At 58.6% G+C, this 57,671-nt stretch carries 50 protein-coding genes and 1 pseudogene (1 of these 51 running past the window's edge); 32 read left to right on the top strand and 19 right to left on the bottom strand.

The features are described from left to right. The coding region (locus tag ACVW0C_RS01035) for an RNA-guided endonuclease TnpB family protein (RefSeq protein WP_457384051.1) at positions 1-603 on the top strand (603 nt) is incomplete at its 5' end. Here ACVW0C_RS01035 and ACVW0C_RS01040 read toward each other — a convergent pair. Continuing rightward, entirely contained in the window at positions 583-759 is a 177-nt protein-coding gene (locus ACVW0C_RS01040) for a hypothetical protein (RefSeq protein WP_457384052.1), read from the bottom strand. The genes ACVW0C_RS01035 and ACVW0C_RS01040 overlap by 21 nt on opposite strands. 294 nt (positions 760-1,053) lie before the next feature. Between ACVW0C_RS01040 and ACVW0C_RS01045 the strand changes: the two genes are divergently transcribed. Beyond that, entirely contained in the window at positions 1,054-2,913 is a 1,860-nt protein-coding gene (locus tag ACVW0C_RS01045) for an ABC1 kinase family protein (protein ID WP_457384053.1), read from the top strand. Here ACVW0C_RS01045 and ACVW0C_RS01050 read toward each other — a convergent pair. Further along, the gene (locus tag ACVW0C_RS01050; RefSeq protein WP_414330450.1) at positions 2,910-3,308 is read right to left on the bottom strand and encodes a hypothetical protein; all 399 of its coding nucleotides are present in this window, start codon (positions 3,306-3,308) and stop codon (positions 2,910-2,912) included. The two genes, ACVW0C_RS01045 and ACVW0C_RS01050, sit on opposite strands and share 4 nt — an antisense overlap. 509 nt (positions 3,309-3,817) lie before the next feature. On the opposite strand from ACVW0C_RS01050, the gene ACVW0C_RS01055 reads away from it, so the two are divergent. The 4 genes from ACVW0C_RS01055 to ACVW0C_RS01070 all read left to right on the top strand — a co-directional run bounded on the left by ACVW0C_RS01055 (position 3,818) and on the right by ACVW0C_RS01070 (position 7,670). Further along, positions 3,818-4,711 carry a prephenate/arogenate dehydrogenase gene (locus ACVW0C_RS01055; protein ID WP_457384054.1) on the top strand — a complete coding sequence of 298 codons (894 nt, stop codon included), beginning with the start codon at positions 3,818-3,820 and terminating at the stop codon, positions 4,709-4,711. Between the two features lie 80 nt (positions 4,712-4,791). Continuing rightward, positions 4,792-5,541: a cytochrome c biogenesis protein CcdA gene (locus ACVW0C_RS01060; RefSeq protein WP_457384055.1), complete on the top strand. Its 750-nt coding sequence runs from the start codon at positions 4,792-4,794 to the stop codon at positions 5,539-5,541. A gap of 111 nt (positions 5,542-5,652) precedes the next feature. Continuing rightward, a complete protein-coding gene (locus ACVW0C_RS01065) occupies positions 5,653-7,062 on the top strand; it encodes a cytochrome c biogenesis protein (RefSeq protein WP_457384056.1) in 1,410 nt (469 codons plus the stop codon). A 347-nt stretch (positions 7,063-7,409) separates the two neighbouring features. Next, positions 7,410-7,670, top strand: a complete 261-nt coding sequence (locus tag ACVW0C_RS01070; RefSeq protein ID WP_414416427.1) for a ferredoxin-thioredoxin reductase variable chain — start codon at positions 7,410-7,412, stop codon at positions 7,668-7,670. Here the strand turns inward: ACVW0C_RS01070 and ACVW0C_RS01075 are convergent. Further along, a complete protein-coding gene (locus ACVW0C_RS01075) occupies positions 7,667-8,140 on the bottom strand; it encodes a globin family protein (protein ID WP_011432275.1) in 474 nt (157 codons plus the stop codon). The two genes, ACVW0C_RS01070 and ACVW0C_RS01075, sit on opposite strands and share 4 nt — an antisense overlap. Positions 8,141-8,400: 260 nt before the next feature. Between ACVW0C_RS01075 and ftsH the strand changes: the two genes are divergently transcribed. Beyond that, positions 8,401-10,317, top strand: coding sequence for an ATP-dependent zinc metalloprotease FtsH (gene ftsH / locus ACVW0C_RS01080; protein ID WP_457384057.1), 1,917 nt, complete (start codon positions 8,401-8,403; stop codon positions 10,315-10,317). A gap of 103 nt (positions 10,318-10,420) precedes the next feature. Here the strand turns inward: ftsH and glgP are convergent, their stop codons facing one another. The 3 genes from glgP to ACVW0C_RS01095 form a co-directional block, all read right to left on the bottom strand. Then, positions 10,421-12,622 carry an alpha-glucan family phosphorylase gene (gene glgP / locus ACVW0C_RS01085; protein ID WP_457384058.1) on the bottom strand — a complete coding sequence of 734 codons (2,202 nt, stop codon included), beginning with the start codon at positions 12,620-12,622 and terminating at the stop codon, positions 10,421-10,423. Positions 12,623-13,068: 446 nt separating this feature from the next. Further along, positions 13,069-14,253: a SpoIID/LytB domain-containing protein gene (locus tag ACVW0C_RS01090; RefSeq protein WP_457384059.1), complete on the bottom strand. Its 1,185-nt coding sequence runs from the start codon at positions 14,251-14,253 to the stop codon at positions 13,069-13,071. Between the two features lie 262 nt (positions 14,254-14,515). Beyond that, the gene (locus ACVW0C_RS01095) at positions 14,516-15,049 is read right to left on the bottom strand and encodes a nucleoside deaminase (protein WP_457384157.1); all 534 of its coding nucleotides are present in this window, start codon (positions 15,047-15,049) and stop codon (positions 14,516-14,518) included. Positions 15,050-15,241: 192 nt separating this feature from the next. On the opposite strand from ACVW0C_RS01095, the gene ACVW0C_RS01100 reads away from it, so the two are divergent. Then, positions 15,242-16,483 (top strand): HhoA/HhoB/HtrA family serine endopeptidase, encoded by a 1,242-nt coding sequence (locus tag ACVW0C_RS01100; protein WP_457384060.1) that lies wholly within the window; start codon positions 15,242-15,244, stop codon positions 16,481-16,483. Positions 16,484-16,549: 66 nt separating this feature from the next. Continuing rightward, positions 16,550-18,154: a serine/threonine-protein kinase gene (locus ACVW0C_RS01105; protein WP_457384061.1), complete on the top strand. Its 1,605-nt coding sequence runs from the start codon at positions 16,550-16,552 to the stop codon at positions 18,152-18,154. A gap of 54 nt (positions 18,155-18,208) precedes the next feature. On the opposite strand, the pseudogene ACVW0C_RS01110 reads toward ACVW0C_RS01105, so the two are convergent. After that, positions 18,209-19,540, bottom strand: a pseudogene (locus tag ACVW0C_RS01110) (NAD(P)/FAD-dependent oxidoreductase). A gap of 394 nt (positions 19,541-19,934) precedes the next feature. Here ACVW0C_RS01110 and ACVW0C_RS01115 point away from each other — a divergent pair. The 7 genes from ACVW0C_RS01115 (at position 19,935) to ACVW0C_RS01145 (ending at position 28,780) form a co-directional block, all read left to right on the top strand. Next, positions 19,935-22,700 (top strand): cation-transporting P-type ATPase, encoded by a 2,766-nt coding sequence (locus tag ACVW0C_RS01115; RefSeq protein WP_457384062.1) that lies wholly within the window; start codon positions 19,935-19,937, stop codon positions 22,698-22,700. A 565-nt stretch (positions 22,701-23,265) separates the two neighbouring features. Next, entirely contained in the window at positions 23,266-23,718 is a 453-nt protein-coding gene (locus tag ACVW0C_RS01120) for an AbrB family transcriptional regulator (protein WP_011432404.1), read from the top strand. A gap of 134 nt (positions 23,719-23,852) precedes the next feature. After that, positions 23,853-25,256 carry a 1-acyl-sn-glycerol-3-phosphate acyltransferase gene (locus ACVW0C_RS01125; RefSeq protein WP_414416420.1) on the top strand — a complete coding sequence of 468 codons (1,404 nt, stop codon included), beginning with the start codon at positions 23,853-23,855 and terminating at the stop codon, positions 25,254-25,256. Between the two features lie 178 nt (positions 25,257-25,434). Next, on the top strand, positions 25,435-25,638 hold the full coding sequence (locus ACVW0C_RS01130; protein WP_041436260.1) for a hypothetical protein: 204 nt from the start codon (positions 25,435-25,437) through the stop codon (positions 25,636-25,638). A gap of 122 nt (positions 25,639-25,760) precedes the next feature. After that, positions 25,761-26,150 (top strand): OmpA family protein, encoded by a 390-nt coding sequence (locus tag ACVW0C_RS01135; RefSeq protein ID WP_457384063.1) that lies wholly within the window; start codon positions 25,761-25,763, stop codon positions 26,148-26,150. Positions 26,151-26,473: 323 nt separating this feature from the next. Continuing rightward, on the top strand, positions 26,474-27,382 hold the full coding sequence (locus ACVW0C_RS01140) for a hypothetical protein (protein WP_457384064.1): 909 nt from the start codon (positions 26,474-26,476) through the stop codon (positions 27,380-27,382). Between the two features lie 168 nt (positions 27,383-27,550). Further along, the gene (locus ACVW0C_RS01145) at positions 27,551-28,780 is read left to right on the top strand and encodes an AI-2E family transporter (RefSeq protein ID WP_457384158.1); all 1,230 of its coding nucleotides are present in this window, start codon (positions 27,551-27,553) and stop codon (positions 28,778-28,780) included. Here ACVW0C_RS01145 and ACVW0C_RS01150 read toward each other — a convergent pair. From ACVW0C_RS01150 to rnc, 4 genes are all read right to left on the bottom strand, one after another. Then, on the bottom strand, positions 28,772-29,971 hold the full coding sequence (locus ACVW0C_RS01150; RefSeq protein WP_457384065.1) for an RNA-guided endonuclease InsQ/TnpB family protein: 1,200 nt from the start codon (positions 29,969-29,971) through the stop codon (positions 28,772-28,774). The two genes, ACVW0C_RS01145 and ACVW0C_RS01150, sit on opposite strands and share 9 nt — an antisense overlap. Beyond that, complete coding sequence (locus ACVW0C_RS01155) at positions 29,859-30,452, bottom strand: IS607 family transposase (RefSeq protein ID WP_457384066.1); 594 nt, start codon at positions 30,450-30,452, stop codon at positions 29,859-29,861. Before ACVW0C_RS01155 ends, ACVW0C_RS01150 begins: the two co-directional genes overlap by 113 nt. Positions 30,453-30,639: 187 nt before the next feature. Continuing rightward, the gene (locus ACVW0C_RS01160; RefSeq protein WP_099816162.1) at positions 30,640-30,867 is read right to left on the bottom strand and encodes a hypothetical protein; all 228 of its coding nucleotides are present in this window, start codon (positions 30,865-30,867) and stop codon (positions 30,640-30,642) included. Next, positions 30,864-31,586 carry a ribonuclease III gene (gene rnc / locus ACVW0C_RS01165; protein ID WP_099813433.1) on the bottom strand — a complete coding sequence of 241 codons (723 nt, stop codon included), beginning with the start codon at positions 31,584-31,586 and terminating at the stop codon, positions 30,864-30,866. The genes ACVW0C_RS01160 and rnc overlap by 4 nt, the downstream gene beginning before the upstream one ends. Before the next feature lie 154 nt (positions 31,587-31,740). On the opposite strand from rnc, the gene ACVW0C_RS01170 reads away from it, so the two are divergent. Continuing rightward, positions 31,741-31,902, top strand: coding sequence for a hypothetical protein (locus ACVW0C_RS01170; RefSeq protein ID WP_457384166.1), 162 nt, complete (start codon positions 31,741-31,743; stop codon positions 31,900-31,902). Positions 31,903-32,399: 497 nt separating this feature from the next. Here the strand turns inward: ACVW0C_RS01170 and ACVW0C_RS01175 are convergent, their stop codons facing one another. The 5 genes from ACVW0C_RS01175 to lpdA form a co-directional block, all read right to left on the bottom strand. Then, a complete protein-coding gene (locus tag ACVW0C_RS01175; protein WP_011432394.1) occupies positions 32,400-32,675 on the bottom strand; it encodes a hypothetical protein in 276 nt (91 codons plus the stop codon). Between the two features lie 100 nt (positions 32,676-32,775). Then, positions 32,776-33,849 (bottom strand): A/G-specific adenine glycosylase, encoded by a 1,074-nt coding sequence (gene mutY / locus ACVW0C_RS01180; protein ID WP_457384067.1) that lies wholly within the window; start codon positions 33,847-33,849, stop codon positions 32,776-32,778. 85 nt (positions 33,850-33,934) lie between these two features. Then, positions 33,935-34,072, bottom strand: coding sequence for a hypothetical protein (locus ACVW0C_RS01185; RefSeq protein WP_011432392.1), 138 nt, complete (start codon positions 34,070-34,072; stop codon positions 33,935-33,937). A 233-nt stretch (positions 34,073-34,305) separates the two neighbouring features. Continuing rightward, positions 34,306-35,601, bottom strand: a complete 1,296-nt coding sequence (locus ACVW0C_RS01190) for a class I SAM-dependent methyltransferase (protein ID WP_457384068.1) — start codon at positions 35,599-35,601, stop codon at positions 34,306-34,308. 196 nt (positions 35,602-35,797) lie between these two features. Beyond that, complete coding sequence (gene lpdA, locus ACVW0C_RS01195) at positions 35,798-37,180, bottom strand: dihydrolipoyl dehydrogenase (protein WP_457384159.1); 1,383 nt, start codon at positions 37,178-37,180, stop codon at positions 35,798-35,800. Between the two features lie 125 nt (positions 37,181-37,305). Here lpdA and ACVW0C_RS01200 point away from each other — a divergent pair, with 125 nt between their 5' ends. The 13 genes from ACVW0C_RS01200 (at position 37,306) to ACVW0C_RS01260 (ending at position 49,259) form a co-directional block, all read left to right on the top strand. Beyond that, a complete protein-coding gene (locus ACVW0C_RS01200; protein WP_457384069.1) occupies positions 37,306-38,085 on the top strand; it encodes an HAD family hydrolase in 780 nt (259 codons plus the stop codon). Beyond that, a complete protein-coding gene (locus ACVW0C_RS01205; protein ID WP_457384070.1) occupies positions 38,085-38,939 on the top strand; it encodes a M28 family peptidase in 855 nt (284 codons plus the stop codon). The genes ACVW0C_RS01200 and ACVW0C_RS01205 overlap by 1 nt, the downstream gene beginning before the upstream one ends. 258 nt (positions 38,940-39,197) lie before the next feature. Further along, positions 39,198-39,959, top strand: coding sequence for a ChaB family protein (locus ACVW0C_RS01210; RefSeq protein WP_457384071.1), 762 nt, complete (start codon positions 39,198-39,200; stop codon positions 39,957-39,959). Between the two features lie 153 nt (positions 39,960-40,112). Beyond that, positions 40,113-41,048 (top strand): DnaJ C-terminal domain-containing protein, encoded by a 936-nt coding sequence (locus ACVW0C_RS01215; protein ID WP_011432386.1) that lies wholly within the window; start codon positions 40,113-40,115, stop codon positions 41,046-41,048. Beyond that, positions 41,045-41,326 carry a chaperone modulator CbpM gene (locus tag ACVW0C_RS01220; RefSeq protein WP_011432385.1) on the top strand — a complete coding sequence of 94 codons (282 nt, stop codon included), beginning with the start codon at positions 41,045-41,047 and terminating at the stop codon, positions 41,324-41,326. Before ACVW0C_RS01215 ends, ACVW0C_RS01220 begins: the two co-directional genes overlap by 4 nt. Before the next feature lie 45 nt (positions 41,327-41,371). Next, complete coding sequence (locus tag ACVW0C_RS01225) at positions 41,372-42,121, top strand: PRC-barrel domain-containing protein (protein WP_457384160.1); 750 nt, start codon at positions 41,372-41,374, stop codon at positions 42,119-42,121. A 271-nt stretch (positions 42,122-42,392) separates the two neighbouring features. Beyond that, positions 42,393-42,818: a 50S ribosomal protein L21 gene (gene rplU, locus ACVW0C_RS01230; RefSeq protein ID WP_011432383.1), complete on the top strand. Its 426-nt coding sequence runs from the start codon at positions 42,393-42,395 to the stop codon at positions 42,816-42,818. A 73-nt stretch (positions 42,819-42,891) separates the two neighbouring features. Continuing rightward, the gene (rpmA, locus tag ACVW0C_RS01235; protein ID WP_011432382.1) at positions 42,892-43,161 is read left to right on the top strand and encodes a 50S ribosomal protein L27; all 270 of its coding nucleotides are present in this window, start codon (positions 42,892-42,894) and stop codon (positions 43,159-43,161) included. 523 nt (positions 43,162-43,684) lie between these two features. After that, on the top strand, positions 43,685-45,157 hold the full coding sequence (locus ACVW0C_RS01240; protein WP_457384072.1) for a cellulose synthase: 1,473 nt from the start codon (positions 43,685-43,687) through the stop codon (positions 45,155-45,157). A gap of 256 nt (positions 45,158-45,413) precedes the next feature. Next, complete coding sequence (locus ACVW0C_RS01245; protein WP_414387851.1) at positions 45,414-47,189, top strand: MBL fold metallo-hydrolase; 1,776 nt, start codon at positions 45,414-45,416, stop codon at positions 47,187-47,189. A 54-nt stretch (positions 47,190-47,243) separates the two neighbouring features. Continuing rightward, positions 47,244-47,999, top strand: a complete 756-nt coding sequence (locus tag ACVW0C_RS01250; RefSeq protein ID WP_011432379.1) for an ABC transporter ATP-binding protein — start codon at positions 47,244-47,246, stop codon at positions 47,997-47,999. A gap of 196 nt (positions 48,000-48,195) precedes the next feature. Beyond that, positions 48,196-48,771: a TIGR04376 family protein gene (locus tag ACVW0C_RS01255; protein ID WP_457384073.1), complete on the top strand. Its 576-nt coding sequence runs from the start codon at positions 48,196-48,198 to the stop codon at positions 48,769-48,771. A 191-nt stretch (positions 48,772-48,962) separates the two neighbouring features. Continuing rightward, on the top strand, positions 48,963-49,259 hold the full coding sequence (locus ACVW0C_RS01260; RefSeq protein ID WP_011432377.1) for a PipX family protein: 297 nt from the start codon (positions 48,963-48,965) through the stop codon (positions 49,257-49,259). 1 nt (position 49,260) lies between these two features. On the opposite strand, the gene ACVW0C_RS01265 is transcribed toward ACVW0C_RS01260, so the two are convergent. From ACVW0C_RS01265 to nrdJ, 3 genes are all read right to left on the bottom strand, one after another. Next, positions 49,261-50,454: an RNA-guided endonuclease InsQ/TnpB family protein gene (locus ACVW0C_RS01265; protein WP_457384074.1), complete on the bottom strand. Its 1,194-nt coding sequence runs from the start codon at positions 50,452-50,454 to the stop codon at positions 49,261-49,263. Between the two features lie 130 nt (positions 50,455-50,584). Continuing rightward, positions 50,585-51,586, bottom strand: a complete 1,002-nt coding sequence (pheS, locus tag ACVW0C_RS01270) for a phenylalanine--tRNA ligase subunit alpha (protein WP_011432376.1) — start codon at positions 51,584-51,586, stop codon at positions 50,585-50,587. Between the two features lie 133 nt (positions 51,587-51,719). Next, entirely contained in the window at positions 51,720-55,106 is a 3,387-nt protein-coding gene (gene nrdJ, locus ACVW0C_RS01275; protein ID WP_457384161.1) for a ribonucleoside-triphosphate reductase, adenosylcobalamin-dependent, read from the bottom strand. A 406-nt stretch (positions 55,107-55,512) separates the two neighbouring features. On the opposite strand from nrdJ, the gene ACVW0C_RS01280 reads away from it, so the two are divergent. Together ACVW0C_RS01280 and ACVW0C_RS01285 are read left to right on the top strand one after the other, a co-directional pair. After that, positions 55,513-56,727 (top strand): site-2 protease family protein, encoded by a 1,215-nt coding sequence (locus ACVW0C_RS01280; protein WP_457384075.1) that lies wholly within the window; start codon positions 55,513-55,515, stop codon positions 56,725-56,727. A 171-nt stretch (positions 56,728-56,898) separates the two neighbouring features. Beyond that, positions 56,899-57,671: the 5' portion of a M16 family metallopeptidase gene (locus tag ACVW0C_RS01285; protein WP_457384076.1), read on the top strand. Its footprint extends 532 nt past the window's final position; 773 of the gene's 1,305 nt are visible here — the first part of the coding sequence; it begins with the start codon at positions 56,899-56,901; its stop codon lies beyond the right edge, outside the window.

The raw sequence follows: 57,671 nt of genomic DNA on the forward strand, positions 1-57,671 counted from the left end.
TACTGTCGGTTAAGAGCGTCTCTTCAGCGCAAGGCCAGTAAGGGCACCCGCAGTTGCAGGCGGCGATGCCGTCAACTGCTGCAACGGCTGTCTGGCAAAGAGAGACGCTTTCAAGCTTGGGTGAACCACAGTATCGCTAAGCGCATCGTTAAAGCAGCTCAATCTCTTTCTGCCTGCATTGCCATTGAGGACTTAAGCGGCATTCGAGAACGCACCAATCAACACCCCCGCAGTCGTGAGGAGCGGCGGCGTAGCAATAGCTGGGCGTTCTACCAGCTGCGGCGGTTTATCGAATACAAGGCTGTGAGGGCGGGTGTCAAAGTGGTAGCTGTCCCTGCGGCCTATACCTCGCAGATCTGCCACAAGTGCCTGCGTATTCATCCCGACTCCGCTCAATCCTATCGCAAGGGTAAGCAGTTCAAATGCGGGCACTGCGGTTGGGAAGGGGATGCGGATTTTAACGGTGCGAAGGTGATTGCGCTTTTGGGGGCTGCTGTAAACCAGCCTAGAGGTTCGGGCCTGTTTTGTTCTCTGGTGGAGCAGAGCAGGCTCAGGGCTACTGAAAGCCCGCTCCGTACCGCTTTAGCGGTCGGAGTCGGGTAGTTTACATGGGAGATGAAACAGCTGGGCCAAGGCGATGGCTCCCAAGCCTACCCCCAGGTTGATCACCAAGAAGGCCAACAGCACGTGGCGCGCCTTAAGGGCTGCAAATCCGGTCACACTCGGCTCGGCAGGCCGTAGAGGGGGAGATCCAGACACAGAGGCAGAGATCGCGGTTTTCCCATTTTAGGTTTGGCGGGGATCCCCGTAGGTGGGCTGCTGTCACCTTCTCCGGGAGAGGATGAAGATCCTTTTCTGAAGGTTTGGCCGGCCTTTTCAAGCCCAATCGAGCAGGCCGGTGGCCGCCTCCAAGAGTCGCCAGGCTGAGCCAGCAAGTTAAGATGTGTTACGGAATCCGTTGGGGCATCTATGGGCGCAACACCGTCAACACCGGTAGTGACAACAGCAGCGAGGCAGCATAACTTGGGTTCCGCAGCGGCGGACTCTCCGGTTATGACCATCCCGCCAGCAAATCTGGGAGTGGCACCGGAGTTGAGCCTGCGTTATGACCCAGAACAGTTGGCCAAGCAATATCGAGGGCGCTGGGATCTGGTGGTGCGGCGCCTGTTTCAGTTGATCACCCCCTTTTTGGGCTTGTTGGCCTGGGTGTTTTGGGATCGCTGGCGGGGAGTAGAACTGAAGAATCGCCCGAAACATGCGGCCCGGCTACGGGAGATCCTCACGGAATTGGGGCCGACAGCCATCAAAATCGGCCAAGCCCTCTCCACCCGTCCCGATCTGGTTTCGCCCCTATTTCTGGAGGAACTGGCCAAACTGCAGGATGAGCTGCCCCCCTTTGACAATGCCATCGCTTTTGCCCTCATCGAGTCGGAAATCGGCAAACCCGTAGACAAAATCTTTCGAGAAATCAGCCCCGAGCCGATTGCCGCCGCCAGCTTGGGGCAAGTGTACCAGGCCTACTTGCACAGCGGGGAGAAAGTCGCCGTCAAGGTGCAGCGGCCCGACTTGATTGGGCGCATCTCTCTCGACATGTATATTGTCCGCAGCCTGGCCGCCTGGGCCAAACGCACTTTCCGCCGCATCCGCAGCGACCTGGTGGGCATCGTCGATGAGTTTGCCGGGCGCCTCTACGAAGAAATGGACTACACGCAGGAGGGCCGCAATGCCGAGCGGTTCCTGGCGCTGTACCGTCACCCCTCCATCTACGCTCCCAAAATTTACTGGGAGTACACCCGCACCAAGGTGCTGACGATGGAGTGGATTGATGGCATCAAGCTGACTCAGGTTGACAAAATCGCTGCTGCGGGGCTGGATGGACGGCACTTGATCGAGATCGGTGTCAATTGCTCCCTCAAGCAGCTTTTGGAAAATGGCTTTTTCCACGCCGATCCCCACCCGGGCAACCTCTTGGCCATGTACGACGGGCGGCTGGCCTATATCGATTTCGGCATGATGAGCACCATCGCGCCCCATCAGCGCTACGGCCTGATCAAGGCGATTGTGCATTTGGTAAACCGAGACTTTGCCGGGCTGGCCCAAGACTACGTGGACTTGGAGTTCCTGGATCCAGATACCGACCTGACTCCCATCATCCCTGCTCTGGAAGCTGTCTTCGCCGAAGCGATGGGCAAATCGGTCTCCGAACTGAATTTCAAGAGCATCACCGATCGGCTCTCGGGGGTGATGTACGATTTTCCGTTTCGAGTCCCTGCCTACTACGCTCTGATCATCCGCTCTTTGCTCACCCTGGAAGGGATCGCCATCGGCCTGGATCCCAACTTTAAGGTGTTGAGCGTGGCCTATCCCTACGTGGCTCAGCGGCTGCTCACCGACCCGGCCCCGGAGCTGCGCGTATCTCTGCGGGAGCTGCTGTTTAACCAGGGGCAATTTCGCTGGAACCGCCTGGAGAACCTGCTGCGCAACGCCGTCAACAGCGAGGATTTTGACCTGCAGGGATCCCTGGAAAAGGCCGTTGATTTTATCTTTTCTGAGCGGGGCGCTTTCCTGCGGGAGCGCCTAGTGGATGTGCTCTTTTCCAGCTCGGGATCCCAGGGCGGCTCAGATGGCTTGGCTCATTTGCAGCGTCTGTGGGAACTCCTCAGCAGCAACCCGAGCTTTCAGCCGCTGCAGCTTCTGCCGATTGTTGCCAAGGTGGCTGCCAAACCGGAAGCTCAACAACTGGGCCGTCAATTGGCCTCCCGCTGGTTGCAACGCTCGGCAGCTCGCCTCATCCGCGACCTGCTATTGCCGGATACAGAAAAGCCCAGTTCACCCTCTTCCCTCAACGGGCGTGGCGGGATCCCTGGGCCAGCAACCTCTGCTTCTACCGCTCAACTTCCCCTTCCGGCCTAGCTCAGGTGCTCTTGGGGGGCAGTATCGCTGTTGGGGTTAACAGAGGCCAGAGCCAGCGTAATCCACTCGGAAAATTCATCGCGGCGGAAAACCTGGGGGCGGGAGCGGGGGCCAAAACGCAGCAGGCTGGGCATGCCGTGCTCCTTGAGTCGAGACTGTAGCCAGGTGCCCACACCGGTTTTGCCATCGTTGGGCATTTCGGTTTGGAAGTCACTGTACATCAACAACAACTGGCTGCGAGATTGGAGCACCGCATTCTCTTGAATTAACTTCGGCAAGGAGAGATGAGTGGCTGAGACTGCCCCTTTGCTCCCTTTGGCCGATTCACGACGACGGTCGCGCGGGCGCGGGTTAGTGCTTTCACGGCTCTTGCGGGTTTTGGGTTCACTAGGCATAGAATCTCCTAAACGACAGAGTGCTCCCCAACGGGGGTTAAAGCGGGAACTCGCAGGCCAAAAGCCGAGCCCGCTGTGAAAGTGGCTCGATGGGTACAGTTCTGGAGAATCGCTGAGAAGAGGGACACCTGCTCTTGAGTAAGCGAAGAAGAACTGCGCTGAGCCGGCACGAAAGGCTGGGATCCCTTCGGCGCAACAGCAGTCCACAGCGGGCCGAGCTCCTGCCAATACATCCAAGGCCTGCCCTTGTTTTTCCTGTCGGAGGCCAGTTTGGCTACCACGAATCCGCAGGGCAAGCAAGCCCGGATGTTACCCCTATATTGACTTAAAAATGGACAAGTGGACAGTCCCTGGCCGAGAATTTAGCTGCTGCGGCGGGAGCTTCGGAAGGAACTAGGCTTGCCCGCCGGTGGCGAGTATCGCTGAGCTACGGGAGTAGCCTCCTACTACACCTGGAAGCGGTTGTTGGTGGTGTCCAAAAAGGGGTTTCACTGGCTTACTGAGATACTATGCGCATTGCCATTGTCGGGTTGGGGTTGATTGGCGGATCCCTGGCCCTCAAACTGACCGAAAAGGGATATCCCGTCTGGGGGATAAGCCGCAACCCGGCCACCTGCAAACAGGCTCTGGAAAGGGGCGCTGTTCAAGGCTGTGGAACAGAGTTGGCCCAGTTGGCTCGCTTTGATCCGCAAATGGTGCTGATCTGTACCCCTCTGGAGCAGGTGTTGGCCACGCTAGCCGCCCTGTTGCCTTATTTGTCGGCAGAAACCGTGGTGAGCGATGTCGGCTCGGTTAAGCAGCCCATCGTTGCTCCGGCAACCGAATTGTGGCCCTGGTTTGTGGGGGGGCACCCCATGGCCGGCAAAAGCCTGCAAGGGATCCAAGCGGCAGAAGCTGACTTGTTTCGGGGGCGGCCCTACGTGCTCACTCCCATCGCCGAGACCCAACCTCAGGCTCTCGATGCGGTGAAAGAACTGATTGCTGCTGTTGGCGCAGAAGCTGTCCTCACGGATCCCGCACGCCATGACCGAGCGGTGGCCTGGATCAGCCATTTGCCAGTTATGGTCAGCGCCAGTTTGATCGCAGCGGTTAGCCAAGAAGGGGATCCCGCGATTCTGGAATTGGCCCGCACTTTGGCCAGCAGCGGATTCCGCGATACCAGCCGTGTTGGCGGAGGGATCCCGCAATTGGGTTTGGAGATGGCCCGCCACAACCGACAGGCGCTGCTGACTGCCCTGAGCAGCTACCAAGCTCAGCTGCGACAGATAGAGCAGTTGATCGATGGCGAAAAGTGGGACGAATTGCTCCGGGTGCTGCAACGAGCTCAACAGGAATGGCAGCAGTTCCCCGTCAACCATCCTCGCGGAATTCTCCACAACCTGGGCGGTGGGAATGGACAGTAGACGTACTCCCCCAAGACTGGGGATCCCAGGGGGGCGGGGGAGTTCATGCTACCTTGAGCTTATGTGGACAGATCGAGCTTATGTTGAGCACGGCTCAGCTTTGGCTTTACCAACTGGAACAATGGGCAACTGAGCTGGTGCAGTTTCAACTGCAGCACCTTTCTCCCGTTAGTCTGTTGGTGGTGGGTCTGGCGGGCTTGCTCACCAGTCTTTCCCCCTGCACGTTGTCTATGCTGCCGGTGACCATCGCCTACATCGGCGGCTACACCCCCGCTTCTGAGGAAACGGCTGCAGAAGGGCGGCTGCAGGTCTGGGCTCAATCCCTGGGTTTTGCGGCTGGCGTGGCTTTTACCCTGACCCTGCTGGGTTTGTCGGCAGCTTTGCTGGGTCGCGTTTACGGACAAACGGGATCCTTTGGGCCCACTGTGGCGGGGGGAATTGCCATCTTGATGGGGCTGAACTTGTTGGAGGTGCTCCCCCTGCGTTTTCCCGATGGGTTTAACCGCCTCGAGATTCCCGGAGAATGGCCCAGGTTAGGCCGGGCAGTGTTGCTGGGGTTAACCTTTGGCCTGGTGGCCTCTCCCTGCAGTACGCCGGTTTTGGTGGCTTTGCTGGCCTGGGTTTCCACCACAGGGCAGCCATGGGTAGGAGGCGGGCTGCTGCTGGCTTACGGGCTGGGATTGGCCTTTCCCCTGCTCCTGGCGGGGGTGTTTACCGGAGCGGTGAAGCAACTGTTGGCCCTGCGGCGCTGGTCGGGCTGGCTCACTTATGCCAGTGGGGTGGTGTTGGTGGGGTTCGGCAGCGTAACAATCTTGTCGGCTTGGGCCTAAGGGATCCCTGCTGCTGCAGGCTAAGATGGGGCTACACCTACAGCACCCTGTTGGGGACTGCACCTTGCCTGGCAAAAACGGCGATCTGAATCTTGAGCCGACAAACTTCTCATGGTCATATACTCTCTCCCGCTTGCCCGCTGGGTTTCCTCGCTGCGGCGGTACTTTCGTCATGAGCTGCTGCCGCTGCTGGCGGATCTGCGCCTGGCCATTGGCCTTTTGTTGGCAATTGCGGTCTTGAGCGCCACCGGCACGGTAATTGAGCAAGAGGAAACAGCGGCTTTTTATCAAGCCCACTATCCGGAGCATCCGGCCCTGTTTGGCTTTCTCACGTGGCGGGTGATCCTGAACTTGGGATTGGATCACGTCTACCGCACCCCTTGGTTTCTGGCCATTTTGATCCTGTTCGGCAGCAGCCTTGCCGCCTGTTCCCTGACGCGCCAATGGCCGATGTTGAAGGGGGCCCGCCGTTGGAGCTATCTCACCCGCCCGCAGTCTTTTCAGCGCCTGCCGTTTCGGACGTATCTGCCTCAGCAATCTTTACAAGGTCTGCCGGAGCGGTTGCGCCGACAGGGCTATCTGGTGTTTCAGGAGGGCCATTACCTCTACGCCCGCAAAGGGTTAATCGGCAGGATCGGCCCCATCTTGGTGCATGTCAGCATGCTGCTGATCTTGCTGGGGGCGATTTGGGGCAGCATTAGCGGCTTCAAGGCCCAAGAACTCATTCCCAGCGGCAGCGTGGCTTCCATTCAACACTTGACCGGAGCGGGAGATCTGGCTCGTGCTCACTTGCCTACCTGGCAAATTCGGGCCAATCGCTTCTGGATTGACTACGCTCCCGATGGCCGTGTCAAGCAGTTTTATTCCGACCTCTCGATCTTGGATCAGGGTCAGGAGGTCAAACGTCAGACCATTTCCGTCAACCATCCTCTCTCCTACCGGGGTGTGACCCTTTACCAAGCCGATTGGAGCATCGACAGCATCCGCATCCGCATCAACAACAGCCCCACTTTTCAAATCCCGGTGGTGCCGGTGCGTACCGAGGCAGGCAACAAACTCTGGGGCGCTTTTGTGCCCACCCAGCCGGACATGAGCCAGGGACTCACGCTGCTGCTGCCGGATTTGCAGGGGACAGCCCTGCTCTACGACACTGAAGGGCAATGGATGGGATCCCTGCGCCAAGGCATGAGCTTGGCCCTCGACGAAATCGCTCCCCAACGCTTCCCCAACCCGCTCACTCTGCATCTGGATGAGGTGATCGGCGCTACCGGACTGCAAATTAAATCCGATCCGGGGATCCCTGCGGTGTATCTCGGATTTGGGCTGTTGATGGTGGGGGTGGTGATGAGCTACTTCAGCTACAGCCAAATCTGGGCTTTGCAAACGGAGACGGGGCTCTACTTGGGGGGCAAAACCAACCGGGCCTTGGTTACTTTCGAGCGAGAATTCGACCGCTTGGTGGAGCAACAAAAGGTCGCCTTCTCTCTTTCCCAGATCCTGGCGGAAGCTGAGATTGGATAGGTGCTGCCTTTTCCTCCGAAACTGAGCTCTATCTCCTGCCCAATAGGGATCCCATGAGGTTGAAAGCCCTCATTTGATTTTCCTTGCCACACCCTAAAGTTCTCTGGAAGGATGTATACGATGCAGGGATCCAGTGGCCGGTCAGGGGGATCCCTTGGGTCGGGCTCATGGCTTGAGTTTGAGGGGATGTTCTCGGGTCATCCAAAGTGAGAGGGAACTTGAGAAAAATGCAAACTACTGTTTCAGTTTCCACACACTTCTCCACATCCGGAAAGCTTGCTTAGAGATTGAGTTAGAGTGTTTCCAGTCGGTTCCTGCAGTATGCTGCCTTTTCAGGAGGGCAAGACATGAAAGTTGGAGATCGGGTGCGGGTGCGTACCAGCGTGATTGTCTATCACCACCCGGAACATCGCAATCAACCTTTTGACCTCAAAGGTATGGAAGGGGAACTGAAGGCCGTGCTTCGAGATTGGAATGGCCGCCCGATCAGCGCCAATTTTCCCTTTCAGGTGCAGTTTGGCAACAAGTTCCGTGCCCATCTCCAGGCTGATGAGCTGGAGGTGGTGGAGTCGGCTGGTTCTGGAGAGTCTGCTGAGACGGCTGCCTAGTTGAGGCCCAACAGCGTGCGGTTGGTTTCCAGAATCGGCCTGATCAACTTGGTTTCTTCGGGGGTGAGGTAATTGGCTATCACCTCTTGCAGAAAGCGATAGGTGGCCTCGCAACTGCGTTGGGTGCGGAAGGCCCGCATCAGCGTTTGGAACCAGTAGAGAAATCGATCTTTGTAGCGTTGCTCATCGTCCAGGAGCATGGCCAAAGCCGAGAGGCGCAAAACCCGCACGGTGTCAGCCTTCCACTTGTTGCTGAAGTCTTCCACCCCTCGCATGAGCAAGTAGGGATCCAGCGCGCGCATTTTCATCTCCACATCCCGGATGATCTGGGCTTCCGCCGCCTGAATCTTGCGATAGGCGCTCAGGCGAAGGTCAAAGGAGGCTAGATAGGTCTCCATGAACTGCAGCTCTTCATCCCTGAGATAGCGCCCGTCGGCAGCGATGCTCAGTTCGCGCAGTTGAGTCAGCATAGGGATCCCTGGGCAAGCTGGAATGAGAATGGAAAAAACACCACCTGTTCTGACTGACGGTCCAGCCTTGGTCCCTCAATCCTATCCCCAAACTCCCGGCCAGAAGAGCGGGATTGCAGGGATCCCCGGCAACCCTCTCAGTCAGGTTAATATTAATTAACAGTCTGTTGCTGCAAGAACCCACCCGACCCCAGATTGTTACCCATAGGTCACCATCTGCGAGTTCGATTCAAAAACACCCTTTGGGAGGAAACACTTCCGTGAGTCAGAAAGGTAAAAACAAGAAATGGAGAAGCGCGGGGTTATATGCGCTACTGGCCATCGTCTTGATCTCTTTAGCCACCACCTTCTTGGGTACCCGCCCGCCTGAGCGTTTGGAGATCAGCTACTCCGACCTGATCAGCCGTGTTGAACGGGGCGAGGTCAGCAAAGTTTTGGTGGAGACGGCCCCGGATGGTCGCCAGGTTGCCATCGCCGAGGCAGAAATCAACAACCGCGCCACCCCAGTGCAGGTGAATCTGCCCCCCCTTACTCCTGAGTTTGAGAACACCCTGGTTGCCAACGGGGTGGAGCTGGCCGTGCGTCCTGTCCAAGAGGAGGGGCTACTTGGGCGCATTCTCAGCACCTTCTTCCTGCCGGTTTTGCTCTTGCTGGGGCTCTTTTTCCTGCTGCGGCGGGCTCAAAATGGCCCAGGCAGCCAAGCTCTCAACTTCGGCAAATCCAGGGCACGGGTGCAGATGGAGCCGAAAACCCAAATTACCTTCAACGATGTGGCCGGCATCGATCAGGCCAAGCTGGAGCTGGCAGAAGTGGTGGATTTCCTGAAAAATTCAGAGCGCTTCACAGCTTTGGGAGCCAAGATTCCCCGCGGGGTGCTGCTGGTGGGCCCGCCCGGCACCGGTAAGACCCTGTTGGCCCGCGCCGTAGCCGGAGAGGCGGGTGTGCCCTTTTTCTCCATTTCCGGCTCCGAGTTTGTGGAGATGTTTGTCGGGGTCGGCGCTTCTCGCGTGCGGGATCTGTTCGAGCAGGCCAAGCAAAATGCTCCCTGCATCGTCTTCATCGATGAAATTGATGCAGTCGGTCGCCAGCGGGGAGCTGGCTTGGGAGGTGGCAACGACGAACGGGAGCAGACCCTGAACCAGTTGCTCACCGAGATGGACGGTTTTGAGGGCAACTCCGGCATCATCGTCATTGCGGCCACCAACCGCCCGGATGTGCTGGATGCAGCGCTGCTACGGCCTGGCCGGTTCGACCGCCAAGTTACGGTGGATCGCCCCGACTTTCAGGGCCGGCTAGAAATCCTCAAGGTGCATGCCCGCGGCAAAACCCTGTCTGCCGATGTGGATCTGGAGAAATTGGCCCGCCGTACTCCTGGGTTTACCGGTGCCGATTTGGCCAACCTCCTGAACGAAGCGGCTATTCTGGCTGCCCGCCGCAACCTCACCGAGATCTCCATGGACGAGATCAACGACGCGGTGGATCGGGTGTTGGCCGGTCCGGAGAAGAAGGATCGGCTGATGAGCGAACGGCGCAAGGAGTTGGTGGCCTACCACGAGGCGGGCCATGCCCTGGTGGGATCCCTCTTGCCCAACTACGATCCCATCCAAAAAGTGACGATCATCCCCCGGGGACAAGCAGGTGGCCTCACCTGGTTCATGCCCAGCGATGACGACATGGGACTCACCACCCGTGCCCATCTGAAGAACATGATGACCGTTGCCTTGGGTGGGCGCGTGGCCGAAGAAGTGGTCTACGGAGAGTCGGAGATCACCACGGGGGCAGCCAGTGACCTGCAGCAGGTGGCCCGCATCGCCCGCAACATGGTGACCCGCTTCGGTATGAGCGATCGCCTGGGAAATGTAGCCCTAGGTCGCCAGTACACCAACATTTTCCTGGGCCGGGAGATCGCCGCAGAACGGGATTTCTCGGAGGAAACAGCAGCCCTCATCGACGAAGAGGTGCGGCGGCTGGTGAACGAGGCCTACCAACGGGCTACCTACTTGATTCGAGAAAACCGCGCCCTCTTGGATCGGATTGCCCGCCGCCTGGTAGAGGCCGAAACCATCGATGGGGAAGAGCTGCAGGCCATCATCGACAACTCTGAGGTGGTGATGCTGCCCCCCGAAGAGGAGCCAGAGCCGCTGACGCTTCCTATGGCCGTCAACGCCAGCGCCTAGTCTCTTGTCCCCAAGCGCAAACCCGGGATCCCTGCTTTTCCTCTTGAGGAGAGAGGGATCCCAATGTTTTGTATGATTTGCGCTGGGAGAGGGGGAGTCCACCCTAGCCGGCAACAGCCGAACCCAACAAAGTCCGGCTCGCCTCTGCTTCCAGGGGCTGAGGCTCGTAGATTTTCAGCACGTACTCGGCTACCATGCGGTCGGTGTTGAAAACGGGGTTGAGCGTGCGGATCGCCTCCTTCATGCGGGCAATCCAGCGGCGCGGGATCCCTTTCTCATCCCGGTCGTAGAACATGGGGATCACCTCATACTCCAACAAGTCGTAGAGGGAGTTGGCGTCCAAGTCGTCTTGGGCAGCGGGATCCAGACCTTCGATTTCTTGGCCAATAGCCCAGCCATTGCGACCGTTGTAACCCTCCGGCCACCAGCCATCCAGCACCGACAAGTTCAATCCCCCGCTGAAGCCCACCTTTTGTCCTGAGGTGCCAGAGGCCTCCAGAGGGCGTCGCGGGTTGTTCAGCCACACATCGACCCCCTGCACCAAATTGCGAGCGACATAGGCATCGTAGTTTTCGATGAAGGCGACTCGGTTGGCCACCTCAGGCCGGTTGGACCATTCCACCACCCGCTGGATCAGGCGCTTGCCCCCTTCGTCCCGGGGATGGGCCTTGCCGGCGAAGATAATTTGCACAGGGTACTCTTTGTTGGTGAAGATGCGGGTAATTCGCTCCAGATTTCGCAGGATCAAATCTCCTCGCTTGTAGGTGCTGAAGCGACGGGCAAACCCAATCGTCAAGACCTTGGGATCCAACAACTGGTTGACCGCTTGGATGCGCTCATTGCTTTCGCCGCGATTGCGCCGGGCCCGCAACACTCGGTGACGGGTGAAAGACACCAGCCGCTCCCGCAGAGCCTCTTTGCGCCGCCACAGTTCTTCATCTGGGATCTCTTCCACCTTGGCCCACAGTTCCGGGTCTGACACCCGCTCCGGCCAATCGGGGCCCAAGTACTGGTCGTAGAGGTTCCAAAAAAGAGGGGAAACCCAGGTACGGGCGTGAACCCCATTGGTAATGGAGCTGATGGGCACCTCATCCACCGATCGCTCGGGGTAGAGCACACGCCACATTTCGCGAGAAACCCGTCCGTGGAGCTTGCTTACGCCATTGGCCGCCCGCGCGTACCGCAAAGCCAGCACCGTCATGTTAAAGCGCTCCCAGGGATCCCCGGTGCGCCGAGCTCCCAAGGCCAAAAATTGTTCCCGCGTCAGGCCCAGTTGAGGCCAGAAGGAGGCAAAAAAGGCATCCATTTCATTGGGGCTAAAGGCATCGTGGCCAGCCGGCACCGGTGTATGGGTGGTAAACACGCATTTTTCCCGCACCTTGGCCTCCGCCGTCTCGAAGGGGGTGCCCCGCGCCACCTCCTCCCGCAGCAACTCCAGCGTTAGGAAAGCAGCGTGCCCTTCATTCATGTGATAGACCATGGGATCCAAACCCAACTGGCGCAGCAGGCGCACCCCACCGATACCCAGGATGCACTCTTGGGCAATGCGAGTATCGGTGCTGCCCCCGTAGAGGTGGGCGGTAATCCAGCGGTCGATGGGGTCGTTCTCCGGCAGGTCGGTGTCCAGCAGAAAAAGAGGTACCCGGCCCACGTCCGCCCGCCAGGCCCGCGCCTTCACCAACCGCTGCCGCATCGCCACTTCCACCAACAGAGGGCTGCCATCCGGCTGGCGCACCAGAGTCAACGGCAGAGACTCAAACTCAGAGTCTTCGTAAAGCTCCCCCTGCCAGCCATTGTTGTCCAGGCGCTGTTGGAAGTAGCCCTGACGGTAGAGCAACCCGATGGCCACCAGGGGCACTCCCAAATCTGAAGCCGACTTGAGGTGATCGGCAGCCAACATACCCAGCCCGCCAGAGTAGGTGGGCAAAGACTCGTGCAAGCCGTATTCGGCACAGAAATAGGCGATGGGACGCTGCCAGTCGTAGGTTTTCATGGTGCGCTTGGCCCAGGTATCCTCAGCCGCCATGTACTGCCGATAGGACTGCACCATCCGGTTCAACGTGTTGAGGTAGTTCACATCGGTGGCCAAGGCTGCCAACCGCAAGTAGGAAACCTCCTCCAGCATGCGCACCGGGTTGTGGGAGGTTTTTTCCCACAGGGCGGGATCCATTTCCCGGAAAATGGTGAGGTGATCGGGGTTCCAGGTCCACCAATAGTTGCGGGCGATCTCGCACAGGGGCGTGAGCGCTTCCGGCAGCACCGGACAACGTTCGGGAAAAGCAGGAGCTAAGGTGGCAATGGACATAGGACAGATACCTGGGGTTAAAGTTATGGGCTCGAAAAAGAAGAGGTAGAGGTCGATCTTGGTAAACGTATCTCAATTATTATTGAGCCGATCCTGAGGATTCTGAGGGGGGAATTCAAGATCTCTACAAAATCTTCAGGGGACGTAACCCAAATTTTCCAGGGCTTCTCCCGATCTTGCCACAGCAGCGCGGAGCCTTCAAAAACAGGGGTCGCAGGCAGGCCAGCTTTCGATTCCGGCAGAAGCTGCCCGTCTATCTTCAGAGATGGTGCAACGTTAGAGTTAACTCAAAGTTAACAAAATCTACAGAACCCCAACGAACCCTTGGGGAACCCCTCCAGATCTGTATAGAATGCTCAGAATGCTGCTTTCCATAAGCTCTTAAAAACTGCAGCTACTTTTGCTACCAATCGATGATTTTGTTGGCTTCTCCTTGAAGTTGAGCCTTAACGTCCTTCCACCACTGCCAGACTGGTGTTGCGGTAGTAGTGGCTGAGGATCTGTTGGTAAGAGTAGTTTTGGCTGGCCAGGGCGGCAGCTCCCCACTGGCTCATGCCCACCCCGTGCCCGTAGCCCCGCCCCTGAATCTCAAAGAAAGCCGGGAATGTCCCTGCCACAGGAGCCAGGCTGGCCGTAGTGGTGGCCTCCCCGCGCGGGCTAATGGCAATCTTTGTGCTGCGCAACCCAAGAGCCCGACGAAAATCGCCGGCATTGAGATCTTTGATCCCTTGGGATCCCGTCAAGCGCACCGTGATTGCCCGTCCCCACGGGGAGCTGCGCAGTACCTCCACAGAACGAATGGCACCGATCCCGGCAGCCAACTGCTGAATCTGCTGGGCAGGAACGGTGGCCGTCCAGCTAAACACCGGTGAGTGCTGATCGAAATCCGGCACCCCCTGTAAGTAGGGCCGCGACTCTAACCAGACATTGCCTGCATCATCCGTATGTCCCCCCGCAGAGGAGTGGAAAACCGCATTGATCAACTGCCCCTGGTGGATGAGAACCTGCCCGGCGGTCTCACGGGCAGCCGCTTGGGTACGGCTGGATTCGGCAGCCACTCCCTTGTAAACCTGCCAATCAATCCCGTTTCCTAAGTCAAAAGGCTGCTGGGAACGGCGACTGCGGTGGTAGAGGGCATAGGTGCGGGAGGCCACGGCTTGGGCTTTGAGAGCCTCCATGGGAAAACGGTGTCCCATCTCGCTGCCCACTACGCTGGAAACGTAGTCTTCCAAGCCAACTTGGTTGATGGCAATCACCCCACGCTCGCCAGGGATCAGCTCCACCCAGCCGCGGTACCAATTCTGGTCAATAAACACCAACCCATCGGAGGTGGTGGGCTGTAGGTAAAGACGTTCTCCCTGTTGGCCGGCCAAACTGACTGCTGAACCCGAACGGCTGGCCTGCAGCGGTTGCATGGCCTGCACCTCTGCCAGCGGCTGTCCCTGGGCATTCAATATGCGGGCTCCGGTAGAGCTGCCGACGGTGACCTGGGGCTTGTTGACGGCAATACCTACCCGCAGCAGCACCCGTGCCTGCACCGGAAAAGTTAAGCACAGCCAAGCCCAAACCAGAAGGGCAATACTCCTAAGCCAAGCTGATGGGAGAGGAGAAAAGGAGAGAGCAATAGTCACACACCAATCCTCTGGGAAAGAGTATCACAGCCGGCGAGGGATCCCGGACAAGTCGGGTTTTGAGAATCCAGGCATAGGGCCGACGCACCCTCAACAACCCAAGCGGCCACCGTTGGGCTCAAGAGATCCCGCACTCGGAAAGCCTTTTTTGAGGCTGGTGCGGGATCCCGGGCAAGGGCCAGCCGAACCCGCTATGACAGTATCAAAAACATCCTGCAGATGCACGACTTCAACCCAGAATTTTCCGCCCCCAGTCCCTCGGTCAGGATTCAGCCGGCTCAGAGGGGATCCCGCGGCGGCGGCAAAACCACTGCTGCAATAGGCGGCGACACTCGACCTCGCAAACTCCGCCGATGACCTCCGGGCAATGGAAGCTGGCGGCAGAAGCTGGCAAATTGAGCACGCTGCGCAGTGCTCCGGCCTTGGGATCATCGGCGCCGTAGATTACCTGGGCCAGCCGCGATTGGCTGATTGCCCCGGCACACATGGGGCAAGGCTCAAGCGTGACGTACAGCCGACAGCCCCGCAGTTGCCAATCTCCCAGCCGTTGCCCTGCCTGCCGTAGGGCTAGGATCTCCGCATGGGCCGTGGGATCCCGATCCCGTTCCCGCCGGTTACTGCTCAGGGCCAACAGCTCTTCCCCTGGCCCGACCACCAGAGCTGCCACCGGAACCTCTCCGGCTTCTCCCGCTTGCTCAGCTTCTCGCAAGGCCAACTGCATCCAGGCGCGGTGGCGCTGCCACAGATCCCACCCTTGCGGCTCGGAGGAATGGAGCTCGCTCGGATCCCCGATCATTTTGGGCGTTTCGAGCACTGCCTTTGTCCGCAAGATTTGCTAGGGTAAGCACACATACCCCGAACATCCAAAAGTAAAGAGTAGGAATAGATAGAATAGACCAGGAGTGAACTGGGTCTTGATGGCGTAAGTCGGGGGAGCGGGTTCACGCCTTTTGAGTCTTGGCGATACGGCTTAGCTTTGGGAGGGAGCATGGCGCGGATTCTACGGCATACACTTTTGGCGATGGCTCTGTTTGGTGGAGGCGTCGCGGGTGGGGTCTGGCTATCGTCTCGATCGGGGCAGGAGTGGTTACAGCAAACTCCTCTGGTCACTTGGACGCAACGGGCCGGTGAGGGAGTGGGATCCCTTTTGCCCTGGTCTGAGTCCCGCCCTGAGGCTGCGAATTCTGCTCCTCCCGCCGATGCTGTCCGGCCTTCTAATTTTATTGCCGCCGTTGCCCAAAAGGTCGGCCCAGCGGTGGTGCGCATCGATGCCACCCGCACTGTGTCGAGGGGGATCAACCCAGAACTGTTCAACCAGCCCCTGTTTCGCCGCTTCTTTGGGGATCAACTACCGCAGTTGCCGCAGGAGTTTCGGCAAGAAGGCACCGGATCGGGGTTTATCATCGACGCCAGTGGCCTGATCCTCACCAACGCCCATGTGGTGGAAGGCAGCGAGCGAGTCAGGGTTCATCTGCTGGATGGGCGCACCTTTGAAGGAGAGGTGAAGGGCTCAGATCCGGTTACCGATATCGCAGTGATCAAAATTGAGGGGGAGAATCTGCCCACGGTTACTTTGGGCAACTCTGACTTGGTGCGACCGGGGGATTGGGCTATTGCCATTGGCAACCCGCTGGGCCTGGACAATACCGTAACTGCTGGGATCATCAGCGCCGTCGGGCGCTCCTCCGGGCAAATTGGGGCTGCCAACAAGCGGGTGACTTTCCTGCAGACGGATGCGGCCATCAACCCCGGCAACTCGGGCGGCCCGTTGCTGGATGCGGAAGGGCGTGTGATTGGGGTGAATACGGCCATCTTCCAGCGAGCTCAGAGCGTCGGCTTTTCCATCCCCATCAACCGCGCCATGGAAATTGCCGAGCAATTGATCCGGAATGGTCGGGTAGAGCACGCTTTCTTGGGCATTCGCATGATCACCCTCAACCCTGACATTGTGGCGCGCCTCAACCGCGACCCCGCTCGCCCCACCACGCTGACAGTGGAAGAAGGGGTCTTGATCGGGCAGGTGATTTCGGGATCCCCGGCTGAGGAGATTGGCTTGCGGGAGGGGGATGTGATCACTGAAATCAATGGGCAGGCCATCCGCGATGCCGAGCAGGTGCAGCAGTTGGTGGAAGCCGCTGGGGTGGGCAATACACTGACGCTGCGGGTCATCCGAAATGGACAGGCACGCACCTTCCAGGTGAAGACGGGAGTGCTGCCCGTAGACTTCTAAGCAGTTTTATGTGCCGTCAATTTACTGATCCCCGTGACACAATGGCCCTAGAGGCGGGGGTCAGGTATGGCTTGGGCAGTCGGCGAAAGACTACAGGGGGGGCGCTACCGCATTGAGGCCATCTTAGGAGAGGGGGGCTTCGGCATTACCTACCGGGCCTGGGATAGCGTTCGCGCCGACCAGGTGGTTATCAAAGTTTTGAACGACAGCCTTCGTGAGGATCCCGACTATCCCCACTTCCAGCAGAACTTCATGAATGAGGCGCTGCAACTGGCCCGCTGCCGCCACCCCCATGTGGTGAAGGTGGAAGAGGTGATCTGGGAGCAGGATCGCTGGTGCATTGTCATGGAGTACATCCGCGGCCAGACTCTGCACCAGCTTTTGCGGCAAAAGGGGCCGTTGCCCTTGCCAGAGGCCCTGCGCCTGACGCAGGAGGTGGGATCCGCCCTGATGGCCTTGCACGAACAGGGGATCCTGCATCGGGATGTGAAGCCATCCAACATCATGGTGCGGGAGGGATCCGGGCAGGCAGTTTTGATCGACTTTGGCCTAGCTCGCGGCTACACCCAAGGTCTGATCCAACGCCACACCTCCTACGGCACCGATGGCTATGCTCCTCTAGAGCAATACGACAGCTTGCGCCGCCGCGGCGCCTTCACCGATGTCTACGCCTTGGCAGCAACCCTCTACACGGCGCTGACGGGGATGGTGCCTATGTGTGCGCCAGTGCGGGCCACAGGCCGCCAGTTGGATACCCCTCGCAGCCTTAACCCCAACATTCCCGAGGTTGTGGAGGCTGCCATTCTCAAAGGGATGGCTCTCCACCCAGAAGAGCGCCCGCAAACCATGGCCGAGTGGCTGGCACTGTTACCGGCAGAAGCCTCTCAACAAGGGAGGAAGCCGGTTGCTTTTGAGCCAGCCATCCGCACCCAAGAGCTGAGGGAGCTGGAGCAGATCTTGGCCCAGCCTCCACAACCCCAAGACGAGCTGGAACAGCTCCTGTCCCGGCACTCGGCGGAAGAGCTAGAGCAACTGGTGGCACCTCCCACCCCTGCCACTGCCAAAAAAGCTGGAAGAGAAGAGGGATCCGGATCCCTGATTTTTCCTGAGGGCTGTCCAGAGGAGAGAGGGAAGGGGGGATCCCTGCCCGGAACTCTCTCTTGGCCAGAGTGGGTGGGGGAAGCAGCCCCTGCCTTGCAAGGTCTGTGGGATCGGCTGCGAGCGGGGCAGTGGGGGGAGGCGGATCGCTGGACGACAGCCCTGATGCTGAAGCTTGCTGGGCGCTCGCAAGTGGGCTTTTTTGATCCCAAGGATGTTCAGGCCTTCCCCTGCCCCATGCTGCGGCTGATTGACCAACTGTGGGTGCGGGCCAGCCATGGGCGCTTTGGCTTTACCGTCCAGAAGCAACTTTGGCAGGAGTGTGACCCGGAGGGAAGAGGAGGGATCCGTTCGGGCTCCTTCTTAGCCTTGCCCCGCGAAGACTGCATGGGGGAAAGAGTCGGCTGGCAGGTGCAGGGCCGCTGGCTGGGGTATGGGGAGCTCACAACCTGTCTGGCAGCGCCTAAGGGTCATCTGCCGGTGGGCTTTTTTTGGGGCTACTCAGGTGGCCTACGTGCGGCGCTGCTGATGCTGGATCGGGCGGTATTGAAAAAGTTCAAAGCTTGCCTGTAAAAAACTCCCCCCTCCCAAAGGGAGAGGGGCTGGGGAGTGAGGGGATAGAAAGCCCTAGTAGCGGTGCACCAGCTTGTTGATGGGCTTGAAGATGTCTGCCTCAAACTTTTTGCCCTTGAGCATGCGGTTCCAATAGAGCCAGGGTAATAGATGCACCTTGGCTAGGTACATGGAGTAGCGCTCCCGCGTTGGGTCCAGGGGGAAGGAGGGAGCTAGCTTTGCATTGTAGGCAAACTCGGCCATGATCAGGGAGTTGTAGCCTGTAATCAAGGGGCAGCAGGTGTAGCCGTCGTAGCGGGCCACTAGCGGCTTCGACTGCATGGCGGCCAAGAGGTTTTCCGCCAGTACCGGCGCTTGCTTGCGGGCGGCAGCCGCCGTTTTGGACGTTGGCAGAGAAGAGGCATCTCCCAAGGAAAACACGTTGGGGTAGCGGGTGTGCTGCAGCGTTGCCTTATCCACATCCACTCATCCTCCCGGCCCGGCCAGGGGGCTGCGCTTGACAAAGTCCGGAGCGCTCATGGGCGGAGCCACGTGGATCATGTCGTAGTGCAGGCTCACCTCTTCTTTGCCATTGTCGGTGGTGACTTCAAAGATGGCTTCCTGAGTCTCAGGCCGGATGGCTTTGAGGTTGTGCTTGAATTTCACCTGGATCCCTCGCCGCTCTACCACCTTCTCCAGGGCGGCGCTGTACTCCGGCACGGCAAAGAGAGTGGGAGTGGCTGTGCAAAAGAGAACCTTGGTGTTGACGCCAACCCCACTTTTGCTTTTGAAGACATCGTCGGCCAGGTACATGATTTTTTGGGGGGCGCCACCGCATTTGATAGGAGTAGCCGGGTACGTGAAGATAGCGGTTCCCCCCTTGAAGTTGCGGATGGTTTCCCAAGTGTAGGAGACGTAGTCCTTGGAATAGTTGCTGGTTACTCCTCCCTTGCCCAGTGCCTCCGGCAAGCCCTCGATCAAGTGCCAGTCGATTTGGATCCCTGGGGCAACGATGAGGTAGTCATACTGAATGATCTGCCCGCTCTCTGTGATCACGCGGTTGTGATCCGGATCTAGCTCCGCGACTCGCGCTTGAATCCAGGTGGCTCCCTTGGGGATCACAGTCCTTTCGTCCCGGATAAACTTGGCCAGGGGGGCAATACCTCCCCCTACCAATGTCCAGCCGGGCTGGTAGTAGTGCTTGTCGGATGGCTCGATGATCGCGATGTCGAGGTTACGCTTGCGCTCCAGCAACTGGGCCGCTGCGCTGATGCCGGCAGCCCCTCCTCCCACTACAACAATTTGATGGTGAATGACAGGTTGCGAAGTTCTGGAGGTGGATCCCTCGACGCCAGGGCGCCCGTTCGTTTGGGTGGAGGCGGGTGGGGATTGGGTTTTGAGTTCCATTGGCTTAGTAGTCGTTGACACAGCAGTTTCCTCAAACAGAACTGAACTTGAGCTCAAGAAGCTGTTTAGTTTAATGCGGAAGAACCTGTTAAATGACAGCCAACAACCCCGAACTGGCAATCCGTAGAAGACTCTGCAGATTGCCAGCCTTCAGGAGCTGCAGCTGGGAAACAAGCGTAATCATAACACCCGATAAGAATATAGCCATTTTTTCAAGCTGTCGAGAATTTGAGGCAAATCTTAGCCTAGGACTTAGGCTTTGTTGACGCTGGGGGGAACAGCGGCACTTCTGGGGGGTAGGCGGCGTCGGCTAGGCTGTGGACTGTACGAGGGATTTGCCGTTGAATTCACGGCTGGCTTTCAAGTTCTGTTGCGATTCAACTAGAGACCTGCGATGGCAAAATCCGTCTCCCCTGACTCATTGCCGGCAGCTCCCTGGCACGCCCTGCCCGAAGAGGATGTTGCCCGCCAAATCGTTGCAGTGGATCTGCTTCTGGCGGCGCTTCTGGAACGGGGTCTGTCTCAAGCTGAGGTGATCCAACGGCAGAAGCAATATGGCCCCAACGAGCTAAAGGCCAAGGCGGCTACCCCGGCCTGGGTGAAGTTTCTGCAGCAGTTCAACCAATCCTTGCTCTACATCTTGATGGTTGCCGGGGCGGTCAAGGCGTTCTTGGGATCCTGGCGCAATGCCATCGTGATCTGGGCGGTGGTGGTGATCAACGCCCTCATCGGCTACATCCAAGAGTCCAAAGCGGAGGAAGCGATCGCCGCCCTGGCCCGGTCGGTGGTGACGGAGGTTACTGTCATCCGGGAGGGGCAAAAACTGCGGGTGCCCTCGCGGGAGCTGGTGCCGGGGGATGTGGTGCTCTTGAGCTCGGGAGATAAGGTGCCCGCCGACCTGCGCTTGCTAAGCGTGCGCAACTTACAGGTGGATGAATCGGCCCTGACAGGGGAGTCGGTGCCGGTGGAAAAACGGCTGGGATCCCTGGCGGAAGACACACCCCTAGCCGACCGCCAGAACATGGCCTATGCCGGCAGCTTTGTTACCTTCGGCCAAGGAGCAGGGGTGGTGGTGGCCATTGGCAACCAGACTCAAACAGGCCGTATCTCGGAGTTGGTCGAAAAGGGGGGATCCCTGCAAACTCCCCTAACACGCAAGTTCGAGGAATTCAGCCTCATGCTGCTCAGGATCATCCTCAGCTTGGCCGGGCTCACCTTTTTGGTGGGATTGGCTCAGGGACAGGGGGCGGCCAGTGTCTTTGAGGCGGCAGTGGCGCTGGCGGTGAGTGCTATCCCCGAAGGCTTGCCGGCGGTAGTCACTGTAACCTTGGCGATTGGGGTTTCCCGCATGGCAAAACGCCACGCCATTATCCGCAAGCTGCCGGCGGTGGAGACCCTGGGCAGTGCTACGGTAATTTGCTCTGACAAAACCGGCACCCTCACGGAAAACCAGATGACGGTGCAGGCCATCTACGCCGGATCCCAGCTCTACCAAGTTACTGGCAGTGGCTACAGTCCTCAGGGACAAATCCTGGCCCAGGAGGGGGGTGATCCAGTGGAAGTGGAGCGGCTGCTGGCGTTACAGGCTTGTCTCTTGGCCGGTTGCCTCTGCAATGACACCCGTCTGCAACCCAAAGACAACGGCCAGTGGGAGGTGGTAGGGGATCCCACCGAAGCTGCCCTCATTGTGGCAGCCCAGAAGGGGGGTCTGGATCTGGAAGAACTGCAGCGCCGCCGCCCTCGCCTGGACAGCATTCCCTTTGAATCTGAGTTTCAGTACATGGCCACCTTACACCGCCTGGGGCCAGAAGAGCACTGCATCTATGTCAAGGGATCGGTGGAAGCCCTGCTGCCCCGCTGCCATAGCCAGATGGGATCCCAGGGGGAGATCCAGTCTCTAGAAGAGGGGCGGATTCGCCAGCAGGTGGAGGCCTTGGCACGACAAGGGCTGCGAGTTCTGGCCTTTGCCCAAAAAACCGTCCCCAGCAGCCAAACTCGGGTGGATCACCCAGATCTGCAGGAGGGTTTAATCTTCCTCGGTTTGCAGGGGATGATTGACCCGCCGCGGCCGGAGGCCATTGCCGCCGTGCGTTCCTGTCAAACGGCTGGGATCCAGGTGAAGATGATCACCGGCGACCACGTGCTCACGGCTCAAGCCATTGCCGAGCAGATGGGCCTGGGGGGTGGAAAACCTGTGCAAGCCTACAGCGGTCGAGATCTGGAGCAGCTCAGCCCGGAGGAATTTGTGGAAGCTGCCAATCGGGGATCCGTCTTCGCACGGGTGGTGCCAGAGCAAAAGCTGCGCCTGGTGGAAGCTCTGCAAGCGCGGGGGCAGATCGTGGCCATGACCGGCGATGGCGTCAACGACGCTCCGGCCCTAAAGCAAGCAGATGTGGGGATTGCCATGGGGCGAGGCGGCACCGAAGTGGCCAAAGCTGCTGCCGACATGATCCTGACCGATGACAACTTCGCCTCCATTGAGGCAGCCGTTGAGGAGGGGCGCACCGTTTACAACAACCTGCTCAAGGCCATCGCCTTCATTCTGCCGGTGAACGGAGGGGAGTCAATGACCCTTCTCCTCAGCGTCCTCCTCAACCGCAAACTGCCCATTTTGGCCATCCAGGTGTTGTGGCTCAACATGATCAACTCCATCACCATGACGGTGCCTCTTGCCTTTGAGCCGAGCACAGGCCGAGAGATGACTCGCCCACCGCGGGATCCGAACGCCAACTTGCTCTCTCCTAGGCTGTTGCAGCGCATCCTGCTGGTGTCTGTGTTCAACTGGATCTTGATCTTCGGGGTTTTTGAATACATTGAACAAACCACCGGCAGCATTGACCTGGCCCGCACCATGGCCATCCAAGCGCTGGTGATCGGGCGCATCTTCTACTTGCTCAGCCTCAGCCAGGCCATTCCTACCCTGTTGGGCCGTGGACGTGCCAGCCAATTGGAGCGCCATGAGCGCCTCATGGATACAGCAGCCATTGCCATCGGCATTGGGGCGGCCATCCTGCTGCAGATCCTCTTCAGCCAGTGGAGCCTGTTCAACATTATCTTCGACACAGCACCCCTGTCTTGGGAGCAATGGGGCTTTTGTTTGCTGGTGAGCTTGCCACTCATCGTTGTCTCAGCGGCAGCCAATCGAGTGGATCCTGAATGAATAACTTGCTTTGGGCAACTCGCGCTCACTGCGCTCCCATCTGAAGAAGTGCCGAAGAGGGGATCCCTCAGCCATTACTCAGATGTAGCCGGCCTCTGCCAAGAGATAAAAATGCCTGCTGGCCTAGGTCTGATGGCATCCAGCTTCACACCGCTCTGGCTGTCTTTTCGACCGATTTGCGCAAGGCAATCACCATCTCAGCGGCGGTTTTTTGGAAAGTCGAGCCTGTTTTCTGGCTGTGATCAGAGTTTGGGGCAGCCGACGAGTGGGGATGAGGCTGTAGAAAGCGGTGAGTCGGATCTACACCGCGGTACTACCCCCAAGGCGATCTTTTGTCAGCTCCATCCACAAAAGCCCCAGCACTCTTCAGGGCTTGAGTTCTTTTTGCCCCCATCACCTTTTGGCAAGGGCAGGAACACCTCTTGAGGGAGACGAGGTTTTTCCTTCGGAGCTGCTGGCTCAAGGAACAAGAGAAAAACCTGTCTTCAAAAAAGCCTCCGACTTTCGGTTGCAGGGGTACACCATAAGGCTATGATCTTAGGGGAAGGATGTAGGACATTAAAAAATGTCAGATATACCACCACAACCTTTAACCGGGAAGGCTCTGCTCCAGAAGGTCGAAGCGTTGGGGCATCTTCCACGCCGAGAAACGGCAAAGCGATGTGGCTATGTAACCATGACCAAGACCAACAAGCCTCGCGTCAACTTGAATGAGTTCTATGACGCGGTGCTGGCAGCAAAAGGTCTGAGCCTCAGCCCAAGTTCCAGCCGGGACAAGCGCGGTCGTGAGCCAACCTTTCGGGTCAGCGTTCACAAAAATGGGCAGTTGATCATTGGGTCGGCCTACACCGAAAAAATGAATCTCAAGCCTGGGGATGAGTTTGAGATTCAGCTGGGTTACAAGCACATTCACCTCAAGCAAGTGCTAAACGGCCAGGTGGTGGAGGAGTCAACCCCAAGTAAAGAAGCTTCCCCCAAAGCGACTCGCGGTCGCCGAAAAAAAACTGCTGGGGCTTGAACCTCTCCTGGGGTTGAGGAGAAGGGATCCAGTTGACGAACTGTCACTGTGTGGCTTTCTTCCCGCTTTGCCCTCTTTAAGATGGGATCCAAAGCCTAGGTTCACCCTCTTTCTGACCCTAGATAAGGATCCCTATGCAACAGAAGGTTCAGCCACCCCTCAAGTTTTTGCCGCCGCGATTGACGCCTTGGGTCGTTCATTTCGCTCAAGCAGGCTTGCCCCTTTGGTTGCGATGGACCAAAGGGATCCCTCGCGTTGAAGTAGAGGGGGGAGAGCGTTTGGCTCAGCTTTATCAGCAGTTTGAGGCGGGCAAGATTCGCCTGTTGGTGGCGTTTCGACACCCGACCCTGGATGATCCCCCCTGCTTGATGTACTTGTTCGCCCATCTCCTGCCGCAGGTGGCCCAACGCCAGGGGATCCGCTTTCGGGGCCGACCCCACGTTTTGTTTGTTTATGACCGCGGCCTACCTCTGTGGCTGGGATCCGTTGCCCGTTGGGGCTTGCCGCGCTTGGGCGGGATCCCGATTTTGCGAGGCCGTCTGGATCGGGCAGGGCTAAAAAGTTCTCGTGAGCAGTTTGTATCGGGCCGATATCCGCTGGCGGTAGCTCCAGAAGGAACGATCAACGGTATGAGCAGTCTTCTCAACCCGTTGGAGCCGGGGGTAGCCCAGATGAGCTTTTGGGCGGTGGAGGATCTGCACAAGGCGGGACGGCCAGAGCAGGTGCTGATCTTGCCGGTAGGCCTTCGCTATTCCTACCTGCGGGATCCCAGTGCCGCTCTGAATAGATTGCTCAGCCGCATGGAGGCCGATTGCAAGCTGCCACCCCCGCGCTCAACCCATGCCAGTCAGGCCTTTTTGCTGGCCCGTATCCTTCGCTTGGGAGAACACCTGCTCCAGGTCATGCAGACCTTCTATGAGCGCTTCTATGCCCCTGCTCTTCCTGCTGCAGATAGAGCCCAAGTTAAAGAGGGGGATCTGTTGGCGCGTCTTCAAAGCTTGTCAGATCTGGCCCTGCGGGTGGCCGAGCAACATTTCGGCCTAGAGCCTCAAGGAGACTTCATCGAGCGGCGGCACCGCATCGAACAGGCGGGCTGGGCCTGGATCTACCGCGAAGATATTGCCGATATTGCTGGTCTCTCGGCTCTGGAGAGGGGGCTGGCCAATCGAGTGGCTGCTGAGGCCAGTTTTCACCTCTGGCACATGCGCTTGGCGGAAACCTTGATGGTGTTTGCGGTGCGCCCTGTACCTGAGCAGCCCAGTCTAAGTCTAGACGAGTTGGCGGAAACCGCCCTGCGCCTCTGGAGTCTGCTGGCTTGGATCAAAGGAGAAAATCCCGTCGGAACTGCTCCCCCCCGCTTGGGCCCCCGCCTGGCCCGTTTCAGCATTGGGGATCCCCTCTCGGTTTCCGAACGCTGGCCCGCCTACCAGGCCAACCGCCGACAAGCCGTACAAGCCCTCACCCAAGATTTACAAGCAGAAATGGAGCGGCTTATCAAAGGGATCCCGTGCTCCCCTGCGGTCCTCCCTGCTGTCTGACATGCCTAGTCGGCTCAGGGGCAAAAAGTGTAACAATTCCTGAGACATCTTGTGAGATATTTCGTGAAAGTAAAACGAACTTTTGCATTATCTGACAAGCAGGTGAAGGAAAGGGGAAGTTTCTGGCTCTTGGGGTAGAAAGGGGGCAGAAAGGAAGTGAGGCTCGTTGGCTTGGTCTATGTCTGATGAGCTGCTCCGCGCCATCCGCAGACGCGACCTGGAGGCCGCCACTTCAGCCGTGCAGCATTTGCGTTCTCGCCATTTAAGTGAGGCTGTGATCACCTCGATGGTGATGGTGGCCGTGGAGCGGTTGGCATGGGATGAAGGCGACCGGGCCGCCGCCAGTTGGTTACTGCGTCGCTGCTCCAGACGACGGCGCTGAAGGGATCCCCCCTGGCCCAGAGGTCATTGCGATACTTCCCCTTTCCCTGGAGCCGAGGGGCTTCCCGTGTCAACCTGCCCACAAAGCCCTATCCGCAGAGGGATTAGCTTTCTTCCTTGCCCTTGTTCGGATCGTCGGGATGCTGTCGGTCTTCATCAAGCAAGGTAAGGGTCTACGGCATTCTCTTTGCCTATGACTCGGATCAAATCGAAGCGGCTGCCGAGCCCACCCTTGCCGAGATCGCCAAGCTGATGCGCGAGCGCACCGACCTCAGCATCCTCGTGGTCGGTCATACCGATGCAACCGGTAGCTTCGACTACAACCTAGGTCTCTCGCGGCGCCGGGCCGAGGCGGTTGTCAACCGGTTGGTTCAGCTGGGTATCGAGCAACGTCGACTCTATCCGGTTGGTGTGGGGTTCTCTGCTCCTGTGGCCAGCAACACCACTGAGGAAGGCCGGGCGAAGAATCGCCGCGTGGAGTTGGTGGATCTGGCAGGTGGCAAAATCCCCTAGAGGGGAGTTTCCAGGTCTTGGGGCAGGACGGGTATCGCCGAAAGTCTGGACACTGCGGCTGCGGCGAACTAGTTTAGAGGCAACTCTTTACTTCTAAGCTATTTCAAGGGGTGGGATCCATGCTTAGGCCCAGTCTTCTGTTCTCCGGCTCGGCTTTGCTGGGTTTGCTGTCCTTGCCGTTTTTGATCGGCGAAGGTGGCTGGTTGACCTCATCTCGTAAGAGCCAGAGTCCTGTCACTGAGGTTTCTCTACAAGCTTGGGAGCACTCCCTGCCCTCATCCCAGGCCTTGTTTGAAGATGAAGCAGGTTCTGGATCTTGGCTCATGCGGCAAGCTCAGCTGCAAGAACGGGTACAGCAGCTTGAGCAGCGCTCTCTCGCTCACCAGCAGCAGGTCTATCAATGGCTTGCGCAACAGGCAGATCCCCAGCCCGCCGGGGTTGTTGGCCGTTCCAACCCAAGCCTTGCCGTGCCGGCACGGCCTCGGCGTCAGGATCCCACTCTCTCTCAATCCTCTGCTCCGGCGGATCTTCCCAATGAGCTGGCGCGGCTAACCCAGTCCATCCAACAGGAGCCGGGAAATGCGCAGCTTTATCTGCAACGGGCGCAATACTTCTGGCGGGAGTCTCAAGAAGATCCTGTTGCTTTACCGCAGCCGGAGCATGCTTCTGCCATTGCTCGCTTGATGCGCTCTGCTCTGCGGGATCTGGATATTGCCATTGCTTTGGATCCCTATCTGGCTGAAGCCTATTTGCTCAAGGCCAAAATCCAACACGAGCGTTTGCAAGAACCTGAGCAGGCTCTGGCAACCTTGTCTCCTCTGGATCGGATTGCCTATCACAACCCGCAACTGCACTTGATCCGCTCTCGCATCTGGGCCGAACAAGGCCATCTGGAATCGGCGTTTGATGTGTCGCATCTGGCGATTGAGCTGGCCAAGCAAAATCAAAGTGCTGCCGATCTTTTCGAGGCCTATGTCCATCGCGGCCTGATGTGGGCCAGCATCTGCGACTTCAATTTGGCCGTTCAGGATTTCAGCCGAGCTCTTGAGTTGCAGCCTTACCAAGGTGATGTGTACTACTACCGGGGTATGGCGCGCGCTTACCAGGGAGAGGATAGGGCTGGTGCCGCTTCCGATTTGGGTAGCGCTTTGATGTTGTGGCGGGCTTCCGGCACGGGATCCCCGGAGCTGCTGGAATATGCAGAAGCGGTACGGATGGAACTGTTGCGGTAGCTGCAATTCTGGCTGGGTTTTTGCTGCGGATCTTTGGTCTGGCCGACTGGGCAGGGAAGTTCTGGGTCTAGGGTCTTTGCCCAAGAGCGTTTGGCAAGTCCAGCTAGGGCAAGCCAGGATGGTAGAACCGTCTGTTACCTAGCCCCCTGAAGAGAACCCAGCCAGATGATGAGCCGAAGACAATTGACCATCTCCGTATCCTCCGTAGCCCTGGTGGTGGCCACAGGGATGCTGTTGTTGCTGCTGTGGCAACTGCGCAGCTTGGTGCTGACCGTGATGATCGCGGTGGTGGTGGCGGCGGCGCTGGCTCCCCTGGTGGATCTGGCCGAGCGACTACGCATCCCCCGCTGGCTGGGGGTTGTGCTGGTGTATTTGAGCTTAATTGCCGGGATTGCCGGCTTGGCTCTGCTCATTGGCCCAACGGTGGCGACTCAGACCCAGCGGTTGCTAGCGAGGTTGCCCTTCTATCTGGAGCGACTACAACTGCTGGTGGACACCTGGATTGCCGATCTGGCGGGGGTGGATCCGGCGGCGCTGGACTACTTAAACCAGTTGCTCGATCCTCAGTCGTTGATGAGCTGGGCAGTTCGCTCGGGACAACGGGTGCTGGTGCAGTCTTTCGACTTCACCCGCGGTTTGCTGGGTGGTCTGCTAACCACGGTGCTGACCCTCTTCATTTCCGGCTACATGCTGGTGAGCGGCTCTGACTTGGTGCGGGGCTTGGTGGAGTTGTTTCCTTATCCCTGGAATGAGCGGCTGGCTCAGCAGGTACACCCGATGGCCCAGCGCATGGGGGGCTACATTCAGGGGCGGGTGCTGGTCTCTGCCATTTTGGGTGTGATGATCACCGTCTCGCTTCGCTTTCTCGGCCTGTCGGAGTTCGCTCTGGCGCTGGGGGTGATCGCTGGGTTTACCAACCTTATCCCCTTCATTGGGCCAGTACTGGGATCCCTGCCCGCCTTGGTGGTGGCAATCGTTCAGGGGGGCTGGACTTTTTTGTGGGTGCTGATCCTATACGTTGCCGTTCAAAACCTGGAAACCTATGTGTTGGATCCTCTGTTGGTGGGATCCTCGGTGCGGGTGAAGCCCTTGTATCAGTTGCTGGCGGTGCTGGGGGGCACCCAGTTGTTGGGTATTGTTGGGGCGGTGATCGCCCCCCCGTGGGTGGCCGGTATGGCGGTGCTGCTGGAGAACCTCTATCTGAAGCCAAAGCAGGAGGCAGAGGTTCGAGCCAGGCTGTATGCTCGGGCCACCGAGGCTGCTGGTTCTTTGGCTTTGCCGGGGATGGATCCTGCCGACGCGAGCAGCCCAGAGCCATCTTTTTCCTCTCGTCCGAATGGCTCTTCAAACGAGCCGGAAGGGTTGCCACAGAAAGAAAGTCTGATACATTTACGCTGAACACTGCTGACCATTACTGCTCAACGGTGAAGCGATAGCATTCTGTCCGTTTCCGAACAGAAAGGCGGTATCCCGCAAAGCTCTGAGCATAACACCCAGAGCGCCTTGCCAATCTCGTGGTAGCCTATGGTTGCACTTTGGGCATCTAAACACCTTTGCGCCACCCAACTTAGTGTGGATGTGCCCGCACCTGGTACAGGTTTTGCTGGTGTACGCTTCCGATACTTCCACGACGACCACGTTTTTCTTTTGGGCTTGAAACTTCAGGAACTGCTTGAACTGATAGTGCGCCCAGGTGAGCATCGCCCTTGCTGTCTTGCTACCAAACTTCCTCCCCGCCTTGGCAACCATCTTGGCTGACTCGAAAGTGGGAAGGAATATCAATCGGTAGTTATCCGTCAGGAACGCCGCTACCTTGCGATGGCACTCGTCCACCAAGTTCCTGATTCTCTCCCGCAGACGAAACGCCGCTTGCCGCATTCGCCTACGCTTGAGTCTCGGTGCCTTGCTCAGCCTGGACTGCAGATCGTCTAGGTGGTAGCACAGCCGAGTGATTCTACCAAAGTCCCCCTTGGCAATATCTACAAAGCCTGCTCCATCAAACCCTGTGAAGAAACTTCTTACCCCAGAGTCAAGCGCAATCACCCCCTTTGCTAACGAACACTGCTCGTTCACGGACTCAGGAAAGATGGCATACCATCTGTCTTTCACTCGCATTAACTCAGTTCCGCGTGCCCATTCTCTGGGCATCTCCTCGGATGCACGGAACGCCAAACCTCGGGTGAGTTTCGGATACCACGTCCCATTGCGAAAGTTGCCGGCGTTGAATTGCAGCGTATGCGACCTGTCCCGCACACTGCGAAACCTCGCGTCTTTGCTTCGGCGAAACGCCAACCACGCCTCGACGACCGCGTTCTGTTTGATGTGGCAGGGGGCGTCCTTTACCCACCCAGGCAGGTCGGAGCGCAGGATGATGTCCCGCAGCTTTCTGGCCGTTCTTGGAGCACCATGCTGACGCTGATAGGCAATCGCTTGGTTGTAGCAGTACCGGCATGCCGCTTGCCAATGCTTCCAAGCCTTAGCCAGCGCTGGTTCCGGATAAATCCGTATCTTTCTCGATTGCAGCCCGGTATTTTCTGAGTCCGTAGAGCCGACTGCTGAAGCAGTGCAGGATGGTGAGGATATCCTCAACCAGTTCCTGTTGGGGAGAAAGGTGATCGTCATCGAGAACCAAGATTTCGCACCCGTATTGATGGCAGTACCACTCAACGAACTCAAATCCAAACCGGCAGAGTCGATCCCGGTGAGCGACCACAATTGTTCCGACATCTCCCGCACGAACTCGTTCCAATAAGGCAAGGAACTTCGGTCTTTTGAAGTCGAGACCGCCGCCAACCTCTCCGACCACTTCGGCTCCAGGATAGAGGTTAACCAGTCTTGCAATCTGTCTCTCCAAGTCTGGTTTCTGCTCTCGGCTGCTGACTCGGGCGTACAAAACGACTCGTTTGACTTTTCTTGGCGCTTTGATGTAGCTGTCGAGGTCATACCTTCTTGCCCTGCCGGATGGTGTACGTATTGCATTGATCCAGCCTTTCTGTTCCCATCGCCTCAAAGTGTGGAGACATACCCCAAAGTAATCCGCCGCTTCTCTCGGTTTTACATACCTAGCCATACCAAGCAGACATACTGAACATACTGTACATTATTTTCAGTATAGTCCAGCGTATCATTGACTAGAGTCATGCTCTCGCCTGCGGATCCCGTAGCCGGAAGAAGTCCCTATTAGCAAGCTTCTCATCTATTCGCCTCTCTCCGCTCTCGGAGAAGGGCTATTGTGGTTGCTGGATAAGGGGCGCATCTCAGCGGTGACGGGCATCGAGGATAAACAGAGCACTGCCTACGACGAACAGGAGACTGGCTCCTATTCCCAGCAGGGTTTGGACAACCTTTAGATTGAGAAGGGTTGGAGCTGCGGGATCCCACGGAGGGGGGTCGCTACCCAAGGTCATCACCTCGCTCGCCGCAAACAGGCCACTCCCCAGCAAAAACAACCAACTGGCCAACTCGTAGCGGTGGTTGCCTCTCATGTCTTCTCCGACTGCAAGTGTTCGTAGGCTTGAGCAGCGGCGGCCATTTCCGCAGCCTTTTTCGAGCGACCTTCACCGCGGCCCCAGCACCGCCCTTGCCCCCAAACTTCCATGGTGAAATGAGGGGGATGCTCCTGGGCGGCCACCAGGCGGTATTCGGGCAGGCTACCCCAAAGGCGTTGGGTCAGTTCTTGCAAGGCTGCTTTGGGGTTGCGCCGAGTGGGGTCTTGGAACCATTGCTCCACTCGTCGGTGTAAGTAGGGATCCAGCCAGGGATGCAGCCTGGGCAGCGTGTAAATACCCCAACTGAGATAAAAAGCCCCAAGCAGAGCCTCGAAAGCATCCGCCAGCCGCCGACCCCGTCCGGCCAAGTCGTTTTGCGAGCTGGATCCCACCTCCAGGTAGCGATCCAAGCCGTGCAGATCCGCCAGTTCTGCCAGGTAAGCATCGCTGGTCAGGTCGGAGCGAATCGCGGTCAGCTCTCCCACCGACAGATGGGGATAGGACTGAAACAAGAATTCCGTAACCAAAATTCGCAGGACAGAATCCCCCAACAACTCCAGCCGATCGTTGTTCCGCTGGCCATCCAGAGAAGGGTGAATCAGAGCCTGATCCAGCAGATCCCAACGCAGTTGTTCCAGCAAAGCCGGATCCCTGAATCCAAGACGAGCCAGCAAATGCTCCAAGGCACGGCGACGGGACGGGATCAACTCAACCATACCATCAGGATACTGACGTTGCCTTAGCGGTCAGAACTGCACAGCTTAGGCCCATTTTGACCTGAGCCATCTCACCCAGGCCGGGATCCCCGCTCAGGCGGTAAGCCAGCTATGCTACAGGAGTAGTATAGGCTTTTCGAGGGAGGATCCCTGCATGCCCATTCGCGCCCATTCCCCCATTCCCACGACCCAGATGGAAGTGACCAGCATTCGGCTGGAACGTGAGCTGAAGCAGCGACTGAAGGCGTTGGCCGGAAATCAGGGTTACCAGGCCCTCATACGGGAAATTCTTTGGAGTTATGTCCTGCGTCACTGATACATTCACGCTGAACTCTCCTGAACATGGTTCAGGAAAGAAGCGATCGCATCCTGCCTATCTCTGAGCAGGAAGGCGGTATCCCGCAAAGCCCTGAGGAATACCCCCCGAGCGCTTTCCCCCTTCACTTCCCGGCAACCGTTGCGGTGGACTCAAGGATCAGGGGGAAACTTGGTCTACTATATCCCTCTCAATGACTTTTGCCAAACCGCCTAAAGCTCAGTAAATTCAGCAAAGTTCAGGGTTTTGGGGGTTAGAGGCATGCTCTCAAGGGGCTGCTGCCCTCAGTCCTGAGGATATTCGGGCCAGCTTCCCGGCCACGGCCCACCAAGCCCAATGCTGTGCTCTCACCGGACGGGCCATTCAACCGCAAGAGCCCATGCTGCTGGGGTGGACCACCGATGGAAAGTTCGTCGCCCTCAGCTCCTCCTGCTTTTAAGTTTTGGAGTCTCTCTCCAGTTGGCGAAGGGATCCAACCGGCACGAGTGCCCATCCGTTTAGATGCCACGAAGTTCTCGATATTTTCTGGCCCGTTCCTCGGCTGGATCGGGGGCTTGAGCTTTGGCAACTGCCTCCTCCAGTTGGGCCATCACCGTCTCTGCCGGTTCAGCGGAGCGGACGACGTAAAACATTAGGTTAATGGCTTCGTTGGCCGTCAGTTTGAGGGTTTCTTTTCCTTTGGGCACCAGCGCGATCTTGCCATCTGTGGTTGTGATGGCTGTATGGGATCCCTTAGCCAGAATCTCCCCAGCTTTTTCCAGAGTGACAAGCATATCCGTAGCTCACGGCAGCAGGACATCTACTATCCTATCGAATGTCTTGGGGCAAACGTTCCAGAAGGGTCTAAGCCATTTGGCGGATTGGGTGGGTTCATCATGGGTTGCCATGCTCTGCCAGCCAAGCATACAAGTGGGGAAACAACTTTTGATTGGCTCCCGGGAAGGGAAATTCCGACAGTTCCGCCGGGCTGACCCAGCGCACCTCGCTACATTGCAGGGCTTGGGCTTCTCCGCCCAGGTAGCGGCAGATAAAAGCAATAAGAGTAACGGTGAAATGGGTGTAGGCATGTTCGATGGTGGCCAGCGGTGCGACCACCTCGATGTCGATGCCGATTTCTTCCTTCACCTCCCGCACTACACACTCAGCAGCCGTTTCTCCCGGCTCGATTTTCCCTCCGGGAAACTCCCACAGCCCACTGAGCATTGAGCTTTCCAGTCGTCGATCGATAAGGATTTCTTTTCCCCGCAGAACAATGGCAACCGCGATTTGCTTATGAGGACGGGAGGCACGGGGTGCAGACATAGGCAATTGTTGGTGTTGACCTCGATTGTAGGCGCTGCAATCCGCTTGCCAAGGGCACTGGCCACAGTGAGGCTTTTTGGGACGACAGACGGTAGCTCCCAAATCCATCAGGGCTTGGTTAAAAGCCCGTGGCTGCACGGGATCCAACAATTGCTGGGAAAGCTGCCACAACAGGGGCAGACACTGGGCCGGAGGCTGTTGCAAAGCCACCAAGCGAGCCAACACCCGCTTAACGTTGCCATCCAAAATGGGCAAAGGCTGATCGAAGGCAGCGCTGAGAATGCCGCCAGCCGTGGTGCGCCCGATCCCCGGCAGAGCCAGCACCTGCTCCAAATCCCTGGGGAACTCACCGTTTCGCTCCCGCATCAAAATTTGGGCAGCTTTGTGCAAGTTCAGGGCCCGCCGATAGTAGCCCAGGCCCTCCCACAGTTTCAGCACCTGCTGCTGGGGGGCTGCCGCCAGTGCTGGGATCCCGGGCAGGGTTTGCATCCAGCGCTGAAAGTAGGGGATAACTGTTGCCACCTGGGTTTGCTGTAACATCACTTCCGAAACCCAAATGGCGTAGGGATCCCGGGTGCGGCGCCAGGGCAGATCCCGCCCGTGTTCACGGTACCAACGCTGAAGAGACTGCCGCAAGCGTTGCAAAGAAGCCTCGTCCCAATTCCCTACCTTGTCCGGGAGGCTTGCAGCGCAGGAAAAGCTGCCCTTAGCTTCTGGAAGAGGCTGAGACTCAAGCTGCGTAAGCAAAGTGCAAAGCCCACCAGATCAGGGCCGAAACCACACCGGCCACAATTCCTGCCGAGATCAAAACGACAATTGGGCTATCTGCCCCCTTGAACTTCATAATGCCGCGATTGTAGTCAGCCATCCTTGCCTCCTACCAGCTCTGGCGTTGGGGTTGTCAGGGATGTTGATCGGGATCCAGATCTGCCAGCTCTATTCACAGGGAAAGCTGTGGCGAAGATGTCCCAGTAGAGGTGCTCCGCACCGCCGGCGCAAACATGCCTGGGGAGAAGCACCGTCCTCGGTCATGCATGATACAACCTTAGCATGGAACAGACTTTGACCCTGGTGATTTGGACTGTTTGGAATAACCAGAAGCTAGGCAACCCGCAGGACTAACCGGTCTGCTTCCCACTGTCGAAATAGGTTGAGAAGGTGGTCGGCTCTCTCTTCATGGGCAGCCAGGATCTCAGCGCCAGAACGGGCTTGATTGGCCAAGGGCAGCAGCAGCTCCACCACTTGGTAGCGGGTAGAGGCTATCATCTTGCCCGGGATGCGGGCGATAGGCCAGAAAATATCCATCTTCTGGGTCAGGATCTGGGCCGGATCCAGCTTGCCCAACAGATCTGAAAAGGGGATTTTTTGATCCCAGTAGCGCACGCTGCCATAGCGGACGAACAAGGGGTTGAGTTGCCAGCGGGAGCTCTTAAAAAATTCGACTGTAAAGGGATCCCAGTGGTCCACCTTTTTCCCTTGATGGCAACACCAGAAGAGATTTTGCGTGTGATACAGAGGCTCCAGATACTCCATGACCCGCAGTTGGTCGATGCGAGCGAGGGCCTCGTAGCGGCGGTGGAACTCCAGGTGGGTGGCGGCAATCAACGGCCTGGCATTCCAATAGTCCAAGTAGGGGGCTACATCGATAAACTCCAGCCCGGCTTGGGCAAGCAAGTCGGGAATCTCGCCGATGTCGAAAGGAATATCATTGGCATGGAAGAAATTATCGACAATGTTTTCATCTTGTCCATAGTATTCTTGGTGAGCCTTGGCGTGCTTGGCCAAAAGGGAATTGGGGCTGGCTCCCTTCAGCAGTTGCCGCACAAATTCGATCTTTTCTGGGGTTGCAGGTGGGGTGATGCCCAACAACTCCAAGGCTCGCCGAATGCGGTAGAGGTGCCAACGGCCTGAACGGTTGTAGAGCATCAGAGCCATCACCCCGTCGGCAGCTAGGCGCGAGGCCAAGTTCCTCAAAGCCTTGACGGGATCGGCAGTGTGGTGGATTACCCCGTAGGAGCTGATCATGTCGAAGCTGCCTTCGGGCCAAGTAGAGGGATCCAGCAGATCCCCGTACTGCACAGAGCAGTTGCGTAGGCCGTGGTGCTTAATTCGCTTTTGGGCAATCTCTAGGGCCGGGCGGCTGATGTCGATCCCGACCACCGACCCATAGCCGGGGTTGCTGGCGGCAATGCCATGCACCTCCCAGCCGGTGCCACACCCGGCCACCAAAAACCTGGATCCTGTGGGCTCTTGCAAGGTGCGGGTGCGGGCGTACTGCGCCAAGGTATAGCTGCCCAGACTGGAGAAGCCCTCAAAGGGCCGGTCGTAAGGAATAGGAGGGTAGGGGAACGTCTCGTACTGGGCCTGCACCGCCCGGGTAATCTCGGCTTCGCTCACCAAAAGCACTTCCTCCCACGCGTTCCCCCCCATCCTAAGGTCTTCTTGACGCTTTGAGCCGGGAGATCTTGCTGGGTTGCCCGTCTGAGAACCTGGCCCTTCACAGCCTGGTTGTAAACCCCGCCGGAGGCAGAGCGGGCGGGACGGAGTCCTCACAAAACCGAGTGAGGCAGGCGACCCTCTGCCGAGCCGTTGGCTAAGGCCCTGCCAGAGCGTGAGTTGCCCGCTTGTAGGCTTCCTCCAGCGTCTCTGCCAAGGTGGGGTGAACGTGCACCAAGCCGGCCAGTTCTCGCACCGTGGCCCGGCGAGCAATGGCCTGAGCTGCCTCGTGAATCAAATCCGCCGCATGGGGCCCGAAGATATGGGATCCCAGCAGTAGGCCGGTGCTCTTGTCAAAGACCAGCTTGACCATGCCCTCTGTCTCTCCCGAAGCAATGGCCTTGGAGTTGCCGCCAAAGTAGGTGCGCACCGTGCCCACGCTGTAGCCTTCCTCCTTGGCCTGAGGTTCGGTCAGCCCCACAAAACCCATTTCCGGGTGAGTGAACACCGCGGCCGGGATGCTGAGGTAGTCCATGTAGGCAGTACGGCCACAGATGTTTTCCACGGCCACTCTCCCCTGAGCTGCCGCCGCGTGGGCCAACATCATCTTGCCGGTCACATCCCCAATAGCCCAGAGGTGAGGCAAATCGGTGGCCATGCGGCTATCGACAGGAATAAACCCCCGTTTGCCGGTGTCGATGCCCAACTCGGCCAAGCCCAGCCCCTCTGAGACCGGGATCCGACCGGCAGCCACCAAGCAGCCATCCACCTGCAGCGTCTCGCCGTTGGAGAGGTGAATCGTTACTGGCTGGCCAGGGATCACCTGCTTGGCCGTGATCCCCACGTAGGTCTGGATTTGCCTGGGCTTAATCAGCACCCGCTGGGCCAGGCGGGCAATATCGGGGTCAAAGGCCGGCATCAGGGTCTCCAGGGCTTCGATGAGGATGACCTGGGATCCCAAGGCAGTGTAGATGTCGGCAAACTCCTGGCCAATGTAGCCACTGCCGATAATCGCTAGGCGCTCCGGGATCCACTCCAGCCGCACCGCCTCGTCGCTGGTGAACACCGTCCGGCCATCCACCTCGATGCCAGGGGGCACAAAGGGGCGGGAGCCCGTAGCAAGAATAACATCCTGCGCCGTGTAGGTATAGGATCCCTTCTCTTCCTGGACTTCCACCTGCTGGGGTGCCACCAACTTGCCCCGCCCTCTCAGGATTGTTACCCCCAGCCTCTCCAGGGAGCGGGTCATGTCGGCGCGGATTTTCTCCACCACTTGGGCAGCATGATTGGCAATAGCCTCTCGGTTCACCTGAAGGGATCCCACTTGGATGCCCAGCTCAGAGCTGTGTTGCAGTTCCCGCAGGCGTCCGGAGGCGGCCAAGAGAGCCTTGGAGGGGATGCAGCCGCGGTTGATGCAGGTGCCGCCCATTTCTGCACCTTCAACGATGGCGGTCTTCAGGCCAGATTCGACCGCATGTAAAGCAGCGCCGTGACCGCCGACGCCGGCACCGATGATGATCAAGTCAAAATCGAAGCTCATGGCGAGATTGGATAACCGGTGCTTCATTCTCTCATCTTGTCGGCCTTCCCAGAAACCAGGCTGAGAGCACCCAAACCATGGGGTAGCATAGGGTCGCTTGTAGCTGGGGGGGAGCGGGGGTACGCATGGAACTGCAAGCTTTGATTTTCGATGTGGACGGCACGCTGGCGGACACGGAGCGGGATGGCCATCGCGTGGCCTTCAACGCCGCCTTTGCCGAGGCAGGGCTGGACTGGCACTGGTCGGTGGAGCTGTACGGCCAGCTCTTGGCCATTACGGGAGGTAAAGAGCGCATTCGCCACTTTATCGACACCATTCAGCCGCCGCTGCTCCCTGGGGAAGATCTGGTGGCTCTGATTGCCCGGTTGCACCAGGCCAAAACCCGCCACTACACGGCTCTGTTGGCCAAAGGCGGGATCCCTTTGCGCCCCGGTGTCAAGCGGCTACTGCAGGAGGCCCAAGCTGCTGGGATCCGTCTAGCCATTGCCACCACCACCACGCCGGAAAATGTAACGGCCCTTTTGGAGCACGCGCTGCCGGAGAGCCTGAGCTGGTTTGAAGTGATCGCTGCCGGCGATATTGTCCCCGCCAAAAAGCCCGCCCCCGACATCTACTTCTACACCCTGGAACAGATGGGGCTGCCCCCTCAAGCCTGCCTGGCCTTTGAAGACTCGGAGAATGGGCTGCGCTCTGCCCAACAAGCGGGGGTCCCCACTGTGGTGACAGTAAACGACTATACCCGGGATCAGGATTTTTCCGGGGCAGCTTTGGTGTTGGATCACCTAGGGGATCCTGAGAATCCCTTTCGGGTGTTGGCGGGAACGGTGGGATCCCACCGCTACTTCACCCTGGAGTTGGCCTGCCAAGTCCATGCCCAAGCCATTCCCTCTGAGGTGGGAAACTGATGTCAGCAGCAGAGCTCCCAGACCTGCAGCAGCGCCTAGAGGCCCATCTGCGCCAGGTGGCCCAGCCGCGGGATCCCGACTGGTCGCCCTTGGGCCATCAGCAGGTGGAGCGCTACATCCAAGAGCAGCTCTCTGGCTGGGGATCCCTGGAGTCCTTCCCCTTTGAGGCCGGTGGCCGCCTGCACCGCAACTGGATCTTGAAATTGCCGGGATCCCGTTCTGGTCGCCCGCCCATTCTCATTGGGGCCCACTTCGACGCCGCTCCGGCAACCCCTGGAGCAGACGACAACGCCAGCGGCATAGCGGTGTTGCTGGAATTGGCCCGCCATTTTGCCGCCAACCCTGCCCCTTCCCCCCTGTGGCTGGTGGCTTTTGACCTGGAGGAGCGGGGAATGGTGGGCAGCACAGCCTACGCCCGCTTTCTTAAACAGCAGCGCCAGCCCCTGCGGCTGATGCTCTCTCTGGAGATGCTGGGCTACCGGGATCCCGCCCCCGGATCCCAGGACTATCCCGCCGGCCTTGAGAAGCTTTACCCCAACCGGGGAGATTACATTGGCCTTATTGGCAACTGGCCCACCTGGGGGGATCTGCTCAAGCTGCAGCGTGATTTTCAAAAAGTGGGGATCCCTTGCTGTTGGTTGTTGGCCGGGCAGCGAGGCTTGATCCTACCTGCCACTCGCCTGAGCGATCACTCCCCCTTTTGGGATGCGGGTTACCCTGCCGTTATGGTTACCGACACCGCCTTCTTGCGCAACCCTCACTACCACAAGCCAAGCGACACCCTCGAAACCCTAGATCAAGACTTCCTGACGGGGGTCTGCCAGGGCTTGATGGCCGGGATCCGCTTGCTGTAGCTCTTCCAAACACCACAGTCGTTCCGGCAGCAAGTAGCGTGCGTTGAATCCCAACTCCCCTCTCCTGGAAGGAGGCCAGGGGTAAGGATGGAATTGGCATCCTCAGTACGGAGATTTCTCCAGGGGGTTCGCGATTCTGCGACCGAGTCCTTTGCTGAAGAGGGGAGACAATAGACGAGAGTAGTAAGACGAGAGTAGTAGCAGGGAAAAGGTTAAAAAACCTGCCTTGGCACTGTAAAACTCAGCAGGAGATTGCGTATGAGCGCTTTTGCCCAAGCTCCCAAAAAGTGTGCCTCCGCCGCTTTCAAAGAAGAGGGCAAGCTGCAAGAGTGTATCCAGCGGCTTTTGAACCGTGGCATTCCCAACGATCGCATCTCCATTATTGGCCGCAACTTTCAAACCGAAGCCAAAATTACCGGGTTTATCACCCGCAAAGAGGTGGTTCTGGACGGTCTGACCAATGGGGCCATCTATGGATCCCTGTTCGGATCCCTGCTGGGGCTGCTCACTGGCGTGGGGGTGCTGTTCATTCCCTTTTTGGGGGCAGTGGTGGCCGCTGGGCCTCTGGGAGCCGCTTTGTTGGGGGCAACGGGCGGCGCTTTGTACGGAGCACTGGGAGCGGGCCTGGGATCCGCCCTGATTGCCTTGGGTATGCCGCAGGAGAAAGCCGCCATCTACCAAACCCGGGTACAGGCGGGCGAGTTCTTGTTGGTGGTGCAAGTACCGGAAGAGAAGTCGGGCGAAATTTACTTGCTGCTGCAGAGTGCTGGCGGAGAGGAAGTTTCCATTGCCGACTTGAACTTGCCCGGTGAGCCAGAGGGAGACTTAACCCCAGAGAGCATCTCGCCGGAAATCCGCGCTGACCTCTCGGAAGAAGCGCAGCAAACCTTTGTGGAAGCCTACAACCAAGCCAAACAAGAGAGCAATAACTCCACCCATGCACTCCTCAAAGCTTGGGAAAAGGTCAAGCAAATTTTCACACGAGATGAGAAAGGGATCTTCTCCAAACGCAAGCCCTAGCCCAAAAAGTTTCCGAAGTAGCGAGAGCACAGTAAAGCGCCATCTCGCCGCTCTGCCTGTACGTGTTCTGGGTCTGCTCCAATTTTTTAGCTGCAACCTTATATCCTGAGAATAGCCCGAAAAACTCTAACCTAACCTTGCAGGGGTGAGCCTATGGCTGCAAGTGACTTCAAGGATTACTACAAGATCCTGGGCGTCAGCAGAGATGCCTCTGCCGAGGAAATCAAGCGCGTCTATCGCAAGTTGGCCCGCCAGTATCACCCCGACGTGAACCCCGGCAACAAGGCGGCAGAGGAGCGCTTCAAGGAGATCAACGAAGCCTACGAGGTGCTCTCTGATCCAGAGAAGCGGCGGCGCTACGACCAGTTTGGGCAGTACTGGCAGCGGGTGGGTACTGGTTCTGCTGCTGGAATGCCGGGCATGGAGGGCTTCGCCCAATACGCCAGCTTCGAGGAGTTTATCAACGAGCTGCTGGGCCGTATGGGCTCCCGCCGCAGCGGGTTCCAGGGCTTCGCCGGCGGCTTTGGGCCGTTTGTTTCGGTGGATTTGCCGGGGCAGGATGTGGAGGGCACTCTGGGTCTCAGCTGGGCAGAAGCTTTCCACGGCACCCAGAAACGGCTGAACCTAGATGGAGAAACGCTAACCATCCGCATTCCCCCCGGTGCCAAGCCGGGCAGTCGCATCCGCGTCAAGGGCAAAGGCCAGGTCAGCCCCTTTGGCGGGCCAAGAGGGGATCTCTACCTCACCCTGGAGCTGCCCCCCCATCCCTTCTTCCGCTTTGACGGAGACAACCTGCTCTGCGAGCTGCCCATTACTCCTGACGAGGCGGCTTTGGGAGGGACGGCGGAAGTTCCCACCCCCACGGGTCGCGTGCAACTGAGGATCCCTGCCGGGGTAGACAGCGGCCAAACCCTGCGGCTGCGGGGCCAAGGCTGGCGGGATCCCCAAGGCCAGCGGAGCGACCTGCTGGTGCGGCTGAAGGTGGTGGCACCCAAATCCCTTTCCCAGACCGAACGGGATCTCTACGAAAAGCTGCGCCAAAGCCGTAGCTGGGATCCCCGCGCCCACTTGCAGGAGGTGAGTCTATGAGTTTGGCCATTGTGCGGGTAGAAGAACGGCTCTATACCTTCGAGCAGGCCACGGAACTGCTGGGGATCCCTCCCCACCTGCTGGAATGGCTGCTGGCCCAAGGCTTAGTGGAGGCCGAGAGCAGCTACCTGACCCCCCAACAGCTCAGGCGGTTGTTGCAAATGAGCCGCCTACACCGAGACTTGGGGCTTAACTGGACGGGGGCAGCGATGGTCTTGGACATGGCTCAGGAAATTGCCCGGCTCAGGGGGCAACTGCGCCACTACCGCGGATTTTGAGGCTGCCCAGCTAACCCATCGAGGAGATAAACTTCGATGAACCCTATGGAACAGATCATCCGACGTAGCCAGGTGGTGGGCCTGCTGGCCCTCGATGGCAGCACTGCTACCGCATTGGGTACCGTAGAAGAAATCTGGGTTGACCCAACAGGGCGGGTATGCTACTTCACCAGCCAGCAGGGGTACACCCCCCTGGAGCAGATTTCTCTCATCGGGCCAGACGCGCTGCTGACCTACTCCACCGTTTTTGCTACCCCCCTAACCCCCATCAGCTCTCTTTACCGTCGCACAGTGCGCATTGGGAATCGAGAGGTCGGCTGGATTGAGGATTTTCTCTTTGACTGGGAGACCGGATCCATTGCCGCTTATATTCTGGGTGGCAGCATTGCCGAGCCTTGGGGGGGGCGCGCCGTTCTCCTGCCTGAGGATGTGGAAGCCATTGATGTGGACGCGGTGGTGGTTAAGGAGGATGCTCCGCAGCGGCTGAAATCGGAAGCAGAAGGCTTGAAGAACTTTTGGAGCGAAAAATCTCGGCAGGTGAAACAGCTTATCCAGCGCATGGGGGATCGCCTCAAGGCGTTGGTTGGCCCACAGGATCCGCCGGAGGTGGTGCGCGTTAAGGTGAAGCAGGTGCGGGACGAGCTGGCCAAAGGGGGCAAGTTCGATCTCTCCCTACTGGACGAGGCGGCAGAGTTTCTGCAACACAAGTGGGAAACCTGGCAACATCGCCTCAGCCGCGCCGCTCAGCGCATGCAGGCTGCCCTTCAGGCTGCTTGGGAGAAGCTGACCGAATAATTTTTCAACCTCTAGCCTACGGTCGCTACAGATGCTGCGAAGTTGATTCTTAACTCCCCTCTCCCTCTAAGGGGGCTGGGGGTGAGGGTCAGCAGCAGGGGGATTCCGTCCCACTGCGCCGTCGGAACTGTTGCAAACCCGTTGGAAATGGCCACCCTCGCCCAACTCTAGCTGACAGATGGCGGCCTTTTCCGCTAGAATTTGGGATCGCTGTCAATGCTCGGATCAGGTTTCAAGACCCCCGCAGGGCACCTGTACGGCAGGGAGAAAGATGACTTACGCAATTGTGGAAACCGGCGGTAAGCAGCTTTGGGTGGAGCCGGGGCGTTTTTACGAGGTCGATCGCCTGGCAGAAGTGGAGGAGAACAGCCCCTTCGATTTGTCTCGTGTGCTGTTGATCAACCACGAGGGACAAATCACGTTGGGGCATCCCTACGTTTCGGAGGCGGTCGTCAGGGCACGGGTTTTACAGCATCGGCGCGGCGATAAAATCATCGTCTACAAGATGAGGCCAAAGAAAAAGACCCGCAAAAAGAGGGGCCATCGGCAACCGCTGACCCGTCTGCTGATCGAGTCTATTGAACTCAATGGGGTGCCCCTAGCCACGGCACCATCCCGTACGGAAGCGGCTCCAGAGTCTAACCCAGAGGCAGCCCCTTCGGCAGCGGCGACAGGGATCCCTGCGGATGAGGAATAAACTCTGAACTCAGGTGTCCTGAATCCCGATTTCTTTATCTTGTTGTTGATCATGCAGTTGCATAGGAGGCGTTATGGCTCATAAGAAGGGAACGGGCAGCACTCGCAACGGTCGAGATTCCAATGCCAAGCGGCTGGGGGTGAAGCGCTATGGGGGCGAGCTGGTGCATCCCGGCCACATTCTGGTCAGGCAGCGGGGCACCAAGTTTCACCCAGGGGTGAACGTGCGCATCGGCGGCGACGACACCTTGTATTCTGTGGTCACCGGCATTGTGACTTTTGAGCGCTATGGCAAGTGGCGGCAAAAGGTGAGTGTCTACCCAGCTGAGGTGGCTGCCCAGTAGGGAAAGGCCCAGCTTTGAAACTGCCTGGGAGAGCATGACTCTAGTCAATAATAAGCTCAACTATACTGAAAATAATGTATAATATGTTCAGTACGGATTACTACCAGTTGATCTTTCTGTTTACTTTCGAGTCTGCCAACATGGTAGCCAAAGCAAAGCAGAAAATTGGTAGTAAGACGACACGGAAACTGCGCTTTGGGTATTCTACTCAAAGCTTTGCGGGATACCGCCATTCTGGTTGGAAACAAACAGAATGCTATCGCTGCATAGTTGAACAGTGATGTTCAGCAGTGCTCAGCGTAAATGTATCAGTTTCTTCCGCAAGAGAAGATTCTCGCTTCTGTCGACCAAGCTGCTTGCCGGGCTGAAAACTGTCTGCTCCAGAGCAGACAGGGTTTTGCTGTTGCTGATTCCTGAACTTTTTTCGTTCTTGAGGATTGGGGCCAGCCGGAAGAGAAGAGGAGCTAGGGATCCCTGACCCTTCAAGGGCGAAAATGGCAAAAGCGTGGAAGGCAGAAAGCTGATGCGGGTGTATCTGTTTCGCTGGGCAGGGTTGCTTCACCTCATTGCCGGGGTGATGTACCTCTACTGGCGACTGACAGCCGGGTTGATGGATTTGGGATCCCTTTTGTTTTGGGGGGCAGAGCTGTATGTTTGGCTGGCAGCGGTGGGCTTCACCCTCAGCCGCTATCCCCAGGTGCCGAGAGAGACGATCCCATCCCCGGAGGTTCTGCGGCGGTCGTTTTTCCAGTTACCGCGAGTGGATGTGCTGGTGATGCGCCAGTGGGATTCCGTAGAGGCAACCCGGCAGACGGTGCTCTCGGCTCTGCACCTCGACTACCCGTGGGAGCGGTTGTTTGTCCACATTGTGGATCGGGTAGAGGATGAGGAGATGGCCAAGGCGGCCCGGGCCATTCCCTGCGAATACTGGGCCTGCCCTAGCCCCACAGCCGACCCCCTGGCTTACGCGATGGGATCCCCTCATATCCAAGGGGAGTATCTCCTCCTAGTACAGCCGGGCCATTTTCTCGAGCGGGACTTCCTGTGGCAGACCTTGCCCCACTTTTACGACTCGCCGGAGCGGGCTCCCATCGCCAATCGTATCGGGTTTGTGCAGGCGATGCTGCGCACCCTAGGCCAGCCCAGAGCCGTTCACCCCCTGCAACAGCTTTTGGCGGTGGGATCCGAAGGGTATCAGGCGGCACCCCTGTTGGGTTCTGGCTGTCTCATCCGGCGCAAGGCTTTGGAAGGGATCCCGCAGATCGACATTCGCCGCCCTGTGCAGTTGGGGTGTCAGATGCACTGCCGCGGCTGGCAGTCTCAATTGGTTCGCCAAACCCAGGTTACGGGTGTTTTGTTGCCCTTGCGCAACCGCCGCGTTGCTTTGCTGGCTTTGTTTTCGGCCTTGAGGGAAAACCCCTTTTGGGGCAAGCCGACCACACAGCAGCAGCGCTTTCAATACCTGTGGCTGGCCCTCTGGGCTGCCGGTGGGATGGCGGAGCTGGTCTACTTGGCGGTGCCGATGGTCTTTCTCTGCACGGGGTGGATGCCGGTGCCGGCCTTTGACCGGGTCTTCTTCGCGTGGTTTTTGCCTTATGCTCTCCTAGGGCGCATCAGTTGGCTCTTGGCCTTTCCCCCCCATCTGTGGGGGGCAGCTTGGCAGTCGGAACGGCAGACGGGCAGCCAGTTTTTTCAGTCCATCCAGGCGCTGGTGCAAAGTCTGCAGGGAGTGCCCCCCTATCCCGAGCAGCCTTCCCAGCTCTCCTTAGGACCTCAGGCTCTGGCTATTGTGCTGACTTTTCTGGCTATGGGGGTGGGATCCCTGCGTTCTGCCGGCAGTTGGGATCCCTCTTGGCCTGAGCTGCTGTTTGGCTTGGTCTGGGCCTTCTACAACCTGATGATCCTGACGGTGCGCCCCGACGATCACGATTTTGCCGGCTTTGCTTTTCCCAGCAGCAGCGCCGCTGCGGCGACAGAAGAGAGCGCCGACCCATAGGCTGCCAAGCCAAGACAAGTTCATCGCAAAACCAAATCCCCACATCCATTCAGCTGCTGCATGGATGAAATGGCAGGCTGCCGCGGCAGATGGTGGGCAAACGCTATGCTGTGAGAAGTGTAAGATAAGTGGATCGGCACAGGTTGTCTCCAACTCTCCGGGGAGGTGTACCGGTGGAGAGGGGGGATCCCTGGCCAAGTCGCCCCTCCTGTTTGCAGGATTGAACGCGGTCTTCTAGGTTCAGAACGACACACCTGTGGAGTCAGAGAGACCCCCCCTTCGACTGCTCCCCCTGGGTACGGATCCCTGGCAGCAGGGCTGTGCCTATTGGCTGGAGATGGGATCCCACCGTTTGCTTCTCGATTGCGGGTTGCCCGCTCCTGCCCTCTTTAAGGCTCTGCCAGGGATCCCGGATGCGGTAATCTGCAGCCATGCTCACTTTGACCATGTGCAAGGGCTACCTGCTTTTCATCGTCGTTACCCTCAGGTACCTCTCTACGCCACGCCGGTGACTGCTCATTTGGCCGCTGGTCTGTGGGAGTGTGGCGTTTGGCCAGGCTACGACCGGGACATTCGCTTTCCCCCCTTTCGGGCGCTGCCTTTGGGCCGGGCGCGAGAGATTTTGCCCCATCTGATGCTCACTTTCTTTGCGGCTGGGCATCTGCCGGGAGCGGCGGCAACCCTGCTGCAAAATACCCAAACCACTCCGGCCCAAGCCTGCGTGTACACGGGCGACTGTTCCCTGGCCTCAACTCGCTTTGCCCCCGGCTTGGATCTCATTGCTTTGCGCCACTGGCAGCCGGACGTGTTGCTCATCGAGGCTTCGCTGGGATCCACCCGCCATCCACCCCGTCGTCACCTGGAAAATCGCCTGGTGGAGCGGTTGCTCAGCGCCTTGGAAGCGGGGCAAACGGTGCTGTTTCCCCTGCCAGTGTTGGGGTTGGGGCAGGAGCTGATCTTTCTCCTCAAAGCCCACCACCGCTTTACCCAAGCCCCCCAAGAGCTCAAGATATGGGTGGCGCCGGGGCTGGCGGCAGGCTGCAATCTCTACGAGCGCTTGCTCACCTACCTGCCGGAGCCGGTGCGCAATTTCGCCACCTACCAGCCCTTGTTCTGGGAAGACCGCCTGCAGCCGCGGGTTCAGCCCCTTACCGAAGCGGATCCTCTGCCCCAAGGCTTGCTGCTGTGCGACGCCGATGCCGGGCCTGAGGCTTGGGATCCAATTTGGTCGAGGTTGTTGGCCCAACCGCAGCGCTCCTGTCTGCTGGTGCGGCTGCCGGAAGTGGAGCTGGCCACCCCATTTGAGCGTTGGCCGGCGCCGCTGCGCTCCCGCATTGCCGTTGAATGGATAACCTGGCACAGCCACAACGATGTCGGGCATCTCACCCAGATCATCCACACCTTTCGCCCCCAGCATTTGGTCTTGGTTCACGCCGACCCCAAGCAGGCTCAGGATCTGGCGGATCTGCCGGAGCTGTGCAATCGCTACCATGTCCACTGCCCTCAGCCTGGGCATTGGCTGGAGTTGCCCGATGGCCGCCTGCAAACCCCGGTCAAGCTCCCGGATTCTCCTGCCGAGGTCACGGATCCCGCTGTGCGCTACGAGGGGGAGGTGGAAGAAGTTTGGCAGGAGCAGGGGTCGCCGCGGACTTTGGCGGGGGTACAGGTGCGTCTGCCCCCCCAGATTACCCAGGATCCCCGTTGGCTGGCCTGGGCCGATACCGGCCTGGTGGAAGCCCGCTGGCAGGGATCCGAACTGGTGCTGCGCGGCCTTTCTCCACGGGAGCTGATCCGCCCGGCAGAGGCTGCCCCTTCTCCAGCAGGGATCGTGCCGCGTCCAAAACAGCCTTCTGTATCCAGTCATCACGGTGGCAAAAAGTGCCAAAATTGTCGCTTTGCCCGCCAGATCTTGACTTCCCAAGCCCAAGCCTTTCGCTGCGATCAGGAACGCTCTCCCCTCTACCGCCTCAGGGTGGATCCCCAGGGGAGCTGCCCCTACCATCAGCCGCAGGAGATCCGCTCTTCCGGTTAGCCGTCAAGCCAGGGAAGCCCAAAGGCTAGAATGGGGCAAGTCGCGGTGCCAACCATGCTTGAGCAAGATTCCTGGGCAAATCATCGCCGTGGGCCGGTCGGATCCCTGGAGCGCCCAGCCGAGGCCTTGGCTGCGGCCAGCCCGCCCGTAGTGCAGATGGTTGGGGTGAACAAAGTCTATCCACTGCCGGAGGGCAGTTTTCAGGCCCTCTACGATATCGACTTGGCGATCCAGCCGGGAGAGTATTGCGCCATTATGGGGCCCTCTGGATCCGGCAAATCCACCCTGATGAACCTCATCGGCTGCTTGGATCGGCCCAGCTCAGGGCGCTACTGGCTGGATGGGGTGGAAGTTTCCACCCTGACCGATCGCGATTTGGCCCACATTCGCAACCAAAAAATCGGCTTTGTCTTCCAGCAGTTCCATCTCCTGCCCGTCCTGACAGCGCTGGAGAACGTCATGCTGCCCTTGGCCTATGCTGGGATCCCGGAGCCGGAGCAACGCCGGCGGGCCAAGCAAGCCCTAGAACAAGTGGGCTTGGGGAGCAAACTGCAGCAGCGTCCGGCCCAACTCTCCGGCGGCCAGCAGCAGCGGGTGGCGATTGCTCGTGCCATTGTCAACCGACCCCAACTGTTGCTGGCTGATGAGCCGACTGGGGCTCTGGATAGCCATACCGGCCAGGAAGTGCTGAACCTTTTTGCGGAGCTCCACCGGCAGGGCATCACCCTGGTCGTGGTCACCCATGACCTTGAAGTAGCCCAGGCCGCCCAGCGCATTATCCGGGTTGGGGATGGCCGTTTGCTGGATTGAGAGGGATCCGCCTGGGGGCAGTTGGGTTCAGGAGAGTTCCCAGTTGCAGTGAACTGGCGTGCCGGATGGATCCCTGGCCTCACTTTGGGTGAAGGTCGAAGGGAATGTCTTAAACGGGCATGGGATAACCCTATCTAGGATGGCCCAGCTTGGGCTACTCTAAACGCAACTGAGGGCTTGGGAAGAGGATCCGTCCATGAAACTGATCGAAGATATCATCCGGTTTTTGGAAACCCGCCTGGAAGAATTTCTCAGGACCCACCCCGAGATCGAGCTGCAAGCCCTCGATGAGCAGTTGCGCCAGCAGGAATCGGATACCCTGCGGCTGTTGCAGGAAAGCCGCGCCCAAGAGGAAGCTCTCCAAAAAAGCATTCTCAACTTGGCTGAGGAGATCAAAACCTGGCACTTTCGCATTGAGAAGGCGCAGCGGGCCAATCGTCCCGATCTGGCCGAAGGAGCGCGACGCCGGGAGGCTGAGCTGTTGGAGAGGGGCAGCCAGCTATGGGGTCAAATGAAAGCCCAAAAGGAGAAAATCCAACAAATGGAAGCCCTGCTGCCGCAGATTCGCCAGCGCCGCCAAGAAGTGAAGGCTAAGCTGCAGGAGGTAAGAGCCGCGCAAGCCAAAGGCATCGACAACCCGGACCGGAATTTCAGCCCTTGGGGAAAACCTTTCGAGGCTTGGGATGAATTGGAAGAGAAATTTCGTCAGCTAGAGGTGGAAAACGAATTGAATGACACGAAGAGGAAGGTGCGGGAACAGCAGCGGCGGTAACAGCCTGACCCAAAATCTTGTTAGTTTGCTAATGTTGAATCCAGTCGCAACAGCCAAAATCGAGCTGGGCGGAACTTGTGATTTAAGCCCTTGGTCTCAAGAGCCATAGCCACATCATTTCCAGAACTTTCTCTGGCACCGACCGGGAAGAAAAGTTTCTCCTCTCCCCCAAGAGTGATACGCTATTGGGCATGAATGAGTTGTATCTGAATCACCCCACATTTGGTCTGCTCTACAGCCTGTGTCAGGTCGACGAAAATCAGGCTCTCTTCACCACTCTCTACGCCCAAAGGCTCTTTTTTCGGGTTTACTTCAGGCCGCCGGATAACAGCGGGGATCCTGCTGCCATGGAGGAGTTGGTCTTCGATCCGATTAGCCGTAATGAGGCTCGCCAGCTCATCGAAGAGCAAATGCGCCTGCTGCGCCGTGCTGCCCGCCAAGATGAGCTAGAACAATTGCAGTTGATCTACAAGCAAACCTTTTCGTAAACTACCCGACCCTGACTGCTTCGCAGTACAGGGCGGGCTTTCGGTAGCCCTGCAGTTGGCAAGCCAACCACGGGCCTCTAGGCTGGTTTACGACAGCCCCAAGCTTGGCAATCATGTTGGCCCCATTCCAGTCCGCATCCCCTTCCCATCCACAGTGCCCACACTTGAACTGCTTCCCACTGCGATAGGATTGCGTAGGATCGGGATGGACGTGCAAACACCGGTGGCAGGTCTGCGACGTGTAGGCAGGCGGCACCAGAATCAAGGTAACCCCTGCACGCAGAGCCTTGTATTCCAGAAACTGCCTCAGCTGGTAGAACGCCCAACTGTTGGCCCTGCGTCGCTCGGCTTTGCTGCGGGGTTGTTGGTTGATACGCTCCCGTATCCCTGTCAAGTCTTCCAGAGCAATAGCGCTGTTTGTGGCTTTTGCCCTAGAGACAATAGCTTTGGAGATGCGATGATTGACCCACGCCTGAAAGCGTCTCTCCTTGCCAGACAGCCGTTGCAGCAGTTGACGGCATCTGCGCCGCGAACTGCGTGTGCCCTTACTGGCTTTGCGTTGGAGTACCGCCCTCAACCGGGAGTAGTGGTCTCGGACTCGGTTCAACTGCTGTCCATTCCAGTTGTCCCCCTCTGACGTATGGGCAATATCTGTCCTTCCAAAGTCCACCCCGATCACCTTGTCGGTATCTTGTTGCTTGGGTGGTTTTTTCTCTACGCAAATCTGGATGTAGTAGGAGCCATCCTTCCGCTGGACTAGGGTGGCCGATTTGGGGTTAGAGCCAGCCAGCATTCCCCTCTGGTAGTTACCAATGGCTAGCTCAAAGCGTTCTCTCCCTTCAACCGTGGTCAGCGACACCGTCCAGTCTTTCTCGCGGAATGAAAAGATACGTGCGTCATAGGTCGCGAAGCCCCCCTTGAACGCTTTGACGGGGCGGTTTTTCTGTCGGGCAACCTTGCGGGCACCGGCCAGCCATCTGCAGACCTGCTGAGCCAAGTTACTGGACAAGCCGAACCGGGCACGGATTTCGCGGTAGCACAGAGATTGAAGTTTAACGGCGTTGGTGACTTTCTCGGGCGTGTTTTGGTTGACCCAGTTCAACGCCTGCACAAAGGCATCCAAGGTCGCGTCCAACTTTGCGGCCTGCGACTGGGACACCTTGAGCTTACAGGAGACGGTCAGGACTTGGGTCATGGTTCTATCGTAACTTCCGCATTCCTCCCGACACTGACCCTACGGGTACAGTGCGGGGCTCCTGCGATTTCTAGCTGAAGGTCTTGCAGGGCTCAGGACGAGGGTTTTGTTCCTCAGATAAGATAGCCACCTAAAACTGAGACAGAAAGCGCAGGTCGCTGGTATAAAACAGGCGGATATCCTGAATGCCGTGGAGGAGCATGGCCATCCGCTCAATGCCGATCCCTGCCGCAAATCCGGTGTAGCGCTCCGGGTCGTAGCCCACCGCTTGAAATACATTGGGATCCACCATGCCGCAGCCGAAGATTTCCAGCCATTTCGAGCCAAAGCGCACGTCCATCTCAGCAGAAGGCTCGGTAAAGGGAAAATAGCTGGGCCGAAAGCGGGTTTCTCGCTTGCCCAATAGGCGGGTGATGAAAGTGTTGAGGGTGCCCTTCAGGTCGGAAAAGGTGAGGTTCTCGCCCACCGCCAAAATTTCCATCTGGTGAAACACAGCGGAGTGGGTGGCATCCACGGTATCGCGGCGCATCACCCGACCGGCATGCACAATGCGCAGCGGCGGCTGGTGTTGCTCCATGTAGCGCACCTGCACCGAGGAGGTTTGGGTACGCATCAGGTAGCCATTGGCCAGGTAGAGGGTATCCTGCATATCCCGCGCCGGATGGTCGGCAGGGGTGTTGAGGGCCTCGAAGTTGTAGTACTCCGTCTCGAGCTCAGGCCCATGCACCACGGTGTAGCCCATGCCCACAAAGATATCGAGCATGCGGTCGATGGTGGCCTGCAGCGGATGGATCCGCCCCAGAGGCCGACGGGGCCCGGGCATAGTGACATCCAGGCGCTCTGCTTCTAGGCGGGCCAGCAGTTGAGCTTCACCAAGGGCCTGTTTGCGCTGCTCCAGACTGGATTGGAGGGCCTCTTTAAAGGTGTTGGCCAAAGCGCCAATGGCAGGCCGTTCTTCTGGGGGCAGCTTCCCCATTCCCCCCAAGATTTTGGAGAGCTTACCTTTCTTGCCCAGGTAGTCGATGCGGATCTGTTCCAGAGCCTCCAGACCGTCAGCTTGTTCCACTTGGGCGAGGGCCTCGCTTTGCAGGGTGAGAAGCTGTTGGCGAAGCGTGTCTTTTTCGTCTTGCATGGGGCCGATTCCAAGGGCAGAAGGGATCCCTGGGGTTGTGAGGAGTCCCTACAAAGGTATCACAGGAGGGAGCTCGGTCGCGCCTTTGCATCCGATGGGGTTGGTCGGCAGCAGGGGGAACCCTTTTGGGGAACTAGCTCTGAGGCGCCGAATCTGGCAACAGACACCCCAGAGCGTCACACCCTGCCGGTCCCTCTGCTGCCAAGGTAAAGTTGCGGTCGTAGCGGGCCAGGGCCGCGAAGAAGTTATCTGTCCGCCGTCTCTTTTTGACCTCGGCCACCAGTCGTTCGTAGGTGGGCTTGTCGATTTTCTCAAAAGGCAGGCGGGGGAAGGGGGCATCGAAGCGGGCCAGCAGCGCTGCGCTGATGTAGCCCTCGTCGTCGCGGATGGCTTCGTAGATACGGGATCCCAGAGCTTCCACCTCGTCCTCCCGCAGCTCGATGGTGGCGGAGGTGTTGTGGGTGGTGTAGTACCTCTGAACCTGCATATAGAAGTCAAACTGGGCCAGGGCCGAGAATTGCTCGATCTCGATCTGGCCAGCACCGGGCAGGTTGGCCCATTCTACTTCCACAGGCAGTTCCACCAGCCATTCGGTACAGCGGGGATCAAAGGGGTCGTTGAGCAAGTTCCCGTTTTCATCTTTGTCCGCCTGAGCAGGTACCACCGAGTAGCCATAGTCCAGACAGGCCAGCGCCACCGGGTCATTTTTGGCAAAGGTGATGCGGCGGATGTAGCGTTGGGCTTTGGGCGGGTGCCAGCCGGGAGAGGCGTTGGTGAGCAGCGACTTGGTGCCGGCGGGCTGAACCGTGGTGCAGCGGTTGGGGCGGCGCAGGCTGTGGCGGTCGCAGTAGTCCCAGACCACGCGGTGGACGATCTCCTTCCAGCGGCTGAGGTATTCCCGCTCCTGCTGCTTGAATTCCTTCCCGATGGGGGTATCGGGTCTCCCTTCCTGCCACCAGCGCAGCCATTCAACCCCAAAGGCTTTGACGCAAAAGTCGAACAGGCCTGTGAACGAGACGCCGACGATGGGATCCCATTCCCGCGAACGCTGAAAGCGGGGTTCCACAAAGTGGTGGTGGAGTAGGGCTGCCACCGTGAGAGCTCCCGCTGTAAAGGCGTCTTCCTGCTCCTGCCGGTTGTGGGGATCCAAACGGTTGAGGTGGATCTCGGCCAAGTTGCAATGGAATGTGTGGCCAATAATCTCGCCACAGTTGTGGACAACAAACCCATTGGCATCAAAGCACGCTGGGCCGGGGACAGTACAGTCATACACCGGCTCTACCCCGTCTGCCTCAAGGGCAGCAACCGTCACAGCAAACCGCTCTCGGTTGAGCTGGCGCTTGTAGCCATTCAGCAGTGCCTCTAGCTTTTGGGCTTTGTGCGGTTCCCGAAAGCCGACCCATTCCTGGAACAGATGCAAGTTGTCGTTGGCAATAACCAATTCGTGCTGGGCTTTGCAAGCGTATGGTGCAGGTTGGCGAGCACTGTTCGGCAGCAGGCGATATCCAGCAGGACGGCGATTCTCATACAAAACTGCAATGATGCCCAGCCGCGCCAGCATGCGCTGAACCGCTTTGAGGGTACCCAGATGGCTTTGAGAGAGCCGCACGCTAACCCCTTTCTCCTGATTACCTTGCACGCTGCCATCCGCATCAAAGAGCCCGCACAAGAAGCCTCGATGAAACTGGAAGCTGGTGGCTTCGAGCGCCTCTGTCATCTGCTTTTGTCCGGGCCTCATGCCGAACTGGGCCGCCAGTTTTGCCAACCCCCTGGAGCCGATAACCCGCAACCCAAGCTGCGCATAGTGATATGCCTCTGGCTGGCGGGGCTCGTAACCCACTGCCGTTTGCAAAAGCTGAATCGCATACTGGCTCATTTCGGCTTGGGTATCTTGCCAATAGCGTAATAAAGCCGTGTCGTTCCACGGGGTTGCCGTAAGGCTACCGTCACCCAGCAAATTCCCCAAAAGCCAGCCTTCTTCCCAGGTACCCGCCCCATCCCACGGCGTGAGATCGCGATGGTTGTGCAGCAGGATGCGGTCGCCCGGTTGTAGGCTTTCTGCCGGTACCCACTCGGTGTATTGTGCCTTTTGGGTTTGAGCGGTGACTTTGAGAACCCGATGGTTGCCTGTCAGCCGCAGAGAGAACCCTTCCTTGGTCAAAAGCTTCAGCACAGGCTTGGTACCGGAGTAGAAGAACCCCTCCGGTGTGGTACTGAATAGTTCTCCATTGACATAGGTGCTGTGCTGCTTCCCAATCAGGTCTCTCACCTGGCGCGGCCCATCGCCCGTGTGCACCCAGGTATCGGCTGTCACGCAGGGGTTCAGCCCATAGCGCCACAGGCGATCCTGAAGTTCCTCTTCCCCTAGGGAGGGATCCCGTCCCTTTAGCCATTCTCGGGCCGTTCCTGCCTCATAGGCTTTGAGAAAGTCGGGTTTTAGGTCGGGTGGGATAAGGTCGCAATTGGCCCGTGCTACGGCTTCCCCGGCCCACTGGATGGCCCCCTCGCCTGAGTAAAACTGCTTCCGCACGGCCTCAATACATTCTTCCCGCGTCGGCTTGCGGTGAAACACCCGCGTGTGGTTGGCCATGCGCAGGGCATCTCGCTCGGGATCAATTCTCCAGTTGCCGTTTTCGTCCTGCTGCCAGAGGTTGTCTTTGGCGGTGGATCCCAGCTGGTCGTCGGCAGCAAACTGACGAATGCCAGCGCTACGACGAATGTTTCCCGCCACCACCACCACCGCCGCCTCGTCGATGAGCAAACAGCACTCCACCGAGTTCAGTTGCCGACCTACCGCCCTGTTGAGGATGGCGGCACAGCGCTCGTACAAGCCGGGCAGCTTAATGGGGTTGGCTACGCCCCCAAACCCTTTCAGCCGCTCCCCAGCCGGGCGGACATCGCTCAAGTCCACTGTCACTTCCACCTGGCCCCCAAAGCTGGGATCCGAGGCCAGCTCCAGCAGCGCTTGGTAGGACTCCACCCAGCCGCGGCGACTGTCTCCCACCTGGATGTGCACCTGGGATCCCTGCCGGTGGATGCGGGTGTGTTCCTGCCGCTCTTCGGGAGGGGTGGCGCCGATGGATCCCTTGACGTGAACCTGAAGGCGGTTGAGGATGGGAGGCAAGCGGTTGATGAATTGGGGTTCCAGCACCGCTCCCGTGCCGCAGCCCATCATGGCCAGATCCATCATCAGGCCAAAGGCCCGCCAGTCCACCACCGCCAAACTGGTGCAGTTGTAGGCACCGGAGAAGTTTTCCGGCTTCTGGATCCAGTCGGTGCCCATCACCCACAAGGCTCGACCGGAGATCAACGCCTTCAACTGCCGCTGCAGACGTTCTACCAACTGCCGCTCCTGAGGGGTGAAGCGCCCCAACCGGGCAATACCGGCCAAGGTGCGATCGCAAACCTCGCTCCAAGTCTCGCGGCTGCCATCTGGGCGGCGACGGCTGTAGGTGCGGTAGAACACCGGGCTGGCCGCCGGGGCTGTGGCCGGAAACTCGCCTGGAGGCGCGGCTCCCATCGTCTGGGCGGGATCAAGTCCCTGCACTTCTTCGCTCTGTTCGCCTGAGTGGGACGAAGTCCACACCATAGCCACACCTCTTCTGCAAAGCTCGGTAGTTCCGACTCTTGAGCGACGGTTGACAACCCCGCCGACCCAATGCCCAACCACGTTATCACAATCTTCAGGGATCCGGTGTTGTAGGTAGTGTTGTGCTCTGAGAAGATCTGCTCTGAGAAGATCTTTAAGAGCCTCTAGGGATAGGGCAGGCCCGCTGTCTGCCGGGGGAGCCGCAAGGGAACGGAAGGCCCGGCAGAAGGGCTACAGTGGAGGAGAGGGATCCCAAGTTAAGGGGCTGCTTGTTGTCTTCAACGGCACCTTCCTGGGCCTTCTCCCCAGTGAGAGCTGTGTAAGGAGTTGTATCGTCATGACCAGTCGCCTGCGCATCGGTAGCTTGTGGGGGATCCCCTTTTTCATCGACTACACCTGGTTCCCGGCGGCCCTCCTGCTGGTGCTCTCCTACGGGGTGTTGACGGCGATGGGGTTGTTTCTTTCTCTGCTGGCCCATGAGTTGGCCCACAGCTTGGTGGCCCGCGCCTATGGGGTACGGGTTAACTCGATAACCCTGTTTATTTTTGGGGGTATGGCGGCGATTGAGCGGGAAGTTCCCCGCCCCCTTGGGGCTTTTTGCGTGGCGGTGGCAGGCCCTCTCCTCAGCTTGGGTCTGTTTGTTTTCTTCAGCGTGGCCCGGGCTTGGGCTGTGCCGGAGTCGATGCTGGCCTCAACCCTCACCAGCTTGGCTGCCATCAACCTGACGATTGCCCTGTTTAACCTGCTGCCGGGCCTGCCTCTGGATGGGGGGCAAATGCTCAAGGCGGCCATCTGGGGTTGGACAGGGGATCGGCAAAAGGGTATGCTGTGGGCGGCCCGAGCCGGCCAGGGGGTGGGCTGGGGTTTGGTGGGGCTAGGTCTGCTGGTGGTATTTTGGGGGAGCCTCAACGGCCTCTGGGTGGGGTTGATCGGCCTGTTTATTTTGAACACCGCCCGCCGCTACAGCCAGTACGCGCAACTGCAGCAGGTGCTGGCCCGCCTGAAAGCTGCCGATGTGATGACCCGCCAGTTTCGGGTTTTGGACGCGAACATGAGCCTGCGGGAGTTTGTGGATCGCTATCTGGTGCCTTCTTCTCTCAGGCCGGAAGCCCCAACTCAACCGGCGGACGTTTATTTTGCTGAGGAAGATGGCCGCTACCGTGGGCTGGTCAGGCCAGAATTGCTCAACGACATCGAGCGCAGCCAGTGGGATCGCCTCACCCTCAAGGCTATTCTCAAGCCGATGGAGCAACTGCAGGGGGTACGAGAAGAGACCCCCATTCCCCAGGTAATTCAGATGATGCGCCAGGCAGAACCCCGCCGCATTTTGGTTTTCACGCCCACCGGCGCCATTGCTGGCTTGATCGACCGGGGGGATGTGGTGGCCATGGCTGCCCGGCAGTTGGGGGTCGTGCTGCCCCAAGAGGTGGTGCAGCGGGTGCGCGATAGCGAAGAATGGCCCCCTGGATTTCAGGTGGAGGACAATCTGGCCGGAGAGGGATCCCCCAGTCTGGCTTGGCAGGGATCCCCGGATCTGCGCAATGAGCCTTAGGGGGATGTCTGGACAGGGAGCAGCCCAAGGTACCTAGGTTCTCCCTCTACCACAAAAGGGGTTGGGATCTGCAAGGTGGGGAGAGAAGGCCGAGAAAAGTAGTCTCAGATACTATTTCCGGGAGACCCTCTCCATCTACAATGTAAGACTGTTCTCCATCAGTTAAGAATTTTGAACCGCTCTCCTCGTCTTTTGCCCGCCTACACCCACCGACTGAGCAACGGGTTAGGCGTTATCGTTCATCCCATCCCAATTGCCGATTCTGTAACCGTTGACGTCTGGGTACGGACAGGTGGACGCCATGAGCCGCCGGAGTGGCTGGGCCTATCCCATTTTTTGGAACACATGGTGTTTAAGGGCAGCGAGCGGCTGGCCCCTGGTGAGCTGGATTGGGCCGTGGAAGGACGGGGCGGAGTTACCAATGCTGCCACCGGCCAAGACTACACCCATTACTACATTACGGTGGCTGCTGCTGACCTAGCGGATACCTTGCCCTACTTGGCAGAGGTGGTTTTGCGGGCCGGGATCCCAGATCTGGAGTTTGAGCGGGAGCGGCAGGTGGTTCTGGAGGAAATTCGCCGCGCCGCCGACAACCCTGATTACACGGCCTATCAGCTTTTGATGCAGACCGCCTATGGGGAGCATCCCTATGGACGACCGGTGTTGGGCACACCGGAAAGCTTGATGCAACTGACCCCTGAGGTGATGCGCGCTTACCACCGCGCTTGGTATCGCCCTGAATCCATGACGGTGGTGGTGACGGGTGGCATCGATCCCGAGCGGGCGTTGGCCTTGGTGGAGGAGCAGTTTGGCAGCTCTGCTGCTGGGCCAGCACCGGCCAGCCCCCCCATCACGCCCCAGCCTCGTCCCCAAGGGATCCTGCGCCGGGAGAGCGACCATGCCCGCTTGGAGCAAGCCCGTCTGAAATTGGCCTGGCCTACCGT

Source organism: Thermostichus sp. OS-CIW-26, from assembly GCF_054058395.1.

Coding starts and splice junctions, on each gene's coding strand:
- ACVW0C_RS01045 (WP_457384053.1), top strand. CDS start 1,054: ATGACCATCCCGCCAGCAAATCTGGGAGTGGCACCGGAGTTGAGCCTG.
- ACVW0C_RS01050 (WP_414330450.1), bottom strand. CDS start 3,308: ATGCCTAGTGAACCCAAAACCCGCAAGAGCCGTGAAAGCACTAACCCG.
- ACVW0C_RS01055 (WP_457384054.1), top strand. CDS start 3,818: ATGCGCATTGCCATTGTCGGGTTGGGGTTGATTGGCGGATCCCTGGCC.
- ACVW0C_RS01060 (WP_457384055.1), top strand. CDS start 4,792: ATGTTGAGCACGGCTCAGCTTTGGCTTTACCAACTGGAACAATGGGCA.
- ACVW0C_RS01065 (WP_457384056.1), top strand. CDS start 5,653: ATGGTCATATACTCTCTCCCGCTTGCCCGCTGGGTTTCCTCGCTGCGG.
- ACVW0C_RS01070 (WP_414416427.1), top strand. CDS start 7,410: ATGAAAGTTGGAGATCGGGTGCGGGTGCGTACCAGCGTGATTGTCTAT.
- ACVW0C_RS01075 (WP_011432275.1), bottom strand. CDS start 8,140: ATGCTGACTCAACTGCGCGAACTGAGCATCGCTGCCGACGGGCGCTAT.
- glgP (WP_457384058.1), bottom strand. CDS start 12,622: ATGTCCATTGCCACCTTAGCTCCTGCTTTTCCCGAACGTTGTCCGGTG.
- ACVW0C_RS01095 (WP_457384157.1), bottom strand. CDS start 15,049: ATGATCGGGGATCCGAGCGAGCTCCATTCCTCCGAGCCGCAAGGGTGG.
- ACVW0C_RS01100 (WP_457384060.1), top strand. CDS start 15,242: ATGGCGCGGATTCTACGGCATACACTTTTGGCGATGGCTCTGTTTGGT.
- ACVW0C_RS01105 (WP_457384061.1), top strand. CDS start 16,550: ATGGCTTGGGCAGTCGGCGAAAGACTACAGGGGGGGCGCTACCGCATT.
- ACVW0C_RS01115 (WP_457384062.1), top strand. CDS start 19,935: ATGGCAAAATCCGTCTCCCCTGACTCATTGCCGGCAGCTCCCTGGCAC.
- ACVW0C_RS01120 (WP_011432404.1), top strand. CDS start 23,266: ATGTCAGATATACCACCACAACCTTTAACCGGGAAGGCTCTGCTCCAG.
- ACVW0C_RS01125 (WP_414416420.1), top strand. CDS start 23,853: ATGCAACAGAAGGTTCAGCCACCCCTCAAGTTTTTGCCGCCGCGATTG.
- ACVW0C_RS01130 (WP_041436260.1), top strand. CDS start 25,435: ATGTCTGATGAGCTGCTCCGCGCCATCCGCAGACGCGACCTGGAGGCC.
- ACVW0C_RS01140 (WP_457384064.1), top strand. CDS start 26,474: ATGCGGCAAGCTCAGCTGCAAGAACGGGTACAGCAGCTTGAGCAGCGC.
- ACVW0C_RS01145 (WP_457384158.1), top strand. CDS start 27,551: ATGAGCCGAAGACAATTGACCATCTCCGTATCCTCCGTAGCCCTGGTG.
- ACVW0C_RS01155 (WP_457384066.1), bottom strand. CDS start 30,452: ATGGCTAGGTATGTAAAACCGAGAGAAGCGGCGGATTACTTTGGGGTA.
- ACVW0C_RS01160 (WP_099816162.1), bottom strand. CDS start 30,867: ATGAGAGGCAACCACCGCTACGAGTTGGCCAGTTGGTTGTTTTTGCTG.
- rnc (WP_099813433.1), bottom strand. CDS start 31,586: ATGGTTGAGTTGATCCCGTCCCGTCGCCGTGCCTTGGAGCATTTGCTG.
- ACVW0C_RS01170 (WP_457384166.1), top strand. CDS start 31,741: ATGCCCATTCGCGCCCATTCCCCCATTCCCACGACCCAGATGGAAGTG.
- ACVW0C_RS01175 (WP_011432394.1), bottom strand. CDS start 32,675: ATGCTTGTCACTCTGGAAAAAGCTGGGGAGATTCTGGCTAAGGGATCC.
- ACVW0C_RS01185 (WP_011432392.1), bottom strand. CDS start 34,072: ATGGCTGACTACAATCGCGGCATTATGAAGTTCAAGGGGGCAGATAGC.
- lpdA (WP_457384159.1), bottom strand. CDS start 37,180: ATGAGCTTCGATTTTGACTTGATCATCATCGGTGCCGGCGTCGGCGGT.
- ACVW0C_RS01200 (WP_457384069.1), top strand. CDS start 37,306: ATGGAACTGCAAGCTTTGATTTTCGATGTGGACGGCACGCTGGCGGAC.
- ACVW0C_RS01205 (WP_457384070.1), top strand. CDS start 38,085: ATGTCAGCAGCAGAGCTCCCAGACCTGCAGCAGCGCCTAGAGGCCCAT.
- ACVW0C_RS01210 (WP_457384071.1), top strand. CDS start 39,198: ATGAGCGCTTTTGCCCAAGCTCCCAAAAAGTGTGCCTCCGCCGCTTTC.
- ACVW0C_RS01215 (WP_011432386.1), top strand. CDS start 40,113: ATGGCTGCAAGTGACTTCAAGGATTACTACAAGATCCTGGGCGTCAGC.
- ACVW0C_RS01220 (WP_011432385.1), top strand. CDS start 41,045: ATGAGTTTGGCCATTGTGCGGGTAGAAGAACGGCTCTATACCTTCGAG.
- ACVW0C_RS01225 (WP_457384160.1), top strand. CDS start 41,372: ATGGAACAGATCATCCGACGTAGCCAGGTGGTGGGCCTGCTGGCCCTC.
- rplU (WP_011432383.1), top strand. CDS start 42,393: ATGACTTACGCAATTGTGGAAACCGGCGGTAAGCAGCTTTGGGTGGAG.
- rpmA (WP_011432382.1), top strand. CDS start 42,892: ATGGCTCATAAGAAGGGAACGGGCAGCACTCGCAACGGTCGAGATTCC.
- ACVW0C_RS01240 (WP_457384072.1), top strand. CDS start 43,685: ATGCGGGTGTATCTGTTTCGCTGGGCAGGGTTGCTTCACCTCATTGCC.
- ACVW0C_RS01250 (WP_011432379.1), top strand. CDS start 47,244: ATGCTTGAGCAAGATTCCTGGGCAAATCATCGCCGTGGGCCGGTCGGA.
- ACVW0C_RS01255 (WP_457384073.1), top strand. CDS start 48,196: ATGAAACTGATCGAAGATATCATCCGGTTTTTGGAAACCCGCCTGGAA.
- ACVW0C_RS01260 (WP_011432377.1), top strand. CDS start 48,963: ATGAATGAGTTGTATCTGAATCACCCCACATTTGGTCTGCTCTACAGC.
- ACVW0C_RS01265 (WP_457384074.1), bottom strand. CDS start 50,454: ATGACCCAAGTCCTGACCGTCTCCTGTAAGCTCAAGGTGTCCCAGTCG.
- pheS (WP_011432376.1), bottom strand. CDS start 51,586: ATGCAAGACGAAAAAGACACGCTTCGCCAACAGCTTCTCACCCTGCAA.
- nrdJ (WP_457384161.1), bottom strand. CDS start 55,106: ATGGGAGCCGCGCCTCCAGGCGAGTTTCCGGCCACAGCCCCGGCGGCC.
- ACVW0C_RS01280 (WP_457384075.1), top strand. CDS start 55,513: ATGACCAGTCGCCTGCGCATCGGTAGCTTGTGGGGGATCCCCTTTTTC.